Here is a 44,025-nt window from a genome sequence, read left to right on the forward strand (position 1 = left end):
CTCGGCCAGCGCCGTCAGCGCAGCGGGGCCGGGCCGCTCGGGCAGGCCGTAGAGCAGCCGCGCAGCCTCGGCCAGCGCCAGGTCGCCGGCGGCAAAGGCATCGGCGCGGCCGAGCGCGAATTTCAGATAGATCTCGGCGGTCCAGCGGCCGATTCCCGGCAAGGCGGTCAGCGTCGCGATCACCTCCTCGTCCGGCAGCGCGCGCAGCCCTGGCCAGTCGACACGCGCCGCGACGATGCCGCGCAGGTAGCGGATCTTCGGCCGCGACAGGCCGGCGGCGCGCAGGGCCTCGTCATCCGCCGCCGCGATCCCGGCCTCGCCGGCCAGCCCCGCCGCGGCCATGCGCGCACCGATGGCCACCGCCGCCCGGGTCGAGATCTGCTGCGAGACCAGCGCGTCGCGGATCGCCGGGAACCCCTCGGGCCAGCGCCGCAGCGGCAGGGGCAGCAGCGCCGGCAGCTCGCGCGCCCAGACCGGGCAGACCCGCACAAGATGCGCCGCGCCTTCCTGCAGATCGGCGGCGGTGCGGATCTCGCGCGTCATTCCTCCTCGTCGGCCAGTCGCGCCTCTTCCTTCAGCCGGGTCTCGAAGGCCATCGAGATATGATGCCGCAGCGCCTGTTCCGCCGCCGCCCCGTCATGGGCGGCGATAGCATCGACGATGGCCTGGTGCTCGTCCAGCGTCACCACGTCGCGGCCCTGAGCGGCCAGGCTGGTGCGCGCCATCAGGGCCATGCTGCGATGCACCAGGTCCAGCTGCTGCACCAGATAGCGGTTGTGCGAGGCCAGGTGGATCTGGTGGTGAAAGCGGCGGTTCGCCCGCGCCAGGGCCTGCGGGTCGCCCAGGATGGCGCGGTCCTCCTCGACCATGCCGGACAGCACGCGGACCTCCTCGGGCGTGGCGTGGCGGGCGGCCAGCCGCGCGGCCAGCGCCTCAAGCTCGGCGCGCACGGTGTAAAGCTCGGCCAGCTGGTTGTGGTCCAGCGTGGCGACGATCAGGCTGCGCCCGTCGCGCTTCAGCATGGACTGGGTTTCCAGCCGCTGCAAAGCCTCGCGGACCGGGGTGCGCGAGACGCCGAAACGCTCGGCCAGCTCGGATTCGACCAGCCGGTCGCCGGGGCGATAGATGCCGTTGTCGATGGCGGAAAGGATCAGGGAATAGGCGTCTTTCATGCCGGCACGATCCCCGCTTGCAACGGCGATTGCAAGCGTCATGCCGCGGGTTTAGGCAGGCGGCATGGATTTTCGTCATGTCTCCACCTGGATCTTCGATCTGGACAACACGCTTTATGCGCCCGAGGTCAGGCTTTTCGCCCAGATCGAGCGGCGCATGACCGCCTATGTCATGCGCGCCTTGCGCGTGACCGAACCCGAGGCGAACCGGCTGCGCCGCCATTACTGGCGGACGCACGGCACCACCCTGGCCGGGCTGATGGCCGAGCACGGCATCGAGCCCCTGCCCTATCTGCGCGACGTCCACGACATCGACTTCACGGTCCTGACCCCGGACCCGGAACTGGCGGCGCTGATCGCCGCCCTGCCCGGCCGCAAGATCGTGCATACCAATGCCGACAGCGCCTATGCGGCGCGGGTGCTGGAACATCGCGGGCTGCTGGTCTTCGACGCGATCCATGGCGTCGAGGAGGCGGGCTTCCACCCCAAGCCGGATGCGCGCGCTTATGCCGCAGTCCTGGCGGCCGAAGGGTTCGAGCCGGCCGGCGCCGCCATGTTCGAGGACGATCCCAGGAACCTCGCCGTCCCGCATGAGCTTGGAATGCGGACGATTCTGGTCGGTCCGGGGCGCCACGGCCCGGACGAACTGGCCGGGGACCAGGATCACGGGCCGCATGTGCATTACCGGACCGGCGACCTGGCCGCCTTCCTGCGCGGGCTTGCCGGAACCGGCGGGCCGGTTAAGACTTGAGCCTCCGCCCGACAGGAAAACCGCAAGCCAAGGAACGCGCCATGTCCCAACCGCTCACCCCCGCCGAAGCCGCCGCCCAGGACCGGGCCGAGGCGCGCACCGCGAGAAGCCTTTTCACCTTCGCGCTGCTGGCGGTAGTGCTCTCGGTGGTGGTCCTGGTGCTCTGGGGCCTGCCGGGGCTCAGCCTGATCGCGCTGGCCGCGACGGCGCTGGTCTTCGCCATGCTCGCCGCCTATGCGGCCGGGTTCTAGGCCGGCCCCGACCATGCAGATCGACGATACCGAGGTCCTCGTCTCCGGCGGCGGCATCGCCGGGCTGATCGCGGCCGCCGCCTTCGGCAGCGCCGGGCATCGGGTGGTCTGCGTCGACCCCGCCCCGCCGGTGACCGACGAGGCGGCCGAGGGCTCGGACCTGCGCAGCACCGCCTTCCTGCATCCCTCGGTCGCCGTGCTGCAGGCGGCCGGGCTGTGGGACCGCCTTTCCCCGCATGCCACGGCGCTGCAGGTGATGCGGATCATCGACGCCGGCGGGAAGCTGCCGCAGGCGCGGCTGGCCCGTGATTTCGACGCCGCCGAGATCTCGGACCAGCCCTTCGGCTGGAACCTGCCCAACTGGCTTTTGAAGCGCGAGATCTCGGCCCGCCTCGCCGGGCTGCAGAATGTCCGCTTCCTGCCCGGCACCGGCACGGCGGGGCTGCTGGTCCGCGACAGCGAGGCCCTGGCGACGCTGACCGATGGCCGACGCATCCGCGCGAAGCTGGTGATCGGCGCCGACGGCCGCAACTCGCCGGTGCGTGAGGCGCTCGGCATCGGCACCCGCACCCTGCGCTACGGCCAGAAGGCGCTGGCCTTCGCCGTCACCCATGACCGCCCGCACGAGAACGTCTCGACCGAGATCCACCGCTCGGGCGGCCCCTTCACGCTGGTGCCGCTGCCCGACCGCGACGGCAGACCCAGCTCGGCCGTGGTCTGGATGGAGCGCGGCACCGAAACCGCCCGGCTGCGCGCCCTGCCCCGCGAGGCGTTCGAGGCCGAACTGAACCGCCGCTCGGCCGGGGTGCTGGGCCACCTGACCCAGGCCACGCGGCTGACGGAATGGCCGATCATCAGCCAGATCGCCGACCGCTTCACCGGCCCGCGCACGGCGCTGATCGCCGAGGCCGCGCATGTCGTCCCGCCCATCGGCGCCCAGGGGCTGAACATGAGCCTTGCCGATCTCGCCGCCCTGCTCGATCTCTCCTCCAGGAATCCCGGCAGCGCGTCCTCTCTCGCCGCTTATGAGCGCCGTCGCCGCCCCGAGGCGCTGGCCCGGCTGATCGGCATCGACGCGCTCAACCGCGCCAGCATGATCGCGGCCCGGCCGCTGCGCGACCTGCGCGCCGCCACCCTGGGCGGGCTCTACGCCGTTGCCCCGGTCCGCCGCATCCTGATGCGCGCCGGCCTGGGCGTCAGCTGAGCGGCTTTCCGTTTTCCAAATACCCATCTTGGCAACCGGGCCAGCGTCCGCATGGCTGGACGGTCGCAGGGGTATTTGAAAAACGGAAAGCCCGTCCGGTGCCCCATGGCATCCCCCGACGCGATCTGCCACATATCCCGCATGGCCAGACCGATCACCGCCTTTACCTGCACCGCCTGCGGCGCCAGCCACCGGAAATGGTCCGGCCGCTGCGATGCCTGCGGCGCCTGGAACACCGTCGTCGAGGAAGCGCCGCTGAGCCAGGGGCCGGGTCGCGGCCTCGGCACGCTCAAGGGCAAGAGCATCCCGCTTTCGGGGCTCGATACGCAGGAGGCGCCGCCTGCCCGGACCGTCTCGGGCATGGCCGAGTTCGACCGGGTGCTGGGCGGCGGGCTGGTGCCCGGCTCGGCCGTGCTGGTCGGAGGCGATCCCGGCATCGGCAAGTCCACCCTGCTGCTGCAGGCCGCCGCCGCCTTCGCCCGCGCCGGCCAGCAGGCGATCTATGTCTCGGGCGAGGAAGCCGGCGCCCAGGTGCGGCTGCGGGCGCAGCGCCTGGGCCTGGGCGACGCGCCGGTGCGGCTGGGGGCCGAGACGGCGCTGCGCGACATCCTGACAACGCTGGATGCCGAACGCCCGGACGTCGCGGTGATCGACTCGGTCCAGACGCTCTGGTCCGACCGGATCGAAGCGGCGCCGGGCTCGGTGGCGCAGGTCCGCGCCAGCGCCCATGAGCTGGTCACCTTCGCCAAGCGCCGCGGCACCTCGGTCATCCTGGTCGGCCATGTCACCAAGGAGGGCCAGATCGCCGGCCCCCGCGTCGTCGAGCACATGGTCGATACCGTGCTGTATTTCGAGGGCGAGCGCGGCCACCAGTTCCGCATCCTGCGCGCCCACAAGAACCGCTTCGGCCCGGCCGACGAGATCGGCGTCTTCGAGATGACCGGCGGCGGGCTGGCCGAAGTCGCCAACCCCTCGGCGCTGTTTTTGTCCGAACGCGGCGAGGCCAGCGCCGGCTCGGCGGTCTTCGCCGGCATCGAGGGCACCCGGCCGGTGCTGACCGAAGTGCAGGCCCTCGTCGCCCCCTCGACATTGGCAAGTCCCCGCCGAACCGTGGTCGGGCTCGATGGCGGCCGGGTCTCGACCATCCTTGCCGTGCTCGAGGCGCGCTGCGCCATCCCCTTCGCCGGGCTGGACGTTTTTCTTAATGTTGCCGGGGGGATGCGGGTCAGCGAACCCGCCGCCGACCTGGCCATCGCCGCGGCGCTGCTCAGCGCGCGCGAGGATGCGGCGCTTCCCGCCGATTGCGTGCTTTTCGGCGAAATCAGCCTGTCCGGGGCGCTGCGGCCGGTCGCCCAGGCGGAAAACAGGTTGAAAGAAGCGCAGAAACTTGGTTTTTCACGGGCGATCCTGCCAGCGGCCACCAAGGTCGAGGGCGTGGCCGGGATGCGGATCGACCGCATCGCCGACCTGACAAGTTTCGTGGGCGAGACCTTCGGCGCCGGATGACGGTGACGGACCTGGCCTTCAGACGCGGGCAAAACCGCGAAAGGGCGTGAAAATGGACGGATTCACCATCATCGACGGCATCGTCGCGGCCGTGATCATCCTCTCGGCGATCCTGGCCTATGCGCGCGGCTTCGTGCGCGAATCGCTGGCGATCCTGGGCTGGATCGGCGCGGCGGTGCTGGCCTTCATCTTCGCGCCGACGGTGCGCCCGATGGTGGCGCAGGTGCCGGGGCTGAACAAGTTCCTGGCCGACAGCTGCGAGCTGGGCACCATCGCCGGCTTCGCCGCGGTCTTCGCCTTGGCGCTGGTGCTGTTTTCCATCATCACGCCGCTGTTTTCCTCGGTCGTGCAGCGCTCGGCGCTGGGGGGCGTCGACCAGGGCATGGGCTTTCTGTTCGGGGTGGCGCGCGGCATCCTGCTCGTTGCCATCGCCTTCATCGTCTATGACCGGGTGATGGCCACGCAGCCGGTGGCGACGGTCGAGAATTCCCGCTCGGCCCAGGTGTTCGAGCGCATGCGCGGCCAGATGGACCAGCAGATCCCGCAGGACGCGCCGGGCTGGGTGGTCAGCCGCTACGAGCAGCTGGTGCGCAGCTGCGCCCCCACCGGGCAGCCGGTCGATGCCGCCACCCCGACCCCGGCCCAGAGCCCGGCCGAAACCCCCGCGGCGCCGGCGAACTGAACGGATATGCCGCTTTCGTGACATAAAAAGCGCCCCGCCGCGGCGGTGGGGCGTGACTTCGGCGGCCTGACACCCTAGATTGGCGTCAAGCACCCATGCCCAGCCCCGGAATAGCCCCAAGAGTCGGTGATGATGCAGCCATTCCTTGCCCATCCCTTCGATTCCGACCGCCTGCACGAAGAATGCGGCGTGTTCGGCGTGATCGGAGTGACGGATGCCGCCAATTTCGTCGCGCTGGGCCTGCACGCCCTGCAGCATCGCGGGCAGGAGGCCGGCGGCATCGTCAGCCATGATGCCGAGCAGGGTTTCAACAGCGCCCACCGCTTCGGCTATGTCCGCGACAACTTCACCAAGCAAAGCCTGATGGAGACGCTGCCCGGCTCGCTCGCCATCGGCCATGTGCGCTATTCCACCGCCGGCACCAAGGCAGCGACGGCGATTCGCGACGTCCAGCCCTTCTTCGGCGAATTCGCCATGGGCGGCTGCGCGGTGGCGCATAACGGCAACATCACCAACGCCATGGCGCTGCGGCGCGAGCTGATCGAGCGCGGCTCGATCTTCCAGTCCAGCAGCGACAGCGAATGCATCATCCACCTGATGGCGCGCTCGATCCAGCGCAACATCCCCGAGCGGATGAAGGACGCGCTGCGCCGGGTCGAGGGCGCCTTTTCGGTCATCGCCATGACCCGCACCAAGCTGATCGGCGTGCGCGACCCCCTGGGCGTGCGGCCGCTGGTGCTGGGCAGGCTGGGCGACGAGGGCTTCGTGCTGGCCTCGGAGACCTGCGCGCTCGACATCATCGGCGCCGAGTTCCTGCGCGAGATCGAGCCGGGCGAGATGGTGGTGATCTCCAAGGGCGAGGTCGAAAGCTCGCGTCCCTTCGGCCCCTCCAAGGGCCGGTTCTGCATCTTCGAGCATGTGTATTTCTCGCGCCCCGATTCGATCATCGGCGGCCGCTCGGTCTATGAGACCCGGCGCCAGATCGGCGTGGAACTGGCGCGCGAGGCCCCGGTCGAGGCCGACCTGGTCTGCCCGGTGCCCGACAGCGGCACCCCGGCCGCCATCGGCTATGCCCATGAAAGCGGCATCCCCTTCGGCATGGGCATCATCCGCAACCAGTACATGGGCCGGACCTTCATTGAGCCGACCGAGCAGATCCGCAACATGGGCGTGCGGCTGAAGCTCAACGTCAACCGGGCGCTGGTCAAGGGCAAGCGCGTGGTGCTGGTGGACGATTCGGTGGTGCGCGGCACGACCTCGCGCAAGATCAAGGACATGATCCTGGATGCCGGCGCGGCCGAGGTGCATTTCCGCATCGCCTCTCCGCCCACCGCCTGGCCCTGCTTCTACGGCGTCGACACCCCCGACCGCGACAAGCTGCTGGCGGCGCAGATGTCCGAGGAAGAGATGCGCGAATGGATCGGCGTCGACAGCCTGGCCTTCGTGTCGCTGGACGGGCTCTATCGCGCCGTGGGCGAGGCGGAAGGCCGCAACAAGTCCTGCCCGCAATATTGCGACGCCTGCTTCTCGGGCGAATATCCGGTGGCGCCCTTCGACCAACTGGAACGCGGCTTCCGGATGAAATCTGACGGCGTCGCGGGCCATGTGACCGGGCACGCGGCCGAGTAACGGCCCCCGCGACAGGCGAAGGCGGGGGTCGATGCCCCGGCCCTGCCTCGTTTCCCTCAGATGCGGCCGATCTTCTGCGGCAGCAGCACGGTGAAGCGGCTGCCTTGGCCACGCTGGCTTTCGATGCGCAGCCGGCCGCGATGGCGGTTGACGATATGCTTGACGATGGCCAGCCCCAGCCCGGTGCCGCCCTGCTCGCGCGAGCGATGCGTGTCCACCCGATAGAAGCGTTCGGTCAGCCGTGGCAGGTGCTGAGGGTCGATGCCCTCGCCCCGGTCGGCGACGCAGACCGACCAGGCCGGGCCGCGCAGCACCGGCTCGTGCTCGAGGTGCTGCAGCGTCACGGTGACAACGCCGCCGGCACCGCCGTATTTCACCGCGTTCTCGATCAGGTTGTGGAAGACCTGCACCAGCTGGTCGGAATCGCCGGGCAGCGTCACCTGGCGCTCGGCACCCTGCAGCTCCAGCCGCACCCCGGCCGCCTCGGCTGCCGGGGCCAGCGTCGCCACCACGCCGCGCAGCAGGCCCGCCAGTTCGATGCTCTGCGCCGGCCGGCGACGCTCGTCCTGCTCGACGCGGCTCAGGGACAGCAGGTCGGCGATCAGCCGGTTCATGCGCCCGGCCTCGCGCTCCATGATGTCGAAGAAACGGTCGCGCGCCGCGGCATCGTTGCGCGCAGGGCCGCGCAGCGTCTCGATGAAGCCCATCAGCGCGGTCAGTGGCGTGCGCAGCTCGTGGCTGACATTGGCGACGAAATCGCGCCGCATCAGCTCGGTCTCCTCGTCGCGCGAGCGGTCCTCGATCGCCACGGCCGCACCGCTCAGGCCCGGGGCGTCCAGCGCCGTCACCGTGACCTCGCAGAACACCCGCCGTTCGGTAGCGCCCAGCGTCAGCGTCAGCCGCGCCCGGTCCTGCCCGGACAGCACCGCGTCCAGCGCCGCGTTCACCTCGGGGTGGCGCAGCACGGTGACGAAGGGCCGGCCGCTGGGCGCCGGCCCCAGCAGCGCCTCGGCCAGCTCGTTGGCGCCGATGATGCGCGCCTGGCGGTCCACGGCCAGCATCGGCACCGGCACCGCCCGCAGCAGCGCGTGAAGCCGCGCCTCGATCATCCCTCGAAGGCCTGGGTCAGCCCCCTGCGATAGCGGGCGGCGTTGCGGTTGTAGCCCTCGGCCGATTTCAGCAGTTGCGCCCGGGCGATGTCGTCCAGCTCGCGCACGATCTTGCCGGGCGCCCCCATGACCAGCGCGCCGGGCGGAATCACCTTGCCCTCGGCGATCAGCGCCCCGGCCCCGATCAGCGCGCCGGCGCCGATGCGGGCGCCGTTCAGGATGATCGCCCCCATGCCGATCAGCGCCCCGTCCTCGATGGTGCAGCCGTGCAGGATGGCGCGGTGGCCGATGGTGCAGTTCGCCCCGATGGTCAGCGGATAGCCCATGTCGGTATGGCACACCGCCAGGTCCTGCACGTTCGAGTTGCGGCCGACGCGGATCTCCTCGTTGTCGCCGCGCAGCACGGCGCCGAACCAGACGCTGGCGCCCGGCTCCAGCACCACCTTGCCCATCAGCTGCGCATCCGGCGCCACCCAGGCGTCCCCGGCGATCTTCGGCGCGATGCCGTCCAGTTCCCAGATCATGCGCTTTCCTCCTCCATCAGGGCGCGAACGAAGGGACCAAGGCCGACCTGCCGGTCGCGGCGCTGCCGCTCGGCCTTCAGGATGGTGATCAGGGTTTCGGCGCTGCGGTCCAGGTCGTCATTGACGATCACATAGTCATATTCCGCCCAGTGGCTGATCTCGTTGCGGCTTTTCTGCATCCGGGTGGCGATCACGTCCGGCGCGTCCTGCCCGCGCGAGACCAGGCGGCGCTCAAGCTCGGTCAGGCTGGGCGGCAGCACGAAGATCGAGACGACATGCTTGCCCAGGCTCGAGGCGCGGATCTGCTGGCCGCCCTGCCAGTCCACGTCGAACAGCGTATCGCGCCCGGCGCGCATCGCCGCCTCGACCGGGCCGCGCGGCGTGCCGTAGAAATTGCCGAAGACCTCGGCATGTTCCAGCATCTCGCCATCCGCAACCATGGCGCGGAATTGCTCGGTGCTGCGGAAATAGTAATGCTCGCCCTCGACCTCGCCGGGGCGCGGCTTGCGGGTGGTGGCCGAGACGGAAAAGCGCAGCTCCGGATCCCAGTCCATCAGCCGCCGCGCCAGCGTCGACTTGCCTGCCCCCGAGGGCGAGGACAGGATCACCAGAAGTCCGCTGCGCTCCAGAACCATGCTCATGTCCCCTGCCGTGCCTCGCGCCGCCTGAATGGCCTTGCCCGCCAGCCGGGTCAAGCCCCGCCCTGCCGGCGGCCCGCGGCGAACCCGGATTTTAACCATCGGCCCAGAATTCGCTCGGAAAAGATGAAGGAAGGGTTTAGATTTCAGACAGGAGTTTGTTTTTCCAGGTAAGCAGGTAAGGCCCGGGGCGATGGCGCAGGATCACGGTCAGGACGGGGATCGTCCGCCCAGGCGGCCGACCGACGGCGCCACGGGCAAGCTGCTGCATCTGGCCGATTACGAGCCGGTGCAGATCGGCCGCATCCTGGGCGAGCTGCGCGGCTATTGGGAGGGGCTGCGCCAGGGCCGCGCCATTCCCGCCCGCGGCGATGTCGAGCCGCGCGGCATCCGCCGGGCGCTGGACTATGCCTTCATCCTGGAACGCATCGCGCCGGGCGCGGCACGCTTTCGCCTGGCCGGGCGGCACCTGATCGACCTGATGGGCATGGAGGTGCGCGGCATGCCGCTTTGCGCCTTCCTGAACACCAGTTCGCGCGGCCGGCTGTCGGACGTGCTGGAAAGCGTCTTCCGCGGCCCGCAGATCGCCGAGATCGACCTCGATTCCCCCGCCTCCTACGGCCGGCCCGGGCTGCGCGGCCGGATGCTGCTCCTGCCGCTGCGCTCGGACCTGGGCGACGTGTCACGGGCGCTTGGCTGCCTGATCAGCGAAGGCGAGTTCGGCCAGAGCCCGCGCCGCTTCGACCTGGTCGGCGACCGGCAATGCCCGGTCATCCCGGGGGCCAGGGTGCTGGAGCCCTCGCCCTCGCGCCCGGGTTTCGACGAAGCGCCGGCGCGCTGGCAGGCAAGCCTGCCCGCCCAGCCCCGCCCGTCCGAATCTGCCACGCCCGAGGAACGCCGGGCGCGGTTCCGCGTCATCGAGGGCGTCCCGCCGCCCCGGCCGCGCGGCCCACGCTTCTGACCACGGCACGCTTCTGACCACGGCAAAGGCCCGCACGAAAACGAGCGGCAGAGGCCCTGCCCCGCCGCCCGATCCTGTCTCGCGCCTTCCGCCCGCTCAGCCCGCCTTGGCCTGCCTGGAGCCGTTGACGCGGCGGTTGCGCAGTTCCTCGGCCACCAGAAAGGCCAGTTCCAGCGACTGGCTGGCGTTCAGCCGCGGGTCGCAGGCGGTGTGATAGCGGTCCGACAGGTCCTCGTCGGTCACGGCGCGCACGCCGCCGGTGCATTCAGTCACGTCCTGGCCGGTCATCTCGAAATGCACGCCGCCGGGAATGGTGCCCTCGGCGCGGTGCACGGCGAAGAATTCGCGCACCTCGCGCAGCACCGAATCGAAGGGCCGGGTCTTGTAGCCCGAGGCCGACTTGATGGTGTTGCCGTGCATCGGATCGCAGGACCAGACGACATTCGCGCCCTCTTCCCGCACTGCCTTGATCAGCCGCGGCAGGTGGTCGCCGACCGCGCCGGCGCCGAAGCGGGCGATCAGCGTCAGCCGGCCGGGCTCGTTTTCCGGGTTCAGCCGCGCGATCAGCCCCTTGAGGTCGCTGTCGCTGATCGAGGGGCCGCATTTCAGCCCGATCGGGTTCTGCACGCCGCGGCAGAATTCGACATGCGCGCCATCGACCTGGCGGGTGCGGTCGCCGATCCAGATCATGTGGCCCGAGCCCGCGACCGGCAGGCCGGTGGTCGAATCGATGCGGGCCAGCGCCTCCTCGTATTCCAGCAGCAGGGCCTCGTGACTGGTGTAGAAATCCACCTTGCCCAGGTCATGCGCGGTTTCCGAGGTCACGCCGGCGGCGGCCATGAAGGCCATGGCGTCGCTGATGCGGTCGGCGATGTCGCGGTAGCGCGCGGCTTCCTCGCCGCCGGTGAAGTCGCTGATCCAGCTTTGCACCCGATGCATGTCGGCATAGCCGCCGGTCGAGAAGGCGCGCAACAGGTTCAGCGAGGCCGCGGCCTGGGTATAGGCGGCCAGCATCCGCTGCGGATCGGGAATGCGCGCCTCGGGGGTGAAGTCGAAGCCGTTGATGATGTCGCCGCGATAGCTGGGCAGTTCCTGCCCGCCCAGAACCTCGGTGGGCGCGCTGCGCGGCTTGGCGAACTGGCCGGCCATGCGGCCGACCTTGACCACCGGCAGCTGCGCGCCCCAGGTCAGCACCACCGCCATCTGCAGCATCACCTTGAAGGTGTCGCGGATGTTGTCGGCCGAGAATTCGGCGAAGCTTTCGGCGCAGTCGCCGCCCTGCAGCAGGAAGGCGCGGCCGGCCGCGACCTCGCCCAGCGAGGCCTTCAGGCGGCGCGCCTCGCCGGCGAAGACCAGCGGCGGATACTTGGCCAGCTGCGCCTCGACGGCGGCGACGGCGGCGGGGTCGGGATAGTCAGGCATCTGGACGCGCGGATAGGCGCGCCAGCCACGCTTGTCCCATGCCTGTGCCGGGGTCGCGGAACTGGAATGCGTCGGTGCCATGATCCTATCCTTCATGTGATCGGTGATCGCCATATAGAGACTGCGGGGACAAAGGAAAAGCCTTGCGCGCGCCGGCATTGCCTGCTGATCTGCCCGGGCAGAAGACGCGCGACCGACATGCCAGACCCCGATCCAGCAGTCCCTCCTTCCGACGGGCCGGTTCCACCCCCCGCCGCGGCGCCTGCGCAGCGCTACGTCTTCCTGCTTCTGGACCGCTTCACCCTGGTCTCCTTCGCCGCGGCGATCGAGCCGCTGCGGCTGGCCAACCGCCTGGCCGGGCGGACGCTCTACGACTGGCGGCTGGTCGGCGAACAGGGCGGCGGGCAGGCCGCCGCCTGCTCGAACGGCACCCGCATCATGCTCGACGGCGGCCTGGCCGACACCGCCCGCGGCGACACCATCCTGGTCTGCGGCGGCCTCGACATCGCCCGCGCCGCCACCCGCCCGGTGCTGGCCTGGCTGCGGCGCGAGGCCCGGCGCGGCACCCGCATCGGCGCCCTCTGCACCGGCGCCTGGGTGCTGGCCGAGGCCGGGCTGCTCGACGGCCGCCGCTGCACCATCCACTGGGAGAACCAGGACGGATTCGCCGAGAAGTTCCCCGACGCCACCCTGATCCGCACCGTCTTCGTCGAGGACGGCAACCGCCTCACCGCCGCCGGCGGCACCGCCGCCATCGACCTGATGCTGCGCCAGATCGCCCGCGACCACGGCCAGGACCTGGCCGGGCGGGTCGCCGACCAGATGATCCACACCGCCATCCGCTCGGAAGAGGACGACCAGCGCCTGGCCGCCCCCGCCCGCATCGCCGCCCGCCATCCGCGGCTGGCCCAGGTGCTGGCCCGGATGGAGGCGCATATCGAGGATCCGGTCAGCCCGGCGCGGCTGGCCGCCGAGGCCGGGCTGTCGCCGCGCCAGCTCGAACGGCTCTTCGCCCGCCATCTCGGCCGCTCGCCCAAGCGCTATTACATGGAGCTGCGGCTGGAACGCGCCCGCCACCTGCTGGTCCAGACCGAGATGAGCATGATCGAGATCGCCCTCGCCTGCGGCTTCGCAAGCACCGCCCATTTCTCGAAATGCTACCGCGCAGCCTATGGCAGCACACCCTATCGACAAAGAGAAGCCGAAAGCCGGTAGGGGGACGGCCCCCCCTATTCCACCGTCACCGATTTCGCCAGGTTGCGCGGCTGGTCCACGTCGGTGCCCTTGGCCACCGCCGCGAAATAGGCCAGGTATTGCATCGGCACGGCGTAAAGGATCGGCTGGAACAGCCCGCCGCCCGAGGGCATCGCCAGACCGGCCCGCACGCCATGGCCGCCGCTCGCCAGCCCCTCGGCATCCGAGATCAGCAGCACCTGGCCGTGCCGCGCCATGACCTCCTGCATGTTCGAGACGGTCTTCTCGAACAGCCCATCGCGCGGCGCCAGCACCACCACCGGCACGTTGCGGTCGATCAGCGCGATCGGTCCGTGCTTCAATTCGCCCGAGGCATAGCCCTCGGCATGGATATAGCTGAGTTCCTTGAGCTTCAGCGCGCCTTCCAGCGCCACCGGGTAAAGCGGGCCGCGGCCCAGATACAGCACGTCCTGCGCCTCGGAAAGCCAGCCGGCCAGGCGGCGGCATTCATCGCCTACCGCCAGTGCCTGGTTCAGCAGCCCCGGCAGCGCCCGCAGGTCGGCGAGATGCGCCGCCAGCTCGGCCTCCGTCAGCCGGCCGCGATCCCGCGCCGCCTTCAGCGCCAGCACCGCCAGCACCGCCAGCTGGCAGGTGAAGGCCTTCGAGGAGGCCACGCCGACCTCGATCCCGGCCAAAGTCGGCAGGGCGATGTCGGCGTCGCGGGCGATGGCCGAGGTGCCGACATTCACCACGCCGACCGTGCGCGCCACCTTGTCGCGGGCATAATGCAGCGCCGCCAGCGTGTCCGCCGTCTCGCCCGACTGGCTGACGAAGATCGCCCAGCTTTGCGGCGAGAGCGGCGGCTCGCGATAGCGGAACTCGGAGGCCACATCCAGGTCGCAGGGCAGGCCGGCGAGGCTCTCGAACCAGTAGCGCGCCACATGCGCGGCATAGAAGGCGGTGCCGCAGCCGACCAGCGTCAGCCGGTCCACCTCGCGGAAATCCAGCGCCTCAGGCAGGACGATGCGGTCGCCCTTGATGTAGTGGTTCAGCGCATCGCCCAAAACAACCGGTTGTTCCGCGATCTCCTTGGCCATGAAATGCCGGTAGCCGCCCTTGTCGATCTGCGTCGCGCCCACGTCGATCTGCTGGATCTCGCGATTGGCGGGACACCCCTCGGCATCGAAGATCTCGGCCCCCGCGCGGCGGATGACGGCGTGGTCGCCGTCCTCCAGATAGGTGATCCGGTCGGTGAAGGGCGCCAGCGCCACCGCGTCCGAGCCGATGAACATCTCGCCCGCGCCATGGCCCACCGCCAGCGGGCTGCCCTTGCGCGCCGCGACCATCAGGTCGGGCTCGCCCTCGAACAGGAAGGCCAGCGCAAAGGCGCCGTGCAGGCGCGCCAGCGTCGCCCGCGCCGCCTCGATGGGGCCGAGGCCCTGGCCCATGTGCCAGGCGGTCAGCAGCGCCACCGTCTCGGTATCGGTCTGCGATTCCGGCTGCAGCCCCAGCGCCACCACCTCGTCGCGGAGCTCGCGGAAATTCTCGATGATGCCGTTATGGACCACCGCGACGGGGCCGCGGCGATGCGGATGGGCATTGGCCTCGGTCGCGGCGCCATGGGTGGCCCAGCGGGTATGGCCGATGCCGGCATGACCGGCCAGCGGCTCATGCACCAGCCGGTCGGACAGGTTCACCAGCTTGCCCACCGCCCGGCGGCGGTCCAGCCGGCCCGCCGCGTCCACCGTCGCCACGCCGGCGCTGTCATAGCCGCGATATTCCAGCCGCTTCAGCGCCTCGACCAGTTGCGGCGAAACCTCGTGATCGCCCAGGATGCCGATGATGCCGCACATGTCAGTTCCCCTTCTTCTGGCGCAGCGCCTGCATCAGCCGCGTGGCAAGGCCGGGCCTGGTGACCTGGCGCGCACGGCCCAGCGCCAGCGCATCGTCCGGCACGTCCTCGGTGATGACCGAGCCCGAGCCGGTCATCGCCCGCGCGCCCACCCGCACCGGCGCCACCAGCATGGTGTCCGAGCCGATGAAGGCATGGGCGCCGATCTCGGTCCGGTGCTTGCCGACGCCGTCATAGTTGCAGGTGATGGTGCCGGCGCCGATATTCGTGGCCTCGCCGATATGGGCGTCGCCCAGATAGGTCAGGTGGCCGACCTTGACGCCCTCGTCCAGCACGGCGTTCTTGATCTCGACGAAATTGCCGACATGCACGTCGCCGCCCAGCTCGGCGCCGGGCCGCAGCCGTGCAAAGGGGCCGACGGTGGCACCGGCGCTGACATGGCAGCCTTCCAGATGGCAGAAGGGCAGGATCTCGGCGCCGCTTTCGACGGTCACGCCGGGGCCGAAGACCACGTTCTGCCCGATCACCGCGTCGCGGCCGATGCAGGTGTCCAGCGCGAACCAGACCGTCGCCGGATCGGCCAGTGTCACGCCATCCTCCAGCGCCCGGGCGCGGGCGCGGGCCTGGAAGGCGGCCTCGGCCTGCGCCAGTTCGGCGCGGGTGTTGATCCCCAGCGTCTCGGCTTCGTCGCAGGTCACCACCTCGACCCGGCGGCCGGCGGCACGGGCCAGTTCGGGAATGTCGGTCAGGTAATATTCGCCGGCCGCGTTGCGATTGCCGATCCGCGGCAGGAACTCGCGCAGGAGCGCCGCATCCGCCGCCAGCACGCCGGAATTGACCAGGCGGATCGCCCGCGTCGCCTCGTCCGCGTCCTTGTATTCGACGATGCGCTCCAGCCCCTCGGGGCCGGTGACGAGGCGGCCGTAGCGGCCGGGATCGGCGGCCTCGAAGCCCAGCACCACCACGTCGGCGGGATGGGCGGCAAGGTTCTCCAGCGTCTCCTCGCCGATGAAGGGGGTATCGCCGTAAAGCACGATCACCCGGCCCTCGAAGCCTTCCAGCAGCGGCAGGGCCTGGCGCACGGCATGGGCGGTGCCGAGCTGCTCTTCCTGCAGGGCGATGCGTGCCTCGGGGTCCAGCTTCGCCACCGCCTCGGCCACCGCCTCGGCGCCATGGCCGGCGACGACGATCACCGCCTCGGGTTCCAGCAGGCGGCCGGTGGCCAGCGCGTGGCCGACCAGCGGCACGCCGCCCAGCCGGTGCAGCACCTTGGGCAGATCCGACTGCATGCGGCTGCCCTGGCCGGCGGCCAGCACGATCAGCGCGACGGGTTTCTCGGTCATCTCTGCCCTCTTGCCTGTTCCTTATCCTTGCCGGGCGTTCTACCTAGAGGGCGGCGGTGGGGAAAGGCCCCCGCGGATCAAACATCTTGACGGAAGGTTACAGCATGGCGGGAACGGTGGTCTTCGATCTGGACGGGACGCTGGCCGATACGTCCGGCGACCTGATCGCGGCGGCCAATGCCTGCTTCCACGCGCGTGGCCTCGGCGCGCTTCTGGATCCTGTCGAGGACGCACTGGTCGCCTTCCATGGCGGCCGCGCCATGCTGCGCGCCGGCTATGCGCGGCTGCCCGGCGACACCATCCTGCCCCCCGGCGCCGAGGAGGAGGATTACCCGCGCCTGCTGGATCATTACGGCCAGGCCATCGCCATCCACACCCGGCTTTATCCGGGGGCCGAGGCGGCGCTGGACCGGCTGGCCGAGGCCGGCCACCGGCTGGCGGTCTGCACCAACAAGCCCGCCGCGCTGGCCGAGACCTTGCTGCGCGAGCTGGGCATCCGCGACCGTTTCGCGGCGATGATCGGCGCCGACACGCTGCCGGTGCGCAAGCCCGATCCCCGGCCCTATCAGGCGGCGGTGCAGGCCGCCGGCGGCGCGCTGGCGCGGTCCTTCCTGGTGGGGGATACGGAAACCGACCGCAAGACCGCGGCGGCGGCGGGGGTCAGGGTGGCGCTGGTGGCCTTCGGCCCAGAGGGAGCGGGGCTGGCCCGGCTGGCGCCCGAGGCGATGCTGCGGCATTACGACGACCTGCCCGGACTGGCCGAGGCATGGCTGGCGGGCTGAAACCGGATTTCAGGACAAGTTTCAAGGGGGGCCGCCGGCCCCCCATGCGCGGAAGGGATCCGCAGGCCTATTCGGCCTCGTCCGCCGACTTGGCGTTGAGCTGGCCATAGTTCTGCGCGCCGATCTCCTCGTAGAGACCCAGCTGGGTTTCGAGGAAGTCGATATGGCCTTCCTCGTCGGCCAGCAGCGAATCGAACAGGCTGCGGCTGACGTAATCGCCGACCTTGTCGCAATATTCCCGCGCCTCGATGTAAAGCGTGCGGGCGTCGTATTCGGCCGCCAGGTCGGATTCCAGCGTTTCCTTGAGGTTCTGGCCGATCCGCAGCGGGTCCAGCTTCTGCAGGTTCGGATGCCCTTCCAGGAAGATGATTCGCTGGATCAGCCGATCAGCGTGGTGCATTTCCTCGATCGATTCGGCGCGGGACTTGTCGGCGACCTTGCCGTAGCCCCAATCCTCCTGAAGACGGTAATGCAGCCAATACTGGCTGACGGCGGTCAGTTCAGACCGTAGCGCTGCGTTGAGATACTCGATGACCTTTGCGTCGCCCTTCATGGCTCACCCCTGTGCGGTTGGCTCTCAATCCTCTCAGGATGGGAGGCACCGCCAGATTATCGCATCCGCGCATGGTGTCCAGAAACAAGGGCATACAGCCGCCACAATCCGCGCGCTTGCCAAGCGCGTGATAGATCTTGCCAGGGGTGATGATCGTCTCGGGATCTGCGGCACGCATCCAGTCAACGGCGGCTCGGATGTCGTGGTCGGAAATCTGGGTGCAATGGCAGACGATCATGGGCTCACCTTGATTGCTCCAAAACTTAGCGAAATCCTCAGAGAAGTAAAGCCTGAGTTTTTCACTTTGTGATGACCCCCGCCTTGACGCCCCCCGGCGGTGCGGACAGAAGCCAAGCCCATGAAGCTGGACGATTTCGACTTTCATCTGCCCGAAGCGCTGATCGCGACCCGCCCGGCGCGGCCGCGCTCCTCGGCGCGGCTGCTGCTGGCCCAGGGCGATTCGCTTCGCGACCTGCATGTGCGCGACCTGGCCGACCTTTTGGGGCCGGGCGACCTGCTGGTGCTGAACGACACCAAGGTGATCCCGGCGCGGCTGAGCGGCACCCGCACGCGCCAGACCCCGCAGGGCGAGGCGGTGGCGAGGATCGAGGTCACGCTGCTGGAACCCGCCGCCGACGGCTGGCGGGCGCTGGCCAGGCCCCTGCGCAAGCTCCGGCCCGGCGAGGTGATCCGCTTCTCCGATGCGCTCTCGGCCGAGGTGGCGGCCATCTCGGACGGCGCGCTGACCCTGCGCTTCGACGCCGCGGGCGAAGCCTTCGACGCGGCGCTGGCGCAGGTCGGCGCCATGCCGCTGCCGCCCTATATCGCCGCGCTGCGTGCGCCCGACGAGGCCGACCGCGAGGATTACCAGACCGTCTGGGCCCGGCGCTCGGGCGCCGTTGCCGCCCCTACCGCCAGCCTGCATTTCGACCGCGACCTGCTGGACCGGCTGGTGGCGCGCGGCGTGCGCTTCACCCATGTCACCCTGCATGTCGGCGCCGGCACCTTCCTGCCGGTCAAGGTCGAGGACGTGACCACCCACAGGATGCACGGCGAATGGGGCGAGGTCACGCCCGAGGCCGCCGCGGCGATCAACCGCACCCGCGCCGAGGGCGGGCGGGTGATCCCGGTCGGCACCACGGCGCTGCGGCTGATCGAATCGGCAGCGGCCGAGGACGGCAGCGTGCAGCCATTCCGCGGCGTCACCGAGATCTTCATCTATCCCGGCTATCGCTTCCGGGTGACGGATGCGCTGATGACCAATTTCCACCTGCCGAAATCGACCCTGCTGATGCTGGTCAGCGCCCTGATGGGCCAGGACCGCATCCGCAGGATCTATCGCCACGCGGTGGAATCGGGCTATCGCTTCTTCAGCTATGGCGACGCCTCTTTGCTGATTCCGAAGGATCCGTGATGCTTACCGTGCTCCGCACCACCTGGCCGCTGCTTCTGGGCATCCTGCTCTTGATGGTCGGGAACGGGATGCAGGGCACGCTTCTGGGCATCCGCGGCAAGATCGAGGGCATCTCGACCACCCAGATGTCGGTGGTCATGTCGGCCTATTTCGGCGGCTTCCTGCTGGGCTCGCGCGTGGTGCCCGAGCTGATCCGCAATGTCGGCCATGTGCGGGTCTTCGCGGCGCTCGGCTCGCTGATCTCCTCGGTGCTGATCCTTTACGCGGCAGCGCCGCACTGGATCGCCTGGGCGCTGATGCGGCTCTTGATCGGCTTCTGCTTCTCGGGCGTCTACATCACCGCCGAAAGCTGGCTGAACGCCGGCACCACGAACCAGACGCGCGGCCAGGCCATGTCGGCCTACATGATCATGCAGATGCTGGGCATCATCTCGGCGCAGATGCTGATGAACACCGCAGACCCGGCCGGCTACCTGCTCTTCGTGATCCCCTCGGTTCTGGTCAGCCTGTCCTTCCTGCCCATCCTGCTGTCGACCCAGCCCGCGCCGCAATTCGCCACGCTGAAGCGCATGAGCTTCGGAGATCTGTTCCGCGTCTCGCCGCTGGGCTGCATCGGCATCTTCCTGATGGGCGGGGTGTTCTCGGCGCTGTTCGGCATGGCCTCGGTCTGGGGCTCGACCAAGGGGCTTTCGGTGCGCGAGATCTCGGCCTTCGTCGCCGCGATCTATGCCGGCGGGCTGTTCCTGCAATATCCGATCGGCTGGCTCTCGGACCATGGCGACCGGCGCTTCATCGTGCTGGGGCTCAGCGCGCTCGGCGCCCTGGTCTGCCTGGCCACGGTGACGCTGCAGCCGGGAATCTGGGGACTGATCCTGGCCGCCGCGCTGATCGGCGGCGTCGCCAACCCGGTCTATTCGCTGCTGCTGGCCTATACCAACGACTTCCTCGACGCCTCGGACATGGCGGCGGCCTCGGCGGGGCTTCTGTTCATCAACGGGGTGGGCGCCATGGCCGGTCCGCTGATCACCGGCTGGCTGATGTCGCTTCTGGGGCCGGACGGGTTCTGGATCTATATCGGCGCGCTGCTGGCGGCGCTGACCTTCTATGCCGGCTGGCGCCGCACCCGCCGCCCGACCCCGGCGCAGGACCAGAGCTTCGCGGTCATCGCTCCCTCGGCCACCCCGGTCGCGGTCGAGGCAGCGCTGGAAACCGCCAGTTCCGACGACGACGCCAAACCCGCCTGACGGGGTTGCGGCGCGCCTCCGGCTCTGCAACCATCCGGGAAAACCGGAAGGGCGCAGCATGACCGAGACCGCGACACCCGAGGACATCAACCGCTTCTGGCTGGACGAGGTCGGCGAGAAGGGCTGGTATGCCCGTTCGGACGCGCTGGACGACACCATCCGCCAACGCTTCCTGCCCGCCTGGGAACGCGCCGCCGACCTGGCGCCCGGCTGGGCGGAAACGCCCGAGGGCGCGCTGGCAGCACTGATCCTGACCGATCAGTTCCCGCGCAACATGTTCCGCGAGGATCCGCGCGCCTTCGCCACCGATCCCCTGGCCCGCAGCCTGGCCCGCGAGGCGGTGGGGAACGGTTTCCACCTGCGCATCGACCCGCCCGCCCGGCAGTTCTTCTACCTGCCCTTCGAGCATTCCGAGGACCTGGCCGACCAGGAACGCGCGGTCGCGCTGTTCGCCGAGTTCATGCCTGGCGAGAACCTGCGCCATGCCGAGCTGCACCGCGACACCATCGCGAAATTCGGCCGCTTCCCCTGGCGCAACGCGGCGCTGAAGCGCGTGCCCACGGCGGCGGAAACCCGCGTGATGGAGGCCGGCGGCTATGGCGCGCTGGTCGCCGGCAAGCTGTCGCTTGCTGACCTCTGAAAAATGGTTTAACGCTGAACTATCTTTTCTGATAGGGGGACATCCATGGCGCAGAGCTTCGACATGGTGGTGATCGGTTCCGGCCCTGGCGGCTATGTCTGCGCCATCCGCGGCGCGCAGCTGGGGCTGAAGGTGGCCTGTATCGAGCGCGAGCATCTGGGCGGCATCTGCCTGAACTGGGGCTGCATCCCGACCAAGGCGCTGCTGCGCTCGGCCGAGGTGTTCCACCTGATGCACCGCGCCAAGGAGTTCGGCCTCTCGGCGGACAAGATCGGCTACGACCTCGGCGCCGTGGTCAGCCGCTCGCGCGGCGTGGCCAAGCAGCTCGCCGGCGGCGTCGGCCACCTGCTCAAGAAGAACAAGGTCACCGTCATCATGGGCGAGGCCAGCCTGACCGCCCCCGGCAAGATCAGCGTCAAGACCGACAAGGGGACCGAGGAGGTCACCGGCAAGGCCATCGTTCTGGCCACCGGCGCCCGCGCCCGCAACCTGCCCGGCCTGGAAGCGGACGGCGACCTGGTCTGGAACTACAAGCACGCCCTGCAGCCGCCGCGCATGCCCAAGAAGCTGCTGGTCATCGGCTCGGGCGCCATCGGCATCGAATTCGCCAGCTTCTTCAACACGCTGGGCGCCGACACCACGGTGGTCGAGGTGATGGACCGCGTGCTGCCGGTCGAGGATGCAGAAATCTCGGCCCTGGCGAAAAAGCAATTCGTCAAGCAGGGCATGAAGATCCTGGAAAAGGCGACGGTCAAGAAGCTCGATCGCGCCCCCGATGGAAAAGGCGGCGGCAAGGTCGCCGCCCATATCGAGACCGGCGGCAAGACCGAGACGCAGGACTTCGACACGGTGATCTCGGCCGTCGGCATCGTCGGCAACGTGGAAAACCTCGGCCTTGAAAAGCTGGGCGCCAAGATCGACCGCACCCATGTCGTGACCGACGAATATTGCCGCACCGGCGTCGAAGGGCTCTATGCCATCGGCGACGTGGCCGGCGCTCCCTGGCTCGCCCACAAGGCCAGCCACGAAGGCGTCATGGTCGCCGAGCTGATCGCCGGCGGGCACCCGCATCCGATCAAGCCGAACTCGATCCCCGGCTGCACCTATTGCAACCCGCAGGTCGCCTCGGTCGGCCTGACGGAAGAGAAAGCGAAAGCAGCGGGTTACGAGGTCAAGGTCGGCCGCTTCCCCTTCATCGGCAACGGCAAGGCCATCGCGCTCGGCGAACCCGAGGGCCTGATCAAGACCGTCTTCGACGCCAAGACCGGCGAGCTGCTGGGCGCCCACATGGTCGGCGCCGAGGTAACCGAGCTGATCCAGGGCTATGTCGTCGGCCGCACGCTGGAAACCACCGAGGCCGAGCTGATGGAGACGGTCTTCCCGCACCCGACGCTCAGCGAAATGCTGCACGAAGCGACGCTGTCCGCCTACGGCCGCGCCATCCATTTCTGAACGACGAAGGGGCCTCGCGGCCCCTTCTTCTTTGCTGCCCAAATACCCCACGGGGGTCCGGGGGTGTGAAACCCCCGGTGCGGCCGTCACGCCGGGATCGGCATCCGCGCCTCGACCATGCCGGCATACCAGCTCGAACCCGCCGGAATCGCGTTGTCGTCGAAATTATAGGCCGGGTGATGCACCATCGCCGTATCGCCGTTGCCGACGAAGATATAGGCGCCGGGGCGTTCGTTCAGCATGTAGCTGAAATCCTCGCCGGCCATCAGCGGCTGCATCTCCATGTCCACGTCCCCCGCCACCTGCCGCGCCACTTCCGCTGCGAAAACGGTGGCTTCCGGATGGTTCATCGTCACCGGATAGCCACGGTCATACTGCACCTCGGCCGTGGCACCGAAGGCGGCGGCGACATTCCCCGCGACGCGCTTGATGCCCTCTTCCAGCTGGTCGCGCACCTCGGGAGCCAGGCTGCGGGCGGTGCCTTTCAGCTTGACCTGCTGCGGGATGACGTTGTGGGCGGTCGAGTCGGTTTCGACCACGCAGACCGAAACCACGCCACTTTTCAGCGGATCGACATTGCGCGACACCACCGATTGCAGCGCCACGATAATCTGCGCCGCGACCAGCAGCGTGTCGATGGCCTCGTGCGGCTTGGCGGCATGGCCGCCCTTGCCGGTCACCCGGATGTCGAACTGGTCGGCGGCGGCCATCATCGCGCCCTCGCGGATGGCGAAGCTGCCCACCGGATAGCCGGGCATGTTGTGCATGCCATAGAATTCCTGGATGCCCCAGCGGTCCACCAGCCCGTCCTGCACCATGGCCAGCCCCCCCGCCCCGCCCTCTTCGGCGGGCTGGAAGATCAGCACGGCGGTGCCGTCGAAATTGCGCGTCTCGGCCAGGTATTTCGCCGCGCCCAGCAGCATGGCGGTATGGCCGTCATGGCCGCAGGCATGCATGACCCCCGGATTTTGCGAGGCATATTCCAGGCCGGTCTGTTCCTTGATCGGCAGGGCGTCCATGTCGGCGCGCAGGCCGATCACCCTGCCCTTGCTGTCGGAACGGCCCTTGATGACGCCGACGACGCCAGTGCGGCCGATGCCTTCGGTGACCTCGTCCACGCCGAATTCCCGCAAGAGCTGGGCGACGCGGCCGGCGGTGCGGTGGACCTGGTAGTCCAGCTCGGGGTTCTGGTGGAAGTCGCGGCGCCAGGCGGCGATCTCGGGCAGCAGTTCGGCAAAGCGGTTCTTGACGGGCATGTGACAATCTCCTTTGCCGGGCAGGTTACGCCTTTCGCCAAGCGCCGCAAGGCCGCGCAACGGCTGCGGGCGTTGCGCCGTGCACCGCGCCGGAGCCGGGACGCCAAAACCCCGGCAATTGCCGGGGTTTTGGCCGTGATCGCCGTGCAACAGGCGTACACCGCGCGTACACAGGCCGTGCACCGCGGGACGCGAACGGGCCGGCGGCGCCGCCGGCCCGCCCAGAAGGGTCAGAACTTCGCCCGCAGCGTCAGCTCGGCGCTGCGTTCGTCGCCATAGACCACGGTATCGTAGAAGCCGGTCGTGGCGTAATATTTCTTGTTGAAGATGTTGTTCACGCTGAGCGACAGCTCGGTCTTCTCGGTCACCTCATAGGACGCGTTCAGGTCGAAGACGGCATAGGAGCCCTGATGCACGTTCGGCTGCTCGATGTCGGAGGCGAAGTCCATGCTGTCGGTGCCGCTTTGCCAGCGCATCGCCCCGCCCACCGTCAGCTTGTCGTCGAACACGCCGGCAAGGCGATAGTCGGTCGCCAGCTTCAGCGTGTGCCTGGGCTGGTCGGCGGCGAAGCGGTTGCCGTCCTTGTCCTTCGAGCTGCGGAAGGTATAGCCGGCCGAGACGTTCCAGCGGTCGTTGATCGCCCCCGCCGCCTCGAGTTCGAAGCCGCGCGTGGTGGTGCCGTCGATGCTTTCATAGATGCTGCGGTTCAGCACCTCGTCGAAATACAGGTAGTTCGCCACGTCCTTCTGGTCGGTCTGGAATATCGCCGCCGAGGCGAACAGCGCCCCGCCCAGCAGGTCGGCCTTGACGCCCAGCTCGTAGTTCCAGCCATAGGTCGGGTCGAGATAGTTGCCGTCGGCATCCTGGGCGATCTGCGGCTTGTAGATGCTGGTCACGCTGCCATAGGCGGAATAGGTCGGGTTGATGTCATAGGTGAAGCCGAGATAGGGCGTGATCTCGCCGCTGTAGCTGTATTCGAAATCCGGCGAGCCGGTGCTGGATTCCTTGCCCTTCCACCAGTTCGCGCGTGCGCCGGCGATGACGGACAGCGCATCAGTCGCCTGAATCCTGGCGGAACCGTAAAGCCCATACTGGCGCTGCTCGCTTTTCCAGGTCCGCGACACGCTGTCCGAGAAGCGCGGCCGGGGATAGCTGCCGTCCCAATCGAAGACATTGCCCACCGGCGCAAGCGTGCTGGTGTCGACATCATAGCCGTCGAAGGTGCTGTCGAAATCCGAAGCCATGGCGCCGACAACGAACTGGTGGGTCCGGCCGAAGGCCTGGAAGTCGCCGTTCACCACCGCATTGAGCGAGGTGAGCTTGGTCGCGCCGCTGTATTTCGCCGCCCAGGGCGACATGCCGAGACCGGTTTCGCGGTCGGGCACGCCGCTGATCCAGGGCAGTTCCATGTCGACGTCGTTGTGGATATGGGTCAGCACCACCCGCCCGGTCCAGCCGTTCTGGAACTCATGCTCCAGCGCGGCGAAGGCCTCGGTCCGCTCGGTATCGACATAGGTCCAGTCGGCACCCAGGGTCGATCCCCAATCCCAGTCGATCAGCCCGCCATCGGCATAGAACGGCGGCAACCCGCCCCAGGTCACGTTGTCGGCCTTGGTCTTCTGATAGCTGATGCCGGTGCTGAGCAGGGTGCTGTCGGTCAGGTCCACCTCCAAGGCACCGAACAGGACGTATTTGTCCTTTTCATAGCCGTCCAGCGCGCCCTCGCGGCTGTCCACGACACCCACCAGCCGGCCGCGCACCGTGCCGCTGGCATTGAGCGGCCCCGACACATCCGATTCGACGCGCGCGCCCTTGGGATAGGCCAGCGACACGGCGGCCTGGTTCTGGAACGTCTCGGTCGGGCGCTTGCGGATGAAGTTGATCGAGGCGCCGGGCTCGCCCGCGCCCTGCATCAGCCCGGTGGCGCCGCGGACGATTTCGACATGGTCGTAAAGCGCCATGTCGGTATTGTTGTCGCCGAACTGCCAGGCGCCGTCCTTGGGCACCGGCACGCCGTCATACTGATAGGCGTCGACCGCGAAACCGCGCGAATAATAGTTGATGCGGTCGCTTTCATAGGCCTGCACGGTGATGCCGGTCGCAGCCTCCATCGTCTCTGCGACGGTGGTGATGTTGCGGTCCTTCATCTGCGCGTCGGTGATGGCGCTGGTGGATTGCGGGGTTTCCTTCTGGCTCAGCACCAGCCCGGTCGCGGAACGCATCCATTCGGTGGTCCAGCTGTCGGTGCCCTCGGTCTGCGTGCCGGGGGCAGCGGTGATCACCACCTCGTCCAGGGTGACGGTGCTGTCGGTGCTGTCCTCGGCTTCTTGCGCCATGGCCGGCCAGGCCAGCAGCGCCAGGATGCCGGCGGAAAGCGCCGTGGTCAGCCGCGCGCGGGCGGCGGGGGAAAGCGGGGATATGGGGGTCATGGCAAGCCATCCGATCCGGTTGCGGTTCCGGCTTGCACAGGGCTGGCTTCGGCCCCGCTATTCCCGCCGCGCCGCCCCGAGATCAAGCGGAGACGTCAGGGGCGCATGGCTTGCGACGATTTGCGACAATTCTGCAACAGGTTGTGCTTCAGCCATGCGTGACCGGATCGGTCAGCACCAGATGGCCCGGCGCCACCTCGGCATAGGTCGAGGGCGGGGGCGCATGGCCCACGGGATGGATCGGCGAGGGGATGGGGCGAAAGCGCAGATCCTCGCTGATCTTCCTGCGCCGCGGATCGGCGACCGGCACCGCGGCCATCAGCTGGCGGGTATAGCTGTGCTGCGGGTTCTCGAACACCTGGCGGCGGCTGCCGATCTCGACGATGCGGCCCAGATACATGACCGCGACATGGTGGCTGACGCGCTCGACCACCGCCATGTCGTGGCTGATGAACAGCATGGCGATGCCCAGGTCGCGCTGCAGCTCCATCAGCAGGTTCAGCACCTGCGCCTGCACCGAGACGTCCAGCGCCGAGACCGCCTCGTCGGCGACGATCAGCTTCGGGTTCAGCGCCAGGGCGCGGGCGATGGCGATGCGCTGGCGCTGGCCGCCCGACATCTCGTGCGGGTAGCGGCGCATGAAGCTGCGCGGCAGTTCCACCCGGTCGAAAAGCTGGGCGATGCGGTCGCGGCGCTCGGCGCGGTTGCCGATGCCGTAGTTCAGCATCGGCTCCTCGATCTGGTCCAGGAGGCGCATCTGCGGGTCGAGGCTGGCGAAGGGGTCCTGGAAGATCATCTGCATGTCGCGCCGAGCCTGGCGCAGGCCGCGGGCGTCGAGGGCCAGCAGGTCGCGCCCGCCCAGGCCGACCTGGCCCGCGCTCGGCTCGACCAGCCGCAGGATCGAGCGGCCGGTGGTGGACTTGCCGCATCCCGATTCGCCGACCAGCGACAGGGTCTCGCCGGCATGGACGGTGAAGGAGACGTCCTCGACCGCATGGACCTGGGCCACGGTGCGGCGCAGGATGCCGCCCTTGACCGGGAAGCGGGTGCAGAGGTTCTTGACCTCCAGCAGCGGCTCGGGGGCGCGGGGGACGACCGGCTCGGGCCGGGCCGCCTGCCCCTCGCGCATCAGCCGCATCGGCTCGGGCGCGTCGCGGCCGGCCATCTCGCCCAGCCGCGGCACGGCGGCCAGCAGCGCCCGGGTATAGGGCTCGCGCGGGGCCTCGAAGATCTGCTCGACCGGGCCTTCCTCGACCTTGTTGCCGCGGAACATGACCACCACGCGGTCGGCCATCTGCGCCACCACCGCCATGTCATGGGTGATGAACAGCACCGCCATGCCGGTCTCGCGCTTCAGCCGGTCGATCAGGGCCAGGATCTCGGCCTGGATGGTCACGTCCAGCGCCGTGGTCGGCTCGTCGCAGATCAGCAGCTTCGGGCGGCAGGCCATGGCCATGGCGATGACGACGCGCTGGCGCATGCCGCCGGACAGCTCGTGCGGGTATTGATGCAGGCGGCGCTCGGGCTCGGGGATGCGGACCTCGCGCAGCAGCTCCAGCGCCCGGGCCATGGCGTCGCGGCGCGACAGGCCGCGATGCACGATCAGCCCCTCGGAGAGCTGCTCGCCGACGGTGAAGACCGGGTTCAGCGCCGTCATCGGCTCCTGGAAGATCATCGCGATCTCGTTGCCGCGGATGTCGCGCATGGTGGCGGGCGGGGCCTTGGCCAGGTCCACCTCGCCCCGCTCGCGCTGGAAGAGCAGCCGGCCCCGGGCGATCTCGCCGCCGCCGAACTCGACCAGCCGCATCAAGGACAGCGAGCTGACCGACTTGCCCGAGCCGGATTCGCCCACCACGCAAAGGCATTCGCCGGGGCGGATGTCGAAGGACAGCGACTCGACGCCGGTGACCGGGCCATCATGGGTCTGGAACTCGACCTGCAATTCCTCGACCCGGACCAGCGGCTTTCCGTCCAGCATCCGCACCCCCTGACCAGCATCCGACCATTGTTGCGGCATTCAGGCTAATGCCCTGCCGTCACATTGCAACCGCAAAGCGGGCCGGCAACTTGTTTCTTGCTTTTCGGCCGGGACCTGTCTGAAACTCGGCCCATCCGAGGGACAGCAAGACCGGGGAAACGGCAAAAGGCAGAAGACCACCGCAACCGGCAGCGCCAGACGTCCCGCGCAGATCCACCAACAGGAGAGAGCGATGAAACTGAAAACCCTGATGTCGGGCGCGGCGGCCACCGCCGCCTTTGCCGCCGCCATGGCCCCGGCCGCATTCGCCGCGCGGGGCGCCGACGGGCAGGTCAACGTCATCATGTGGCAGGCGCCCTCGACGATGAATCCCTATCTGTCGGCCGGCACCAAGGACATCATCGCCAGCTCGATCGCGCTGGAGCCGCTGGCGAGCTTCACCACCGAGGGCACCATCGAGCCGCGGCTGGCGGCCGAGCTGCCGACGCTCGAGAACGGCGGCATCGCCAAGGACCTGAAAAGCGTCACCTGGAAGCTGAAGCCGGGGATCAAATGGGCCGATGGCAGCCCCTTCACCGCCGAGGACGTGGCCTTCACCGCCGCCTATTGCATGGACCCCTCGGGCGGCTGCGCGCAACTGGCCAAGTTCGAGGGCGTCGAGAAGGTCGAGGCGGTGGACGAGCTGACGGTGAAGATCACCTTCATCGCGCCGCGGCCCGACCCGTTCTCGGCCTTCGTGGGGGCGCAGTCGCCGGTGCTGCAGAAGGCGCAGTTCGCCGATTGCACCGGCGAGAAGGCCCCGACCTGCACCCAGCAGAATTTCAACCCCATCGGCACCGGCCCGTTCAAGGTGGTCGAGTTCCGCACCAACGACACCATCACCTTCGAGGCCAACCCGGAATATCGCGACCCGGAAAAGCCCGCCTTCGCCCGGCTGGTGGTCAAGGGCGGCGGCGATGCGGCGGCGGCGGCGCGTTCGGTGCTTGAGACGGGCGAGTTCGACTATGCCTGGAACACCCAGCTGGCCCCGGACGTGATCGCCGGGATGGAGGCGGCCGGCAAGGGCAAGAACCTCGCCGCCTTCGGCTCTCTGGTCGAGCGCATCCATGTCAACCTGACCGATGCCAGCTCGGACCTGCCCGAGGACGAGCGGTCCACGGCCAAACACCCGCACCCGATCCTGACCGATGCCAATGTGCGCAAGGCGCTGTCCATGGCCATCGACCGCCAGCTGCTGACCGAGATCGGCTATGGCCAGGCCGGCAAGCCGACCTGCAACCTGGTGCCGGCGCCGGCGGCCTGGGCCTCGGACAATACCGAATGCCTGACCCAGGACATCGAGGGCGCCAAGGCGCTGCTGGACCAGGCCGGCTGGGTGCCCGGCGGCGACGGCATCCGCGAAAAGGACGGCAAGCGGCTGAAGCTGGTCTTCCAGACCTCGGTCAACGCGGTGCGGCAGGACTTCCAGGCGCTCATCAAGCAATGGTGGTCCGAGATCGGCGTCGAGACCGAGCTGAAGACGGTGGACCCTTCGGTGTTCTTCGGCGGCGATGCGGGATCGCCCGACACGTTCCAGAAGTTCTATGCCGACATCGAGATGTATGCCAACAATTTCGAGGGCAACAACCCCGAGCCCTATCTGGCGCGGCAGACCTGCGACAAGATCCCCGGCCCGGACAACCAGTGGCAGGGCGAGAACACCAGCCGCTATTGCGACCCGGAATTCGACAGGCTGATCGGCGAGATGACGCAGATCGTCGATCCGGCCGAGCGCGGCGCCATGGGTCGCAAGCTGAACGACATGCTGACCAGGGACAGCAATGCCGTCATTCCGCTGGTCTATCGCGGCACCGCCTCGGCCGTGTCGAACACGCTGGGCGGCGTCAAGCTGAATGCCTGGGACAGCGAGCTGTGGAACGTCGCGGACTGGCATCGCATCAAGCAATAGGCCATGCTGGCGCAAGGCCGGCCCCCGCCGCGGGGCCGGTGCCCGACCCGTCAACAGGCTGAAAGACCATGATGATTCCCCGACCGACCGCCCCGGCGCTGGCGCTGGCCGTCGCCCTGCCCGCCTTGGCCCTGCCCGCCCTGGTCACGCCCGCCCTGGCCGAACGCGGCGGCGATGGCGAGCTGCGCGTGCTTTACTGGCAGGCCGCCACGGTGCTGAACCCTTACCTGTCCACCGGGGCCAAGGACGTCGATCCGGCCTCGATGGTGATCGAGCCGCTGGCCATCGTCGCCGATGACGGCAGCCTGGTCCCGGTGCTGGCGGCCGAGATCCCCAGCGTCGAGAATGGCGGTATCGCCGCGGATTTCACCTCGGTCACCTGGAAGTTGAAACCGGGGCTGGTCTGGTCGGACGGCTCGCCCGTCACCGCCGAGGATGTGAAGTTCACCGCCGACTATTGCATGGACCCGGCCTTCGGCTGCGCGGTTCTGGCCGAGTTCGAGGGCATCGCCTCGGTCGAGGCGCTGGATGCGCAAAGGGTGCGGCTGAACTTCGACGCGCCGCGCTATGCGCCGCTGCAGGCCTTTGTCGGCGGGCGGACGCCGGTGCTGCAAAAGGCGCAGTTCCAGCCCTGCATGGGCGCGGCGGGGGCCAGCTGCACGGCGCAGAATTTCGGGCCCGTCGGCACTGGCCCCTATCGGGTGACGGAGTTCCGGCCCGGCGACGTGGCGGTGTTCGAGATCAACCCGCATTACCGCGACCCGGCCAAGCCCGCCTTCGACCGGGTGACGGTCAAGGGCGGCGGCGATGCCATGGCGGCGGCGCGGGCGGTGCTGGAATCGGGCGAATACGATTTCGCCTGGAACCTGCAGCTGCCGCCCGAGTCGGTCGCCGCGATGGAGGCGCAGGGCAAGGGTCGGCTGGTCGCCAGCTTCGGCTCGATGGTCGAGCGGATCGAGCTGAACCAGACCGATCCCAGCCCGGACCTGCCGGCGGAGGAGCGCTCGACGCGGGCGCATCCGCATCCTGTGCTGACCGACCCGGCGGTGCGCAAGGCGCTGTCCATGGCCATCGACCGGCCGCTGCTGGCCGAGCTGACCTATGGCCCGGCCGGCAAGCCCACCTGCACCATCGTGCCGGTGCCGGCCGCCTATGCCTCGGGCCGCGACGACTGCCTGGCGCAGGACATCGAAGGCGCGAAGACGCTGCTGGACGAGGCCGGCTGGCTGCCGGGGCCGGACGGGATACGCGCAAAGGACGGCCGCCGGCTGTCGCTGCTGTTCCAGACCACGGTGAACCCGGTCAGGCAGGACGTGCAGGCGCTGGTCAAGCAATGGTGGTCCGAGATCGGCGTCGAGACCGAGCTGAAGGCGGTGGACGGCGCCTCGTTCTTCGGCGGCGATCCCGGCAATCCCGATTCGCAGCAGAAATTCCACGCCGATGCGCAGATGTTCACCGATGCCTTCTACATCCCCGACCCTGCCTCGTTCCTGAACAAGTTCGTCTGCTCGCGCATCCCCTCGGCGGAAAACCAGTGGCAGGGCAACAATTCCGTGCGCTTCTGCGACGAGGGCTATGACGCGGGCATCGCCGAGCTGCATCGCAGCGCCGAGCCGGAAAAGCGGCAGGAGATCGCGAAGCGCCTGACCGACATGCTGACCGCCGAGGGCAACTACCTGCTGCCGCTGGTGCATCGCGGCATGGTCTCGGCCCATGCGGGCAGCCTGCAGGGCGTCGCCCCGAACGGCTGGGAAGGGCAGCTGTGGAACGTCGCCGACTGGAGCCGCGCCGAATGAGGAGAAAGCCGTGAGCGGGAAAGGATCGCCATGCTGAGTTTCGCCCTGCGCCGGCTCTTGCTGGCAATCCCGACGCTGCTGTTCATCTCGCTGGTGATCTTCCTGCTGCTGGAAGCCTCGCCCGGCGATCCCTTGGGCGACGTGCCGCTGACCGTGCCGCCCGAGGTCAAGGAGCGGATGCGCGAGGCGCTGGGGCTGGGGCAGGCCTGGTATATCCGCTATGTGCTCTGGCTGAAGCAGTTCTTCTGGGTCGAGCCGCTTTACTGGTTCGACCGCGCCTTCGGCACCGGGTTCAGCGAAGGCATGCAGCGCATCATCAGCTTCCAGAGCCGCAGCCCGGTCTTCGACGTGATCGCGCAGCGGCTGCCGCAGACGCTGACCGTCGTCGGCATGTCCTACCTGATCGGGGTGCTGATCGCGATCCCGATCGGCATCGTCTCGGCCTACAAGCAATATAGCTGGTTCGACCAGATCGGCACCTTCGTGTCGATGGTCGGCTTCTCGCTGCCGACCTTCTTCACCGGGGTGGTGCTGATCATCGTCTTCGGCATCAAGCTGCAATGGTTCCCGTCGATCTACGACACCACGCTGCGGGTGACGGATTGGGACAGCTTCGCCCAGCAGGTGCGGCAGATGGTGATGCCGGTCACGGTGCTGGCGCTTTACAACGCCGCGCAGATCAGCCGCTTCATGCGCGCCTCCATGCTGGACAACCTGCGGCAGGATTACGTGCGCACCGCCCGCGCCAAGGGCCTGTCCGAGCGCATCGTGGTGCTGAAGCATGTGCTGCGCAACAGCCTGATCCCGGTCGTGACGGTGATCGCGCTGGGGCTGCCGGCGGTGTTCGGCGGCGCCATCATCACCGAGCAGGTGTTCAAGGTGAACGGGCTGGGGCAGCTGCTGATCCTGGCGATCAACGCCAACGACATCCCGATGGTGATGACGCTCACCTTCATCTTCGCGGTGCTGATCGTCACCTTCACCCTGATCGCCGACCTGCTCTATGGCGTGCTTGACCCGAGGATCCGCTATGACTGACCGGCTGCTGATCGAGGAAAGCGCGGTCAATGCCGCGGCGCCGGGGGCCGAGGCGCTGCCGCCGGCCGCCCCGCCGCCCGAGGCCCCGGCCCGCAGCCAGTGGCGCGACATCTGGCGGCAGTTCCGCAGCCATCGCGGCGCCATGGTGGCGCTGGTGATGTTCGTGGCAATCATCCTGTTCGTGACCGTCGGGCCGCTGGTCTGGACCATCGAGCCGACCTTCGTCGACATCCGCGCCCGCAACCAGGGCTTCAGCGCCGCGCATCCGCTGGGCACCGACCAGCTGGGCCGCGACCTGCTGGCGCGGCTGATGGCCGGCGGCCAGGTCTCGCTGGCAGTGGGGCTGACCGCCATGGCGATCGCGCTGAGCCTGGGCAGCCTGATCGGCATCAGCTCGGGCTATTTCCGCCGGCTCGACGCGCCGCTGATGCGGCTGACCGAGCTGTTCCTGGCCCTGCCGCTGCTGCCGCTGCTGCTTCTGATGGTGACGCTGTTCCGCGAGCCTTTGGGCAAGGCGATGGGCCCGGCGGGCGGCACCTTCCTGCTGATCGTCGGCGCCATCGGCGTCACCTCGTGGATGCAGACCGCGCGCATCGTGCGCGGCGAGGTGCTGGGGCTGAAGGAGCGCGAGTTCATCCTGGCGGCGAAATCCATCGGCACGCCGGCGCCGCGGATGATCCTGCGCCATGTGCTGCCGAACGTGGTCTCGCCCATCGTGGTGGCGGCGACGCTGGGTATCGCCACGGCGATTATCACCGAAAGCGCGCTGTCCTTCCTGGGGCTGGGCTTCCCGCCGGATTTCCCGACCTGGGGGCGGCTGCTCTACGACGCGGTGGACCAGATGCAGATGTATCCCTGGCGGGTAGTGCTGCCGGGGCTGCTGATCTCGCTGACGGTGCTGTCGGTCAACTATATCGGCGACGGACTGCGCGATGCCATGGACCCGCGGATCCGCAAGCGCTGAACGGCGCGGTTGCATGGGTATTTTGGGAGCAAAGAAGTCTAGAGCGCCGCGGCCAGGCGTGGCAGTTCAGCGCGCGGCAGGATCAGGAGCATCGGACCCTTGCATTCCAGGGTGACCGGGCCCGTGGCTTCGTTCGAGGTGCCGCTGCGGCCGGCCGGCGCGAAGGCGAGCCCGTCGATGGGCCATTTCAGGCCGGTCGAGCGGCCCGAGGCCGGGCCCATCGGGAAGAGCGAGACCCGGGTGCCGGGGGCGAGATCCAGGGCGAGGCGCGGGGGGGCGAGGGTGATCACGTCCTCGCCGGCGATCAGCAGGCAGGGCGGGCCGACGCGGCGGGCGAGCACGCCGAGCCCCGAGAGGAAATGGTCGTGGCGCGCGCCCGAGAAGCCCAGGGCGACGGCGAAGGGCGCGTCGAGCCGGGACAGGCATTTCTCGAAATCGGTGCTGTCCTGCTCGGCGATGGGATGCTGGTTTTCGGCCGGGATCTCGGCCCGGGCGCGGGCGGAGATGCTGTCGAAATCGCCCCAGACCGCCGCCGGCATCAGCCCGTGGCTCAGCGCCGTATCGGCGCCGCTGTCCGCGGCCACCACCACAGGGGCGAGCCGCAGCGCCTGTTGCAGATCGGCGCGGGCGACCGGCGCGCCGCCGATCAGCGTGACCGGGCGGGCGCTGGCGAACCTCATTCGCCCTTGCCGATGCCGGAGAAGACCTTGCGGAAGGGCAGCGCCCAGAGGATGCCCAGGGCGACATAGACCGCAAGCTCGATCAGGATCGGCTGGCGACCCCAACTCCGGTCCATCCAGTTCACCAGGCTCACCGCCACCACGATATAGAGCGGCAGCCCGACCAGCAGGATCACCAGCGACCAGCGTTTGCGCGTCTTGAGATCCATGTCAGCCCGCGTCAGTCCGCGAAGGGATCGGTCACGAGGATGGTATCGTCCCGCTCGGGCGAGGTCGAGAGCAGCGCGACGGGGCACTGGATCAATTCCTCGATGCGGCGGACGTATTTGATCGCATTGGCGGGCAGGTCGGCCCAGCTGCGCGCGCCCTGCGTCGAGTCCTGCCAGCCCTCCATCTCCTCGTAGACGGGTTTCGCGCGGGCCTGCAGCGCCGCGGCGGTGGGCAGGTGGTCGTAATGCCGGCCGTCCACCTGATAGCCGGTGCAGATCTTCAGCGTCCGGAAGCCGTCCAGCACGTCGAGCTTGGTCAGCGCGATGCCGTCCACGCCCGAGATGGCGCAGGTCTGGCGCACCAGCACCGCGTCGAACCAGCCGCAGCGGCGCTTGCGGCCGGTGACGGTGCCGAATTCATGGCCGCGCTCGCCCAGGCGCTGGCCGTCGGCATCGTCGAGTTCGGTCGGGAACGGGCCTTCGCCGACGCGGGTAGTATAGGCCTTGACGATGCCCAGCACGAAGCCGATGGCCGAGGGGCCGAGCCCGGTGCCGCTGGCCGCCATGCCCGACATGGTGGTCGATGAGGTCACATAGGGATAGGTGCCGAAATCGATGTCGAGCAGGCTGCCCTGCGCGCCCTCGAACAGGATGCGCTTGCCGGATTTGCGGTAGTCGTTCATCACCTTCCAGACCGGCTGGGCGTATTGCAGCAGCTTCGGCGCGATCTCCAGCAGCCTGGCGCGCAGCTCCGCCCGGTCGATGGGCGCGGCGCCGAGGCCCTGGCGCAGCGCGTCGTGATGGGCGAGCAGGCGGTCGAGGCGCGAGTCCAGCGTCTCCTCGTCGCCCAGGTCGGCGACGCGGATGCTGCGGCGGCCGACCTTGTCCTCATAGGCGGGGCCGATGCCGCGGCCGGTGGTGCCGATCTTGCTGGCCCCCGCGGCTTCCTCGCGCAGCTTGTCGAGGTCCTGGTGCAGCGGCAGGATCAGCGGGGTGTTTTCCGCGATCATCAGGTTTTCCGGCGAGATCTCGACGCCCTGGGCGGCCAGCTTGTCGATTTCGGCGAACAGCGACCAGGGGTCCAGCACCACGCCATTGCCGATGACCGCCATCTTGCCCTTGCGCACGATGCCCGAGGGCAGGAGCGACAGCTTGAAGACCTGGTTGCCGATGACCAGCGTGTGGCCGGCATTGTGGCCGCCCTGGAAGCGCGCGATCACATCGGCGCGTTCCGACAGCCAGTCGACGATCTTGCCCTTGCCCTCGTCGCCCCATTGCGCGCCGACGACCACCACATTGGCCATAGTGCTATCCCCTTGCGGTCATGAATGCCGCGGCTGGTATAATGGTCGAACCGCGCGGGGGAAAGCGCATTCCGCCCGCAGGGCGAAATGCCGGGGGACGCGGGCGGGACCGGCGTCCCGCAGGGGGGCTTGCGCTGCCGCTGCAATGCAGCATTGCAAAACAAGCCATGGCGGTCGGCATGCGGCTGCCCTAGATTTGGCGGCAGGGGAGGAAACCATTCGCCAACACCGAAAGGGTTTCCCATGGCTACCATCTCGACCAACAGTTTCTCGCCCCGGCTGCCGGCGCTGTTCGACGCCTTCCTGAAATGGCTGTCGCGCGGCACCGAGGCCTATATCGCCCGGCAGTCGCGCCGCGCCGAGATCGAGGCGCTGGAGGCGAAATCCGACGCCGAACTGGCCCGCCTGGGCATCACCCGCGACCGGATCGTGCATTACGTCTTTGCCGACCGCTTCTTCCTCTGATCCGGCAGGTCGCGGCGGCCGCCCATCGGCCGCCGCCCGACCCGCGCGACCGCGATTCAGGCGGCGCTGCGCAGCGGCCCGGGCCGGAAGGGCGTGATCGCCACATCGGCGCCGTCGAAGATGCAGAAGCTTTGCGCCGGCACTTCCAGCCAGCCGGTCTCGTCGCTCTCCAGCGGTTCCGAGACCACCGCGCGGCCGCCCCGCGTGTCGGACCAGCGGTGGAACAGGCTCGGCGCATGCTCGTCGCTGGCATAGCGCAGCGCATAGAGCCTTTGGCCATCCGAGAAGGCTGCCGTCAGCCGCACATGCGGCGCGCTGCCCCTTTGCCGGGCCAGCGCCTCGAATTGCGCGGTGGCCCGGGCCATGGCGCCGGCCGGATCGCCCTCCAGCCCCTCGCCCAGGGCCATCAGGAACAGCGCCTCGCTGTCGGTGGCGCCCTTGCGATGCGGATAAAGCTCGTCGGGGATCAGCACCTCGGCATGGCGGCGATAGGTGTCGTAGCCGCCGAACTGGCCGTTATGCATGAAGCACCATTTGCCGACGACGAAGGGATGGCAATTGTTGCGGCTGGTCGCCGTGCCGGTCGAGGCCCGCACATGCGCCAGGAACAGATGCGATTTCACCGTGGCGGTCAGGCTGCGCAGGTTGCTGTCCGACCAGGCCGGCATGATGTCGCGGTAAAGCCCGGGCTCCTCGCGCTCGCCATACCAAGCGATGCCGAAGCCGTCGGCATTGACCGGGGTGTGACAGCGCGTCGCCCCGTGGCTTTGCCGGACCAGCGAATGGCCGGGCCGGCAGATGACATCCTCAAGATAGATCGGACTGCCGACATAGGCTGCCCAGCGGCACATTATCCTGCCCCTTTCCGCGCTTTTTCCAAGGGCTAGCACGAAAAGCCTGACGAATCACCAAAAAGTCTCAGGCGGGGTTTTCTTCCACGATCACAAGGTCGCGTTCGGCCGCATCCCGTGCATGGGACAGCGCCGCCTGGTATTCGGCCGAGCGGTAGCAGGCCACCGCATCCTCGACGCTGGGGAAGCGCGCCACGACATTGCGGGCGCGCTCCTTGCCCTCGAGCTGCACGTAGCGCGAGCCGCGGGCCAGGAAGACACCGCCATGCGCGGCGATCGCCGGCCCCGCCAGCCGGGCATATTCGCCATAGGCCTCGGGGTCGGTCACGGTCACATGGGCGATCCACAAGGCGGTCATGCTTTCTCTCCGATCAGGGTTTCGACGGCCGAGATGGCGCTGTCGGCCGCGGCAAGGCTGGGCGCCCCGCCCTGGGCGCGGTCGGGACGGCCGCCGCCGCCCTTGCCGCCAAGCGCCGTGGTCGCGGCCTGCACCAGTTCGACGGCGCTGATCCGGCCGGTCAGGTCGGGGGTGACGCCCGCCGCCACCGTCGCCCTGCCCTCGGCCTCGGCCAGCACCACCACGGCGCCCGAGCCGAGCCGCGACTTCATCTCGTCGACCAGCGGGCCCAGTTCCTTGCCGGTCACGCCCTCGACGCGCCGGGCGATCAGCTTGATGCCGTTGATGTCCTTGGGCTTGTCCTCGGACCCGCCGCCCATCGCCAGCTGGCGCTTGAGCTGCGCGACCTCGTTCGCCAGCGCCTTGCGCTCATCGGCCAGGGCGCGGACCTTGTTCACCACATCGCCCGATTGCGCCTTGAGGATACCGGCGATTTCGGAAAGCTCGGCGTCCATACGGCGCAATTCGTCCATCGCGGCCTGGCCGGTCAGCGCCTCGATGCGGCGGATGCCGGCGGCCGATGCAGTTTCACTGGTCAGGGCGAACATGCCGATGTCGCCGGTGCGCGCCACATGGGTGCCGCCGCAGAGCTCCAGCGAATAGGTCCGGCCGCCGGTGCCCTTGCCCGAGCCTTCCAGCTCGCCCATCGAGACCACGCGCACCTCGTCGCCGTATTTCTCTCCGAACAGCGCCTGGGCGCCCAGGGCGCGGGCATCGTCGGGGGACATGATCCGGGTCTCGACCGGGCTGTTCTGGCGGATGAACTCGTTCACCTCGCGCTCGACCTGCGCCAGTTCCTCGGGGGTCATCGCCTTGGCATGGCTGAAATCGAAGCGCAGCCGGTCGGGCGCGTTCAGGCTGCCGCGCTGCGCGACATGCTCGCCCAGGGCGCGGCGCAGCGCCTCGTGCAGCAGATGCGTGGCCGAATGGTTGGCGCGGATGGCGCTGCGGCGGTCGTGATCGACGGAAAGCTGCGCGCCCTGGCCGCGCTGGATCGTGCCCAGCGTCACCTCGGCGATGTGGATGAAGACGCTGCCCGATTTCTTGGTGTCGGTGACGCGCGCCGCCCCGGTCTCGGTCTTGATCAGGCCGGTATCGCCGACCTGCCCGCCGGCTTCGCCGTAGAAGGGCGTCTGGTTCACCACGATCTGCACCTGCTGGCCCTCGGTCGCCGCGTCCACCGCCGCGCCGTCCTGCACCAGCGCCAGGATCTGGCCCTCGCTGATCTCGGTGTCATAGCCGAGGAATTCGGTGGCGCCGTGCTGTTCGGCGATGTCGAACCAGATCGCGGCATCCCTGGTCTCGCCCGAGCCGGCCCAGGCGGCGCGAGCCTTGGCCTTCTGCTCGGCCATGGCGGCATCGAAGCCGGCGGTATCGACCGCCCGGCCCTTTTCGCGCAGCGCGTCCTGGGTCAGGTCCAGCGGAAAGCCATAGGTGTCGTAAAGCTTGAAGGCCGCCTCGCCCGGCAGGTTCGCGCCCTCGGGCAGCTTCGCGAGCTCGTCGTCCAAGAGCCGCAAGCCGCGGTCGAGCGTCTGCTTGAAGCGGGTCTCCTCGAGGTTCAGCGTCTCCTCGATCAGTGGCTGTGCGCGGCCGAGCTCGGGATAAGCGGCGCCCATCTCGCGCACCAGCGCCGGCACCAGCCGGTACATCACCGGATCCTTGGCGCCCAGCATATGCGCATGGCGCATGGCGCGGCGCATGATGCGGCGCAGCACATAGCCTCGGCCCTCGTTCGAAGGCATCACCCCATCCGCGATCAGGAAGCTGGTCGAGCGCAGGTGATCGGCGATGACGCGATGATGCACCTTGCCGGGACCGTCCGGATCGGCGCTGGTCGCATGGGCGCTGGCCTCGATCAGCGACCGCATCAGGTCGGTGTCGTAATTGTCATGCTTGCCCTGCAGCAGCGCGCCGATCCGCTCCAGCCCCATGCCGGTGTCGATCGACTGCATGTCGAGCGCGCGCATCGAGCCGTCCTCGAACTGCTCGTTCTGCATGAAGACCAGGTTCCAGATCTCGATGAAACGGTCGCCGTCCTCATCGGCCGAGCCGGGCGGGCCGCCCCAGATCTGGTCGCCGTGGTCGTAGAAGATCTCGGTGCAGGGGCCGCAGGGGCCGGTCGGGCCCATGCGCCAGAAGTTGTCATCGGTCGGAATGCGAATGATGCGGTCGTCGCTGAGGCCCGCGACCTTCTTCCAGATGGCCGCGGCCTCGTCGTCGGTGTGATAGACGGTGACCAGCAGCTTGTCCTTCGGGATGCCGAAATCCTTGGTCAGCAGTTCCCAGGCAAAGGGGATGGCGTCGGACTTGAAATAGTCGCCGAAGCTGAAATTCCCCAGCATCTCGAAGAAGGTATGGTGGCGCGCGGTATAGCCGACATTGTCCAGGTCATTGTGCTTGCCGCCGGCGCGTACGCATTTCTGCGCGGTGGTGGCGCGCTTGTAGTCGCGGGTCTCGACGCCGGTGAACAGGTTCTTGAACTGCACCATGCCCGAATTGGTGAACATCAGCGTCGGGTCGTTGCGCGGCACCAGCGGGCTCGATTCGACGACGCGATGGCCGTTGCGTTCGAAATAGTTCAGGAAGGTTGAGCGGATCTCGTTCAAGCTGGGCATATCGGGCCTTCATGGCAAAGCGGTCTTTCCGGCCGGGACCGGGTTGTCGCCCGGTCTAGCCCCAGCCATGGCGGCTGTCCAGCAATCCCGCATGAATCCCGCATGGGCCGCGCGCCGGTCCCGGCGGCCTCCATGCGCGAATCGCGGCAGGGACGCCTTGCGCACCCCATCGAGGGTCGCGCGAGGCGCGGGGACCAGGCCCCGGGACCGGCGGCCACCGCGCGGGGCTGCCCGTGCTTCCGGGATCGAGCCCAGCATCGGGGCATCGCAACGGAAAGCCGCGCAGGCCCCGATCAATCCTCGGTCAGCGCCTCGTCGCCCTCGTCCGAAGCGCCGAAATCCAGGCCATGACTGGCGCGGATCTTGTCCTCGATCGCATAGGCCACGTCGGGGTTGTCGCGCAGATATTGCTTGGCATTCTCGCGGCCCTGGCCGATGCGCTCGTCGCCATAGGAATACCAGCTGCCCGACTTCTCGACCACGCCGGCCTTGATGCCAAGGTCGAGCAGCTCGCCGACCTTCGAGATGCCCTCGCCATACATGATGTCGAACTCGACCTGGCGGAAGGGCGGCGCGACCTTGTTCTTGACCACCTTGACCCGGGTGGTGTTGCCGACCACCTCGTCGCGGTCCTTGATCGAGCCGGTGCGGCGGATGTCGAGCCGTACCGAGGCATAGAATTTCAAGGCGTTGCCGCCGGTCGTGGTTTCGGGGTTGCCGAACATCACCCCGATCTTCATGCGGATCTGGTTGATGAAGATCACCATGCAGTTGCTGCGCCCGATGCTGGCGGTCAGCTTGCGCATCGCCTGGCTCATCAGCCGGGCCTGGCTGCCCATCTGCATGTCGCCCATGTCGCCCTCGATCTCGGACTTCGGCGTCAGCGCCGCCACCGAATCGACCACGACCAGGCTGACCGCGCCCGAGCGCACCAGCGTATCCACGATCTCCAGCGCCTGTTCGCCGGTGTCGGGCTGGCTGATCAGCAGCTCGTCCAGGTTCACGCCCAGCTTCTTGGCATATTGCGGGTCCAGCGCATGTTCGGCATCGACGAAGGCACAGACGCCGCCCTTCTTCTGCTCCTCGGCCACGACATGCAGCGTCAGCGTGGTCTTGCCCGAGCTTTCCGGGCCGAAGATCTCGATGATCCGGCCCTTGGGCAGGCCGCCGATCCCCAGGGCGATGTCGAGCCCCAGCGAGCCGGTCGAGGTCGCCTCGATCTCGGCCACCGGGCTGTCGGCGCCCAGCTTCATGATCGAGCCCTTGCCGAACTGCCGTTCGATCTGGGCCAGGGCGCTGTCCAGCGCCTTCTGCTTGTCTGCGGATCGCTTGTCGTTCATGTCGAAAAGTGTTGCCCCTGCCATGCGGTCCTCATGCTTATTTCACACCCCGCCACCCGGGGCAATCAGCGCCCGCCCGCCATTTTGTTCACGGGTTGTTCCTATCTGCGCCCTCCGGCGCAAAATTGCAAGTCCTGCTTCGCGAATCGGTCAGGGCCGTGCCCTTCCCCACGCCAGATTGCCGACGAAGGATTAAGAAATGGTTTACAGCCGCAGGGCGAATGGCTAATCCACCGGCGTGCCGCAACGGCTTGAAGAGTCGGGAATGCTGATATTCTGGGAAAGACGTCTGGTCTTCCTCGCCACGCCGAAAGCCGGGTCCACCGCCATCGAATCCGCGCTCGAACCGCTGGCCGAACTGGCGGTCAGGCGCCCGGCGGCGCTGAAACATGCCGACCTGCGCAGCTATCGCCGCCATGTCGAGCCCTGGCTGCATTCGGCCACCGGCGACCGTTTCACCACCGTAGCACTGATGCGCGAGCCGCTGGGCTGGCTGCGCAGTTGGTATCGCTTTCGCCTGCGCGACGACGGCGAGGCGCCCGAACATGTCATGCAGGGCGTCAGCTTCGCCGATTTCGCCCGGGCCTATGCCGATCCCGAGGGTCCGCAGATCGCCCGGGTGGGCAGCCAGGCCGATTTCCTGACCCAGGCCGGGGACCGGGTGGACCGCATCTTCCGCTATGAGGACATGGAGGCCTTCACGCATTTCCTCGAGGACCGGCTGGATTGCGCCATCAGCCTGCCCCGCGTCAACGTGCCGCCGGCCGTGGATGTCAGCCTGAGCCCCGAACAGGAAACGCGCCTGCGCGGCGTGATGGAGCGCGACTTCCGGCTTTATGACACGCTCTGACCGCCGTCCAGGCAAGCCCCACCCCTAGCGCTCGGCCCGTTCCAGCTGCCGCGTCACCAGCGCCGTCAGGTCCGAAAGCGAGAAGGGCTTCGGCAGGAAGGCCGCATCCGGGACCGGCGGCCGCCCTTCCGAGAAGATGTCCTCGGCATAGCCCGACATGAAGATCACCCGGGTATCCGGCCTATCGCGCAGCGCGGTGCACACCCAGGCGGGACCATCCATGCCAGGCATCACCACATCGGTCACGAAGACGTCCACCACCAGGCGCTGATCGGCCAGCAGCGACAGCGCATCCTCGGCGCAGGCAGCCTCGAGCACGTTGAATCCCTGCAGCTTCAGCGCCCGGCTGGCGAAGGCGCGGACCGGGGCCTCGTCCTCGACCAGAAGAACGGTGGCCTCGAGCTCGCGCCGGGCGCGGATCGCGCTGCCGGCCGCGGACGGTTCGGGCGCCTCGGTCACCGCGTCCCGGTCATGCGCGGGGAAGAACAGCGAAAAGCAGCTGCCCTCGCCGGGGGTGCTGTCGCAGAAGATGTAGCCGCCGGTCTGCTTGACGATGCCATAGGCGGTCGAGAGGCCCAGGCCAGTCCCCTCGCCGGTGCGCTTGGTGGTGAAGAAGGGCTCGAAGATCTTGGCCAGGTCGTCGGCGGCGATGCCGCATCCCTGGTCGCGGACCTGCACGCGCACGTAGTCCCCGGCCGGCAGGGTGGCACGACCGAAGGCGGCCGGACTCTCCAGCCGGACATTGTCGGTGCAGATGGTGATGTCGCCACCATCCGGCATGGCATCGCGGGCATTCACCACCAGGTTCATGATCACCTGCTCGAGCTGGCGGCGGTCGGCGCGGATCATCCGCAGCGACGGGTCGTGGTCGAAGGTCAGCACGATCCGCTCGCCCACCAGGCGGTTCAGCAGATGCGTCAGGTCCGACAGCGTGTCGCGCAGGTCCATGATCTGCGGCTTCAGCGTCTGCTTGCGCGAAAAGGCCAGCAATTGCCGCACCAGCGCCGCGGCGCGATTGGCATTCTGGCTGATCTGGTCCAGATCGGCGTAATCGGGATCGCCCTTGTCGTGGCGTAGCATCAGCAGGTCGCAATGCCCGGTGATCGCCGTCAGCAGATTGTTGAAATCATGGGCGATTCCGCCAGCCAGCTGGCCGATCGCCTGCATCTTCTGGCTTTGCACGAACTGCGCCTCGAGCGTCTTCAGCGCGCTGGCATCGGACAGCACCGCGGTGACGCAATCGTCCCGCCCGCGGGTCAGCGAGACCTGCACGAAACGCTCGGGCCCCTCGGCCCTGACATGCAGCACCTCGGTGCCGCCCAGGGTGCGGCCGGCACAGACATCGGCGACCCAGTCGCCCAGTTCGCGGCCCAGCCCGTCGAGCAGGCCCGAGAGGTTCTGGCCGGCGACCTCGCCGCCCAGCAACTGGCAGGCGGCGGCATTGGCCCGCTGGATCCCGGCCGCGGGATCCAGCACCAGCACCGCCACCGGCAGCAGGTCGAAATCGTCGCCGCCGGTCCGGGGCGCGGCCTGCGGCGGCGCCGGGCGCTCGGCCGCGGCCGCCTGCCAGAGCTGCACCGCC

40 protein-coding genes are annotated in these 44,025 nt (G+C 68.6%); 19 read left to right on the top strand and 21 right to left on the bottom strand.

What is annotated here, in order from left to right; genetic code table 11:
- Together I9P22_RS07650 and I9P22_RS07655 are read right to left on the bottom strand one after the other, a co-directional pair.
- Window positions 1–543 (bottom strand): DNA-3-methyladenine glycosylase family protein (locus tag I9P22_RS07650; RefSeq protein ID WP_199258812.1); only part of this gene is annotated, 543 nt, incomplete at its 3' end.
- Window positions 540–1,172 (bottom strand): GntR family transcriptional regulator, encoded by a 633-nt coding sequence (locus I9P22_RS07655; RefSeq protein ID WP_199258814.1) that lies wholly within the window; start codon window positions 1,170–1,172, stop codon window positions 540–542. The genes I9P22_RS07655 and I9P22_RS07650, both read right to left, overlap by 4 nt.
- Before the next feature lie 64 nt (window positions 1,173–1,236).
- Here I9P22_RS07655 and I9P22_RS07660 point away from each other — a divergent pair, with 64 nt between their 5' ends.
- From I9P22_RS07660 to purF, 6 genes are all read left to right on the top strand, one after another.
- Window positions 1,237–1,923: a pyrimidine 5'-nucleotidase gene (locus tag I9P22_RS07660; protein ID WP_199258816.1), complete on the top strand. Its 687-nt coding sequence runs from the start codon at window positions 1,237–1,239 to the stop codon at window positions 1,921–1,923.
- A 41-nt stretch (window positions 1,924–1,964) separates the two neighbouring features.
- Window positions 1,965–2,174 carry a hypothetical protein gene (locus tag I9P22_RS07665; protein WP_028712373.1) on the top strand — a complete coding sequence of 70 codons (210 nt, stop codon included), beginning with the start codon at window positions 1,965–1,967 and terminating at the stop codon, window positions 2,172–2,174.
- Window positions 2,175–2,187: 13 nt separating this feature from the next.
- On the top strand, window positions 2,188–3,378 hold the full coding sequence (locus I9P22_RS07670) for a UbiH/UbiF family hydroxylase (protein ID WP_199258818.1): 1,191 nt from the start codon (window positions 2,188–2,190) through the stop codon (window positions 3,376–3,378).
- Window positions 3,379–3,519: 141 nt separating this feature from the next.
- Window positions 3,520–4,884 carry a DNA repair protein RadA gene (gene radA, locus I9P22_RS07675; RefSeq protein ID WP_199258820.1) on the top strand — a complete coding sequence of 455 codons (1,365 nt, stop codon included), beginning with the start codon at window positions 3,520–3,522 and terminating at the stop codon, window positions 4,882–4,884.
- A gap of 52 nt (window positions 4,885–4,936) precedes the next feature.
- A complete protein-coding gene (locus I9P22_RS07680; protein WP_199258822.1) occupies window positions 4,937–5,566 on the top strand; it encodes a CvpA family protein in 630 nt (209 codons plus the stop codon).
- Window positions 5,567–5,698: 132 nt separating this feature from the next.
- Window positions 5,699–7,195 carry an amidophosphoribosyltransferase gene (gene purF / locus I9P22_RS07685; RefSeq protein ID WP_199258876.1) on the top strand — a complete coding sequence of 499 codons (1,497 nt, stop codon included), beginning with the start codon at window positions 5,699–5,701 and terminating at the stop codon, window positions 7,193–7,195.
- A 56-nt stretch (window positions 7,196–7,251) separates the two neighbouring features.
- Here purF and I9P22_RS07690 read toward each other — a convergent pair whose 3' ends face one another.
- The 3 genes from I9P22_RS07690 to gmk are packed head-to-tail and all read right to left on the bottom strand — an operon-like array spanning window position 7,252 to window position 9,457.
- Window positions 7,252–8,304, bottom strand: a complete 1,053-nt coding sequence (locus I9P22_RS07690) for an ATP-binding protein (protein ID WP_199258823.1) — start codon at window positions 8,302–8,304, stop codon at window positions 7,252–7,254.
- Window positions 8,301–8,828, bottom strand: coding sequence for a gamma carbonic anhydrase family protein (locus I9P22_RS07695; protein ID WP_199258824.1), 528 nt, complete (start codon window positions 8,826–8,828; stop codon window positions 8,301–8,303). Before I9P22_RS07695 ends, I9P22_RS07690 begins: the two co-directional genes overlap by 4 nt.
- Window positions 8,825–9,457, bottom strand: a complete 633-nt coding sequence (gmk, locus tag I9P22_RS07700; protein ID WP_199258878.1) for a guanylate kinase — start codon at window positions 9,455–9,457, stop codon at window positions 8,825–8,827. Before gmk ends, I9P22_RS07695 begins: the two co-directional genes overlap by 4 nt.
- 202 nt (window positions 9,458–9,659) lie before the next feature.
- Here gmk and I9P22_RS07705 point away from each other — a divergent pair, with 202 nt between their 5' ends.
- Window positions 9,660–10,427, top strand: coding sequence for a PAS domain-containing protein (locus tag I9P22_RS07705; protein WP_199258825.1), 768 nt, complete (start codon window positions 9,660–9,662; stop codon window positions 10,425–10,427).
- 96 nt (window positions 10,428–10,523) lie between these two features.
- Here I9P22_RS07705 and I9P22_RS07710 read toward each other — a convergent pair whose 3' ends face one another.
- On the bottom strand, window positions 10,524–11,930 hold the full coding sequence (locus I9P22_RS07710) for a class II 3-deoxy-7-phosphoheptulonate synthase (protein WP_199258826.1): 1,407 nt from the start codon (window positions 11,928–11,930) through the stop codon (window positions 10,524–10,526).
- Between the two features lie 117 nt (window positions 11,931–12,047).
- Between I9P22_RS07710 and I9P22_RS07715 the strand changes: the two genes are divergently transcribed.
- On the top strand, window positions 12,048–13,064 hold the full coding sequence (locus I9P22_RS07715) for a GlxA family transcriptional regulator (RefSeq protein ID WP_199258827.1): 1,017 nt from the start codon (window positions 12,048–12,050) through the stop codon (window positions 13,062–13,064).
- Between the two features lie 14 nt (window positions 13,065–13,078).
- Here I9P22_RS07715 and glmS read toward each other — a convergent pair whose 3' ends face one another.
- Window positions 13,079–14,896: a glutamine--fructose-6-phosphate transaminase (isomerizing) gene (gene glmS / locus I9P22_RS07720; protein WP_199258829.1), complete on the bottom strand. Its 1,818-nt coding sequence runs from the start codon at window positions 14,894–14,896 to the stop codon at window positions 13,079–13,081.
- 1 nt (window position 14,897) lies between these two features.
- Window positions 14,898–16,238: a bifunctional UDP-N-acetylglucosamine diphosphorylase/glucosamine-1-phosphate N-acetyltransferase GlmU gene (gene glmU, locus I9P22_RS07725; RefSeq protein ID WP_199258831.1), complete on the bottom strand. Its 1,341-nt coding sequence runs from the start codon at window positions 16,236–16,238 to the stop codon at window positions 14,898–14,900.
- 104 nt (window positions 16,239–16,342) lie between these two features.
- Between glmU and I9P22_RS07730 the strand changes: the two genes are divergently transcribed.
- The gene (locus I9P22_RS07730; RefSeq protein WP_199258833.1) at window positions 16,343–17,020 is read left to right on the top strand and encodes an HAD-IA family hydrolase; all 678 of its coding nucleotides are present in this window, start codon (window positions 16,343–16,345) and stop codon (window positions 17,018–17,020) included.
- Between the two features lie 67 nt (window positions 17,021–17,087).
- On the opposite strand, the gene bfr is transcribed toward I9P22_RS07730, so the two are convergent.
- Window positions 17,088–17,573: a bacterioferritin gene (gene bfr, locus I9P22_RS07735; protein WP_199258835.1), complete on the bottom strand. Its 486-nt coding sequence runs from the start codon at window positions 17,571–17,573 to the stop codon at window positions 17,088–17,090.
- A complete protein-coding gene (locus I9P22_RS07740) occupies window positions 17,521–17,811 on the bottom strand; it encodes a (2Fe-2S)-binding protein (RefSeq protein ID WP_199258836.1) in 291 nt (96 codons plus the stop codon). Before I9P22_RS07740 ends, bfr begins: the two co-directional genes overlap by 53 nt.
- Before the next feature lie 120 nt (window positions 17,812–17,931).
- On the opposite strand from I9P22_RS07740, the gene queA reads away from it, so the two are divergent.
- The 4 genes from queA to lpdA are packed head-to-tail and all read left to right on the top strand — an operon-like array spanning window position 17,932 to window position 22,323.
- On the top strand, window positions 17,932–18,987 hold the full coding sequence (gene queA, locus I9P22_RS07745; RefSeq protein WP_199258838.1) for a tRNA preQ1(34) S-adenosylmethionine ribosyltransferase-isomerase QueA: 1,056 nt from the start codon (window positions 17,932–17,934) through the stop codon (window positions 18,985–18,987).
- Entirely contained in the window at window positions 18,987–20,231 is a 1,245-nt protein-coding gene (locus I9P22_RS07750) for an MFS transporter (RefSeq protein ID WP_199258840.1), read from the top strand. Before queA ends, I9P22_RS07750 begins: the two co-directional genes overlap by 1 nt.
- Window positions 20,232–20,289: 58 nt before the next feature.
- Window positions 20,290–20,871, top strand: a complete 582-nt coding sequence (locus I9P22_RS07755; protein ID WP_199258842.1) for a DUF924 family protein — start codon at window positions 20,290–20,292, stop codon at window positions 20,869–20,871.
- Between the two features lie 45 nt (window positions 20,872–20,916).
- Window positions 20,917–22,323 carry a dihydrolipoyl dehydrogenase gene (gene lpdA / locus I9P22_RS07760; RefSeq protein WP_199258844.1) on the top strand — a complete coding sequence of 469 codons (1,407 nt, stop codon included), beginning with the start codon at window positions 20,917–20,919 and terminating at the stop codon, window positions 22,321–22,323.
- A gap of 86 nt (window positions 22,324–22,409) precedes the next feature.
- On the opposite strand, the gene I9P22_RS07765 is transcribed toward lpdA, so the two are convergent.
- From I9P22_RS07765 to I9P22_RS07775, 3 genes are all read right to left on the bottom strand, one after another.
- Window positions 22,410–23,579, bottom strand: a complete 1,170-nt coding sequence (locus I9P22_RS07765; protein ID WP_199258846.1) for a M20 aminoacylase family protein — start codon at window positions 23,577–23,579, stop codon at window positions 22,410–22,412.
- 230 nt (window positions 23,580–23,809) lie between these two features.
- On the bottom strand, window positions 23,810–26,008 hold the full coding sequence (locus I9P22_RS07770) for a TonB-dependent siderophore receptor (protein ID WP_199258848.1): 2,199 nt from the start codon (window positions 26,006–26,008) through the stop codon (window positions 23,810–23,812).
- 148 nt (window positions 26,009–26,156) lie between these two features.
- Complete coding sequence (locus I9P22_RS07775; RefSeq protein ID WP_199258850.1) at window positions 26,157–27,986, bottom strand: ABC transporter ATP-binding protein; 1,830 nt, start codon at window positions 27,984–27,986, stop codon at window positions 26,157–26,159.
- Window positions 27,987–28,218: 232 nt separating this feature from the next.
- Here I9P22_RS07775 and I9P22_RS07780 point away from each other — a divergent pair, with 232 nt between their 5' ends.
- From I9P22_RS07780 to I9P22_RS07795, 4 genes are all read left to right on the top strand, one after another.
- Complete coding sequence (locus I9P22_RS07780; RefSeq protein WP_199258852.1) at window positions 28,219–29,934, top strand: peptide ABC transporter substrate-binding protein; 1,716 nt, start codon at window positions 28,219–28,221, stop codon at window positions 29,932–29,934.
- 68 nt (window positions 29,935–30,002) lie between these two features.
- A complete protein-coding gene (locus tag I9P22_RS07785; RefSeq protein ID WP_233253278.1) occupies window positions 30,003–31,730 on the top strand; it encodes a peptide ABC transporter substrate-binding protein in 1,728 nt (575 codons plus the stop codon).
- 30 nt (window positions 31,731–31,760) lie between these two features.
- Window positions 31,761–32,768 carry an ABC transporter permease gene (locus I9P22_RS07790; RefSeq protein ID WP_199258854.1) on the top strand — a complete coding sequence of 336 codons (1,008 nt, stop codon included), beginning with the start codon at window positions 31,761–31,763 and terminating at the stop codon, window positions 32,766–32,768.
- The gene (locus tag I9P22_RS07795; protein ID WP_199258855.1) at window positions 32,761–33,732 is read left to right on the top strand and encodes an ABC transporter permease; all 972 of its coding nucleotides are present in this window, start codon (window positions 32,761–32,763) and stop codon (window positions 33,730–33,732) included. Before I9P22_RS07790 ends, I9P22_RS07795 begins: the two co-directional genes overlap by 8 nt.
- Window positions 33,733–33,770: 38 nt before the next feature.
- Here the strand turns inward: I9P22_RS07795 and I9P22_RS07800 are convergent, their stop codons facing one another.
- From I9P22_RS07800 to I9P22_RS07810, 3 genes are read right to left on the bottom strand one after another with little or no spacing between them, the layout of a single operon-like run.
- Window positions 33,771–34,412, bottom strand: a complete 642-nt coding sequence (locus tag I9P22_RS07800; protein ID WP_199258857.1) for a thiamine diphosphokinase — start codon at window positions 34,410–34,412, stop codon at window positions 33,771–33,773.
- Window positions 34,409–34,621: a DUF2842 domain-containing protein gene (locus I9P22_RS07805; RefSeq protein WP_199258859.1), complete on the bottom strand. Its 213-nt coding sequence runs from the start codon at window positions 34,619–34,621 to the stop codon at window positions 34,409–34,411. The genes I9P22_RS07800 and I9P22_RS07805 overlap by 4 nt, the downstream gene beginning before the upstream one ends.
- 11 nt (window positions 34,622–34,632) lie before the next feature.
- Window positions 34,633–35,925, bottom strand: a complete 1,293-nt coding sequence (locus tag I9P22_RS07810) for an adenylosuccinate synthase (RefSeq protein WP_199258861.1) — start codon at window positions 35,923–35,925, stop codon at window positions 34,633–34,635.
- 243 nt (window positions 35,926–36,168) lie between these two features.
- On the opposite strand from I9P22_RS07810, the gene I9P22_RS07815 reads away from it, so the two are divergent.
- Window positions 36,169–36,390: a hypothetical protein gene (locus I9P22_RS07815; RefSeq protein ID WP_199258863.1), complete on the top strand. Its 222-nt coding sequence runs from the start codon at window positions 36,169–36,171 to the stop codon at window positions 36,388–36,390.
- 56 nt (window positions 36,391–36,446) lie between these two features.
- Here I9P22_RS07815 and I9P22_RS07820 read toward each other — a convergent pair whose 3' ends face one another.
- From I9P22_RS07820 to recA, 4 genes are all read right to left on the bottom strand, one after another.
- Complete coding sequence (locus I9P22_RS07820) at window positions 36,447–37,241, bottom strand: class II glutamine amidotransferase (protein ID WP_199258865.1); 795 nt, start codon at window positions 37,239–37,241, stop codon at window positions 36,447–36,449.
- 67 nt (window positions 37,242–37,308) lie between these two features.
- Window positions 37,309–37,599 (bottom strand): DUF1330 domain-containing protein, encoded by a 291-nt coding sequence (locus I9P22_RS07825; protein WP_199258867.1) that lies wholly within the window; start codon window positions 37,597–37,599, stop codon window positions 37,309–37,311.
- Entirely contained in the window at window positions 37,596–40,253 is a 2,658-nt protein-coding gene (gene alaS / locus I9P22_RS07830; RefSeq protein ID WP_199258869.1) for an alanine--tRNA ligase, read from the bottom strand. The genes I9P22_RS07825 and alaS overlap by 4 nt, the downstream gene beginning before the upstream one ends.
- Before the next feature lie 293 nt (window positions 40,254–40,546).
- Window positions 40,547–41,617, bottom strand: a complete 1,071-nt coding sequence (gene recA / locus I9P22_RS07835; protein ID WP_199258870.1) for a recombinase RecA — start codon at window positions 41,615–41,617, stop codon at window positions 40,547–40,549.
- Between the two features lie 241 nt (window positions 41,618–41,858).
- On the opposite strand from recA, the gene I9P22_RS07840 reads away from it, so the two are divergent.
- Window positions 41,859–42,443, top strand: coding sequence for a hypothetical protein (locus I9P22_RS07840; protein WP_199258872.1), 585 nt, complete (start codon window positions 41,859–41,861; stop codon window positions 42,441–42,443).
- Between the two features lie 24 nt (window positions 42,444–42,467).
- Here the strand turns inward: I9P22_RS07840 and I9P22_RS07845 are convergent.
- Window positions 42,468–44,025: ATP-binding protein (locus tag I9P22_RS07845; RefSeq protein ID WP_199258874.1), on the bottom strand; the 1,558-nt coding region annotated here is incomplete at its 5' end.

Source organism: Paracoccus binzhouensis (assembly GCF_016446475.1).
Classification (GTDB): domain Bacteria; phylum Pseudomonadota; class Alphaproteobacteria; order Rhodobacterales; family Rhodobacteraceae; genus Paracoccus; species Paracoccus binzhouensis.

Coding starts and splice junctions, on each gene's coding strand:
- I9P22_RS07655 (WP_199258814.1), bottom strand. CDS start 1,172: ATGAAAGACGCCTATTCCCTGATCCTTTCCGCCATCGACAACGGCATC.
- I9P22_RS07660 (WP_199258816.1), top strand. CDS start 1,237: ATGGATTTTCGTCATGTCTCCACCTGGATCTTCGATCTGGACAACACG.
- I9P22_RS07665 (WP_028712373.1), top strand. CDS start 1,965: ATGTCCCAACCGCTCACCCCCGCCGAAGCCGCCGCCCAGGACCGGGCC.
- I9P22_RS07670 (WP_199258818.1), top strand. CDS start 2,188: ATGCAGATCGACGATACCGAGGTCCTCGTCTCCGGCGGCGGCATCGCC.
- radA (WP_199258820.1), top strand. CDS start 3,520: ATGGCCAGACCGATCACCGCCTTTACCTGCACCGCCTGCGGCGCCAGC.
- I9P22_RS07680 (WP_199258822.1), top strand. CDS start 4,937: ATGGACGGATTCACCATCATCGACGGCATCGTCGCGGCCGTGATCATC.
- purF (WP_199258876.1), top strand. CDS start 5,699: ATGCAGCCATTCCTTGCCCATCCCTTCGATTCCGACCGCCTGCACGAA.
- I9P22_RS07690 (WP_199258823.1), bottom strand. CDS start 8,304: ATGATCGAGGCGCGGCTTCACGCGCTGCTGCGGGCGGTGCCGGTGCCG.
- I9P22_RS07695 (WP_199258824.1), bottom strand. CDS start 8,828: ATGATCTGGGAACTGGACGGCATCGCGCCGAAGATCGCCGGGGACGCC.
- I9P22_RS07705 (WP_199258825.1), top strand. CDS start 9,660: ATGGCGCAGGATCACGGTCAGGACGGGGATCGTCCGCCCAGGCGGCCG.
- I9P22_RS07710 (WP_199258826.1), bottom strand. CDS start 11,930: ATGGCACCGACGCATTCCAGTTCCGCGACCCCGGCACAGGCATGGGAC.
- I9P22_RS07715 (WP_199258827.1), top strand. CDS start 12,048: ATGCCAGACCCCGATCCAGCAGTCCCTCCTTCCGACGGGCCGGTTCCA.
- glmS (WP_199258829.1), bottom strand. CDS start 14,896: ATGTGCGGCATCATCGGCATCCTGGGCGATCACGAGGTTTCGCCGCAA.
- glmU (WP_199258831.1), bottom strand. CDS start 16,238: ATGACCGAGAAACCCGTCGCGCTGATCGTGCTGGCCGCCGGCCAGGGC.
- I9P22_RS07730 (WP_199258833.1), top strand. CDS start 16,343: ATGGCGGGAACGGTGGTCTTCGATCTGGACGGGACGCTGGCCGATACG.
- bfr (WP_199258835.1), bottom strand. CDS start 17,573: ATGAAGGGCGACGCAAAGGTCATCGAGTATCTCAACGCAGCGCTACGG.
- I9P22_RS07740 (WP_199258836.1), bottom strand. CDS start 17,811: ATGATCGTCTGCCATTGCACCCAGATTTCCGACCACGACATCCGAGCC.
- queA (WP_199258838.1), top strand. CDS start 17,932: ATGAAGCTGGACGATTTCGACTTTCATCTGCCCGAAGCGCTGATCGCG.
- I9P22_RS07750 (WP_199258840.1), top strand. CDS start 18,987: ATGCTTACCGTGCTCCGCACCACCTGGCCGCTGCTTCTGGGCATCCTG.
- I9P22_RS07755 (WP_199258842.1), top strand. CDS start 20,290: ATGACCGAGACCGCGACACCCGAGGACATCAACCGCTTCTGGCTGGAC.
- lpdA (WP_199258844.1), top strand. CDS start 20,917: ATGGCGCAGAGCTTCGACATGGTGGTGATCGGTTCCGGCCCTGGCGGC.
- I9P22_RS07765 (WP_199258846.1), bottom strand. CDS start 23,579: ATGCCCGTCAAGAACCGCTTTGCCGAACTGCTGCCCGAGATCGCCGCC.
- I9P22_RS07770 (WP_199258848.1), bottom strand. CDS start 26,008: ATGACCCCCATATCCCCGCTTTCCCCCGCCGCCCGCGCGCGGCTGACC.
- I9P22_RS07775 (WP_199258850.1), bottom strand. CDS start 27,986: ATGCTGGACGGAAAGCCGCTGGTCCGGGTCGAGGAATTGCAGGTCGAG.
- I9P22_RS07780 (WP_199258852.1), top strand. CDS start 28,219: ATGAAACTGAAAACCCTGATGTCGGGCGCGGCGGCCACCGCCGCCTTT.
- I9P22_RS07785 (WP_233253278.1), top strand. CDS start 30,003: ATGATGATTCCCCGACCGACCGCCCCGGCGCTGGCGCTGGCCGTCGCC.
- I9P22_RS07790 (WP_199258854.1), top strand. CDS start 31,761: ATGCTGAGTTTCGCCCTGCGCCGGCTCTTGCTGGCAATCCCGACGCTG.
- I9P22_RS07795 (WP_199258855.1), top strand. CDS start 32,761: ATGACTGACCGGCTGCTGATCGAGGAAAGCGCGGTCAATGCCGCGGCG.
- I9P22_RS07800 (WP_199258857.1), bottom strand. CDS start 34,412: ATGAGGTTCGCCAGCGCCCGCCCGGTCACGCTGATCGGCGGCGCGCCG.
- I9P22_RS07805 (WP_199258859.1), bottom strand. CDS start 34,621: ATGGATCTCAAGACGCGCAAACGCTGGTCGCTGGTGATCCTGCTGGTC.
- I9P22_RS07810 (WP_199258861.1), bottom strand. CDS start 35,925: ATGGCCAATGTGGTGGTCGTCGGCGCGCAATGGGGCGACGAGGGCAAG.
- I9P22_RS07815 (WP_199258863.1), top strand. CDS start 36,169: ATGGCTACCATCTCGACCAACAGTTTCTCGCCCCGGCTGCCGGCGCTG.
- I9P22_RS07820 (WP_199258865.1), bottom strand. CDS start 37,241: ATGTGCCGCTGGGCAGCCTATGTCGGCAGTCCGATCTATCTTGAGGAT.
- I9P22_RS07825 (WP_199258867.1), bottom strand. CDS start 37,599: ATGACCGCCTTGTGGATCGCCCATGTGACCGTGACCGACCCCGAGGCC.
- alaS (WP_199258869.1), bottom strand. CDS start 40,253: ATGCCCAGCTTGAACGAGATCCGCTCAACCTTCCTGAACTATTTCGAA.
- recA (WP_199258870.1), bottom strand. CDS start 41,617: ATGGCAGGGGCAACACTTTTCGACATGAACGACAAGCGATCCGCAGAC.
- I9P22_RS07840 (WP_199258872.1), top strand. CDS start 41,859: ATGCTGATATTCTGGGAAAGACGTCTGGTCTTCCTCGCCACGCCGAAA.